The organism is uncultured Pigmentiphaga sp. (assembly GCF_937950555.1).
Taxonomy (GTDB): domain Bacteria; phylum Pseudomonadota; class Gammaproteobacteria; order Burkholderiales; family Burkholderiaceae_B; genus Pigmentiphaga.
In genome coordinates, this window is the sequence record NZ_CALFCW010000041.1 from 1 (window position 1) to 57671 (window position 57671).

Annotated in this window: 52 protein-coding genes and 2 tRNA genes (1 of these 54 running past the window's edge); 21 read left to right on the forward strand and 33 right to left on the reverse strand. The window is 64.5% G+C overall.

Annotated features, from left to right (window positions below; genetic code table 11):
- Positions 1-55: 55 nt before the first annotated feature.
- The 5 genes from Q0319_RS10835 to Q0319_RS10855 form a co-directional block, all read right to left on the reverse strand.
- Positions 56-964 carry an alpha/beta hydrolase gene (locus Q0319_RS10835; RefSeq protein ID WP_299452421.1) on the reverse strand — a complete coding sequence of 303 codons (909 nt, stop codon included), beginning with the start codon at positions 962-964 and terminating at the stop codon, positions 56-58.
- A gap of 80 nt (positions 965-1044) precedes the next feature.
- Complete coding sequence (locus tag Q0319_RS10840; RefSeq protein ID WP_299452423.1) at positions 1045-3447, reverse strand: DNA internalization-related competence protein ComEC/Rec2; 2403 nt, start codon at positions 3445-3447, stop codon at positions 1045-1047.
- Between the two features lie 99 nt (positions 3448-3546).
- Complete coding sequence (locus Q0319_RS10845) at positions 3547-4356, reverse strand: TatD family hydrolase (protein WP_299452425.1); 810 nt, start codon at positions 4354-4356, stop codon at positions 3547-3549.
- Between the two features lie 58 nt (positions 4357-4414).
- A complete protein-coding gene (locus tag Q0319_RS10850; protein ID WP_296468444.1) occupies positions 4415-5098 on the reverse strand; it encodes an ABC transporter ATP-binding protein in 684 nt (227 codons plus the stop codon).
- Positions 5091-6359 (reverse strand): lipoprotein-releasing ABC transporter permease subunit, encoded by a 1269-nt coding sequence (locus Q0319_RS10855; RefSeq protein WP_296468446.1) that lies wholly within the window; start codon positions 6357-6359, stop codon positions 5091-5093. Before Q0319_RS10855 ends, Q0319_RS10850 begins: the two co-directional genes overlap by 8 nt.
- A 107-nt stretch (positions 6360-6466) precedes the next feature.
- On the opposite strand from Q0319_RS10855, the gene Q0319_RS10860 reads away from it, so the two are divergent.
- From Q0319_RS10860 to lysS, 5 genes are all read left to right on the forward strand, one after another.
- Positions 6467-7531 (forward strand): hypothetical protein, encoded by a 1065-nt coding sequence (locus Q0319_RS10860; protein WP_299452428.1) that lies wholly within the window; start codon positions 6467-6469, stop codon positions 7529-7531.
- Positions 7510-9222: a single-stranded-DNA-specific exonuclease RecJ gene (recJ, locus tag Q0319_RS10865; protein WP_296468449.1), complete on the forward strand. Its 1713-nt coding sequence runs from the start codon at positions 7510-7512 to the stop codon at positions 9220-9222. The genes Q0319_RS10860 and recJ overlap by 22 nt, the downstream gene beginning before the upstream one ends.
- A 76-nt stretch (positions 9223-9298) precedes the next feature.
- Positions 9299-10403, forward strand: a protein-coding gene (gene prfB / locus Q0319_RS10870; protein WP_299452430.1) for a peptide chain release factor 2 whose coding sequence is annotated in 2 segments (ribosomal slippage) — positions 9299-9379 and positions 9381-10403 — 1104 coding nt in all. Because the reading frame shifts where the segments join, the coding sequence is not laid out codon by codon here.
- Positions 10404-10421: 18 nt separating this feature from the next.
- The gene (locus Q0319_RS10875) at positions 10422-11168 is read left to right on the forward strand and encodes an SDR family oxidoreductase (protein WP_299452431.1); all 747 of its coding nucleotides are present in this window, start codon (positions 10422-10424) and stop codon (positions 11166-11168) included.
- A gap of 13 nt (positions 11169-11181) precedes the next feature.
- Positions 11182-12711, forward strand: a complete 1530-nt coding sequence (gene lysS, locus Q0319_RS10880; protein WP_296470285.1) for a lysine--tRNA ligase — start codon at positions 11182-11184, stop codon at positions 12709-12711.
- A 53-nt stretch (positions 12712-12764) separates the two neighbouring features.
- Here lysS and Q0319_RS10885 read toward each other — a convergent pair whose 3' ends face one another.
- The 4 genes from Q0319_RS10885 to selD all read right to left on the reverse strand — a co-directional run bounded on the left by Q0319_RS10885 (position 12765) and on the right by selD (position 16009).
- A complete protein-coding gene (locus Q0319_RS10885; RefSeq protein ID WP_299452432.1) occupies positions 12765-13244 on the reverse strand; it encodes a VOC family protein in 480 nt (159 codons plus the stop codon).
- A 21-nt stretch (positions 13245-13265) separates the two neighbouring features.
- Complete coding sequence (locus tag Q0319_RS10890; RefSeq protein WP_299452433.1) at positions 13266-13712, reverse strand: SRPBCC family protein; 447 nt, start codon at positions 13710-13712, stop codon at positions 13266-13268.
- Positions 13713-13877: 165 nt separating this feature from the next.
- Positions 13878-14978 (reverse strand): tRNA 2-selenouridine(34) synthase MnmH, encoded by a 1101-nt coding sequence (gene mnmH / locus Q0319_RS10895; protein ID WP_299452434.1) that lies wholly within the window; start codon positions 14976-14978, stop codon positions 13878-13880.
- Positions 14978-16009, reverse strand: coding sequence for a selenide, water dikinase SelD (gene selD / locus Q0319_RS10900; RefSeq protein WP_299452435.1), 1032 nt, complete (start codon positions 16007-16009; stop codon positions 14978-14980). Before selD ends, mnmH begins: the two co-directional genes overlap by 1 nt.
- 238 nt (positions 16010-16247) lie before the next feature.
- Between selD and acnA the strand changes: the two genes are divergently transcribed.
- The 6 genes from acnA to Q0319_RS10930 all read left to right on the forward strand — a co-directional run bounded on the left by acnA (position 16248) and on the right by Q0319_RS10930 (position 24440).
- The gene (gene acnA, locus Q0319_RS10905; RefSeq protein WP_296465409.1) at positions 16248-18950 is read left to right on the forward strand and encodes an aconitate hydratase AcnA; all 2703 of its coding nucleotides are present in this window, start codon (positions 16248-16250) and stop codon (positions 18948-18950) included.
- 98 nt (positions 18951-19048) lie between these two features.
- Positions 19049-19948, forward strand: a complete 900-nt coding sequence (locus tag Q0319_RS10910; protein WP_296465407.1) for a LysR family transcriptional regulator — start codon at positions 19049-19051, stop codon at positions 19946-19948.
- Positions 19949-20100: 152 nt separating this feature from the next.
- Entirely contained in the window at positions 20101-21297 is a 1197-nt protein-coding gene (locus Q0319_RS10915) for a CaiB/BaiF CoA-transferase family protein (protein WP_296465404.1), read from the forward strand.
- The gene (locus Q0319_RS10920; protein ID WP_296465401.1) at positions 21294-22253 is read left to right on the forward strand and encodes a hydroxymethylglutaryl-CoA lyase; all 960 of its coding nucleotides are present in this window, start codon (positions 21294-21296) and stop codon (positions 22251-22253) included. Before Q0319_RS10915 ends, Q0319_RS10920 begins: the two co-directional genes overlap by 4 nt.
- An 89-nt stretch (positions 22254-22342) precedes the next feature.
- Positions 22343-23530 (forward strand): DUF2863 family protein, encoded by a 1188-nt coding sequence (locus tag Q0319_RS10925; RefSeq protein WP_296465397.1) that lies wholly within the window; start codon positions 22343-22345, stop codon positions 23528-23530.
- 187 nt (positions 23531-23717) lie between these two features.
- Entirely contained in the window at positions 23718-24440 is a 723-nt protein-coding gene (locus Q0319_RS10930; RefSeq protein ID WP_296465392.1) for a glutathione binding-like protein, read from the forward strand.
- A gap of 68 nt (positions 24441-24508) precedes the next feature.
- Here Q0319_RS10930 and Q0319_RS10935 read toward each other — a convergent pair whose 3' ends face one another.
- Positions 24509-25189, reverse strand: a complete 681-nt coding sequence (locus Q0319_RS10935) for an LrgB family protein (RefSeq protein ID WP_296465389.1) — start codon at positions 25187-25189, stop codon at positions 24509-24511.
- Between the two features lies 1 nt (position 25190).
- Entirely contained in the window at positions 25191-25562 is a 372-nt protein-coding gene (locus Q0319_RS10940) for a CidA/LrgA family protein (RefSeq protein ID WP_296465385.1), read from the reverse strand.
- A gap of 99 nt (positions 25563-25661) precedes the next feature.
- Between Q0319_RS10940 and Q0319_RS10945 the strand changes: the two genes are divergently transcribed.
- The 3 genes from Q0319_RS10945 to efp all read left to right on the forward strand — a co-directional run bounded on the left by Q0319_RS10945 (position 25662) and on the right by efp (position 28467).
- A complete protein-coding gene (locus Q0319_RS10945; protein WP_296465382.1) occupies positions 25662-26594 on the forward strand; it encodes a LysR family transcriptional regulator in 933 nt (310 codons plus the stop codon).
- Positions 26594-27694 carry an elongation factor P maturation arginine rhamnosyltransferase EarP gene (gene earP, locus Q0319_RS10950; RefSeq protein WP_299452438.1) on the forward strand — a complete coding sequence of 367 codons (1101 nt, stop codon included), beginning with the start codon at positions 26594-26596 and terminating at the stop codon, positions 27692-27694. The genes Q0319_RS10945 and earP overlap by 1 nt, the downstream gene beginning before the upstream one ends.
- A gap of 215 nt (positions 27695-27909) precedes the next feature.
- A complete protein-coding gene (efp, locus tag Q0319_RS10955) occupies positions 27910-28467 on the forward strand; it encodes an elongation factor P (RefSeq protein WP_296465375.1) in 558 nt (185 codons plus the stop codon).
- 181 nt (positions 28468-28648) lie between these two features.
- On the opposite strand, the gene Q0319_RS10960 is transcribed toward efp, so the two are convergent.
- The 12 genes from Q0319_RS10960 to Q0319_RS11015 all read right to left on the reverse strand — a co-directional run bounded on the left by Q0319_RS10960 (position 28649) and on the right by Q0319_RS11015 (position 41278).
- Positions 28649-29089 (reverse strand): DUF1178 family protein, encoded by a 441-nt coding sequence (locus Q0319_RS10960; RefSeq protein WP_296465371.1) that lies wholly within the window; start codon positions 29087-29089, stop codon positions 28649-28651.
- Positions 29090-29203: 114 nt separating this feature from the next.
- Positions 29204-31042 carry a diguanylate cyclase gene (locus Q0319_RS10965; protein WP_299452441.1) on the reverse strand — a complete coding sequence of 613 codons (1839 nt, stop codon included), beginning with the start codon at positions 31040-31042 and terminating at the stop codon, positions 29204-29206.
- A gap of 1287 nt (positions 31043-32329) precedes the next feature.
- Positions 32330-33874, reverse strand: coding sequence for a malonyl-CoA synthase (locus Q0319_RS10970; protein ID WP_296465361.1), 1545 nt, complete (start codon positions 33872-33874; stop codon positions 32330-32332).
- Entirely contained in the window at positions 33874-34713 is an 840-nt protein-coding gene (locus Q0319_RS10975) for an enoyl-CoA hydratase-related protein (RefSeq protein WP_299452443.1), read from the reverse strand. The genes Q0319_RS10970 and Q0319_RS10975 overlap by 1 nt, the downstream gene beginning before the upstream one ends.
- Positions 34713-35681: a tripartite tricarboxylate transporter substrate binding protein gene (locus tag Q0319_RS10980; RefSeq protein WP_296465356.1), complete on the reverse strand. Its 969-nt coding sequence runs from the start codon at positions 35679-35681 to the stop codon at positions 34713-34715. The genes Q0319_RS10975 and Q0319_RS10980 overlap by 1 nt, the downstream gene beginning before the upstream one ends.
- Before the next feature lie 72 nt (positions 35682-35753).
- A complete protein-coding gene (locus Q0319_RS10985) occupies positions 35754-37154 on the reverse strand; it encodes a malonyl-CoA decarboxylase family protein (protein ID WP_299452446.1) in 1401 nt (466 codons plus the stop codon).
- A gap of 26 nt (positions 37155-37180) precedes the next feature.
- The gene (locus tag Q0319_RS10990; RefSeq protein WP_296465349.1) at positions 37181-37861 is read right to left on the reverse strand and encodes a GntR family transcriptional regulator; all 681 of its coding nucleotides are present in this window, start codon (positions 37859-37861) and stop codon (positions 37181-37183) included.
- Between the two features lie 270 nt (positions 37862-38131).
- Positions 38132-38299: a hypothetical protein gene (locus Q0319_RS10995; protein ID WP_296471088.1), complete on the reverse strand. Its 168-nt coding sequence runs from the start codon at positions 38297-38299 to the stop codon at positions 38132-38134.
- 140 nt (positions 38300-38439) lie between these two features.
- Positions 38440-39255 (reverse strand): MetQ/NlpA family ABC transporter substrate-binding protein, encoded by an 816-nt coding sequence (locus Q0319_RS11000; RefSeq protein WP_296471085.1) that lies wholly within the window; start codon positions 39253-39255, stop codon positions 38440-38442.
- 62 nt (positions 39256-39317) lie between these two features.
- Positions 39318-39980: a methionine ABC transporter permease gene (locus Q0319_RS11005; protein ID WP_299452449.1), complete on the reverse strand. Its 663-nt coding sequence runs from the start codon at positions 39978-39980 to the stop codon at positions 39318-39320.
- 2 nt (positions 39981-39982) lie between these two features.
- Positions 39983-40825: an ATP-binding cassette domain-containing protein gene (locus Q0319_RS11010; RefSeq protein WP_299452451.1), complete on the reverse strand. Its 843-nt coding sequence runs from the start codon at positions 40823-40825 to the stop codon at positions 39983-39985.
- 379 nt (positions 40826-41204) lie between these two features.
- A tRNA-Cys gene (locus Q0319_RS11015) sits at positions 41205-41278 on the reverse strand.
- 331 nt (positions 41279-41609) lie between these two features.
- Here Q0319_RS11015 and Q0319_RS11020 point away from each other — a divergent pair.
- The 6 genes from Q0319_RS11020 to Q0319_RS11045 all read left to right on the forward strand — a co-directional run bounded on the left by Q0319_RS11020 (position 41610) and on the right by Q0319_RS11045 (position 47443).
- Positions 41610-42320, forward strand: coding sequence for a GntR family transcriptional regulator (locus tag Q0319_RS11020; RefSeq protein ID WP_299452453.1), 711 nt, complete (start codon positions 41610-41612; stop codon positions 42318-42320).
- Entirely contained in the window at positions 42317-43570 is a 1254-nt protein-coding gene (locus Q0319_RS11025) for an aconitase family protein (RefSeq protein WP_299452455.1), read from the forward strand. The genes Q0319_RS11020 and Q0319_RS11025 overlap by 4 nt, the downstream gene beginning before the upstream one ends.
- Positions 43571-43579: 9 nt before the next feature.
- Complete coding sequence (locus Q0319_RS11030; RefSeq protein ID WP_299452457.1) at positions 43580-44185, forward strand: hypothetical protein; 606 nt, start codon at positions 43580-43582, stop codon at positions 44183-44185.
- The gene (locus Q0319_RS11035; RefSeq protein WP_296469575.1) at positions 44175-45005 is read left to right on the forward strand and encodes a 3-keto-5-aminohexanoate cleavage protein; all 831 of its coding nucleotides are present in this window, start codon (positions 44175-44177) and stop codon (positions 45003-45005) included. Before Q0319_RS11030 ends, Q0319_RS11035 begins: the two co-directional genes overlap by 11 nt.
- Before the next feature lie 39 nt (positions 45006-45044).
- The gene (locus Q0319_RS11040) at positions 45045-46022 is read left to right on the forward strand and encodes a tripartite tricarboxylate transporter substrate binding protein (RefSeq protein WP_299452460.1); all 978 of its coding nucleotides are present in this window, start codon (positions 45045-45047) and stop codon (positions 46020-46022) included.
- A gap of 200 nt (positions 46023-46222) precedes the next feature.
- On the forward strand, positions 46223-47443 hold the full coding sequence (locus Q0319_RS11045; RefSeq protein ID WP_299452462.1) for an ISL3 family transposase: 1221 nt from the start codon (positions 46223-46225) through the stop codon (positions 47441-47443).
- An 81-nt stretch (positions 47444-47524) separates the two neighbouring features.
- On the opposite strand, the gene Q0319_RS11050 is transcribed toward Q0319_RS11045, so the two are convergent.
- A tRNA-Gly gene (locus tag Q0319_RS11050) sits at positions 47525-47600 on the reverse strand.
- Between the two features lie 413 nt (positions 47601-48013).
- On the opposite strand from Q0319_RS11050, the gene Q0319_RS11055 reads away from it, so the two are divergent.
- Entirely contained in the window at positions 48014-49036 is a 1023-nt protein-coding gene (locus tag Q0319_RS11055; protein ID WP_299452464.1) for a tripartite tricarboxylate transporter substrate binding protein, read from the forward strand.
- A gap of 27 nt (positions 49037-49063) precedes the next feature.
- On the opposite strand, the gene Q0319_RS11060 is transcribed toward Q0319_RS11055, so the two are convergent.
- The 9 genes from Q0319_RS11060 to Q0319_RS11100 form a co-directional block, all read right to left on the reverse strand.
- Entirely contained in the window at positions 49064-49915 is an 852-nt protein-coding gene (locus Q0319_RS11060) for an alpha/beta fold hydrolase (protein ID WP_299452467.1), read from the reverse strand.
- Between the two features lie 180 nt (positions 49916-50095).
- Positions 50096-50905 carry an alpha/beta hydrolase gene (locus Q0319_RS11065; protein ID WP_299452469.1) on the reverse strand — a complete coding sequence of 270 codons (810 nt, stop codon included), beginning with the start codon at positions 50903-50905 and terminating at the stop codon, positions 50096-50098.
- A 91-nt stretch (positions 50906-50996) separates the two neighbouring features.
- Entirely contained in the window at positions 50997-51542 is a 546-nt protein-coding gene (locus Q0319_RS11070) for a hypothetical protein (protein WP_299452471.1), read from the reverse strand.
- Positions 51543-51549: 7 nt separating this feature from the next.
- On the reverse strand, positions 51550-52137 hold the full coding sequence (locus tag Q0319_RS11075) for a carboxymuconolactone decarboxylase family protein (protein WP_299452472.1): 588 nt from the start codon (positions 52135-52137) through the stop codon (positions 51550-51552).
- Between the two features lie 48 nt (positions 52138-52185).
- Complete coding sequence (locus tag Q0319_RS11080; RefSeq protein ID WP_299452474.1) at positions 52186-53199, reverse strand: tripartite tricarboxylate transporter substrate binding protein; 1014 nt, start codon at positions 53197-53199, stop codon at positions 52186-52188.
- 97 nt (positions 53200-53296) lie between these two features.
- Positions 53297-53824, reverse strand: a complete 528-nt coding sequence (locus Q0319_RS11085) for a carbon monoxide dehydrogenase subunit G (protein WP_299452477.1) — start codon at positions 53822-53824, stop codon at positions 53297-53299.
- A 42-nt stretch (positions 53825-53866) separates the two neighbouring features.
- A complete protein-coding gene (locus Q0319_RS11090; protein WP_299452480.1) occupies positions 53867-54547 on the reverse strand; it encodes an isochorismatase family protein in 681 nt (226 codons plus the stop codon).
- A complete protein-coding gene (locus tag Q0319_RS11095) occupies positions 54544-55620 on the reverse strand; it encodes a 2,5-dihydroxypyridine 5,6-dioxygenase (protein WP_299452483.1) in 1077 nt (358 codons plus the stop codon). The genes Q0319_RS11090 and Q0319_RS11095 overlap by 4 nt, the downstream gene beginning before the upstream one ends.
- Before the next feature lie 67 nt (positions 55621-55687).
- Positions 55688-57671, reverse strand: partial view of a xanthine dehydrogenase family protein molybdopterin-binding subunit gene (locus tag Q0319_RS11100; RefSeq protein ID WP_299452486.1) — the 3' portion only. Its footprint extends 338 nt past the window's final position; 1984 of the gene's 2322 nt are visible here — the last part of the coding sequence; its start codon lies off the right edge, out of view; it ends in the stop codon at positions 55688-55690.

Below are 57671 nucleotides of genomic sequence, written 5' to 3' on the forward strand. Positions count from 1 at the left end.
AGCGACTCAGGGGCGGCTCAATGCCGCTCCTGAGCGCCGTAGGAATCTCCGGCCTTCAGGCCGGGGAGGATGTCAAGAGAAAACGTTCCGCAATCTCGACCTGTGCGTCGGTCATGAACGTCGGCGCATGGCCCACGCCCGGGATCTCGACGCGCCGCGCATGGGAATTGCGTTCCAACATTTGCTGGACCGTGTCGCCGGAAAGCAGGTCGGACTGTTCGCCCCGGACGATGAGAATCGGACATTCGATATTGGCGTAGGCCTGCCATAGCGCCGCTTCGGCCGTGATCGCCGCCGCGGGATCCATGGCCGCAAACGCTTCGGCAATGGCGGGATCGTAGTGCATCACCCAGCGGCCGCCCGGCCCGTCGGGCTGGCGGACCACGTGGCGCGTCAGGGCGTCCCACTGTTCGTCGGTATGATCGCCGAATGAGGCGGACACCGTCCGAACGTATGCCTTGGCCTCGTCGAAGCTGGCGAACGCCGGTGCCTTGCCCACGTATTGACCGATGCGCGCTAACGCCTGGGGCTCGAGGTGGGGGCCGACGTCGTTGAGCACGAGTTTGTCGATGGGCGAAGCGTGGAGCCCGGCCAAGGCCATGCCTATCAGCCCGCCCATCGAGGTGCCGAACCAGTGCAGGGTTTCCGCTTGCACGCGGGCCAGCAGCGGCATCATGTCGGCCACGTATTGCGGGATCGTGTAATACGCGGAATTGCTCAGCCAGTCCGACTGCCCCCGGCCGACCACGTCGGGGCATACGACGCGGTAACGATCGGCCATGCGCCGCGCAAGTACGTCGAAATCTCGCCCGTTGCGCGTCAGCCCATGCGCGCAGACCAGGACCCGATCATTCTCGGGATCGCCCCATTCCCAATACGCCATGCGATGCAGCCCAGCCGGACTCAGACAGGTGACGTACTTCAGGCGTGGCTCGCCCGCATCGGGCACATTGCCTCGTTTCATGGAACAGGACCCTCGGGGAAAAACCGAAAGCGGGATTGTAACGAGAGATGTCTCCGGGCCGCGGCGCGCAGCCGCGCACTTCAAGGGGGCCTCGCATGCCAATACCGTGCCCGGCGCTCCCGCTCTCGCATCGCACGCAGCCCCGAGGCCGCAGAGACGAATACGACCGCGCCGTGGACGTCGGTACGGTGAAACACCGCTCCCGACGACTCCCAGCGCCGTATCGCCAGCGGATGCGGATGCCGGTAGCGGTTCAGGTACCCCGCCTGCGCCACCACGTGCGCTGCGCCGGCCGCGGCGACCAGTGCACGGCTCGATGAGTTCCGCGACCCGTGGTGCGGCGCCGAGACCACGTCGGCGGCAAGATCTGCGCGGCCCGCCAGCACGGCCTCTTGGGCCGCGGCGATATCGCCCGTCAGTAGCGCCGTATGGTGCGCGCCGCGCACCCGCAGGACGCAACTGTGCGCATTGCGTTCGCGCGCGGGGACGCGGTCGGGCAAGGCCTGCGGATGAAGGAAAGAAAACTCCACGCCGTCCAGCGTCCATTGCTGCCCGGCCGCGCAGCGCGAAAACTCTGCCCCCTTGCGCGCCGCCGGGGCGAGCTCGTACGACGCATGCAGCCGCGTCACCGGAAGCACGTCCTGGATCGAAGCCAGGCCACCAGCATGGTCGTCGTCCGCATGCGACACGATGAGGTGGTCCAACTTGCGCACGCCGCGGGCACGCAGGTACGGGACGATGACCCGCGACCCGGCATCGGCCGAATCACCATAGCGGGGGCCGGTATCGAAGAGTAGCGTCGCGCCATGGGTTTCAATCACGATGGCGCTTCCCTGCCCGACATCGAGCAGGGTAAGGCGCCAGCCACCGACCTCCGGCCGCGCCGGCCGGTAAAGCAGCATGGGCAGGAGCAGCGCCAAAGCCAGCCCGCGCCCTGGCAGCCCGCGCGGCTGGAGGGTCCACAGGGCCCCGGCAATCGCCAGCGCGGCGAGCGGCCACGGCGGCGCCGCCACCGCATGCGTGGCGAAGGACGCCTCACCCAGCCACTGCACCGCCTCCATCAACCATGCGAACGCAAAGTGAGCCACCTCAGCCAACAGCGTTCCGGCGCCTTCGAGCCCGGGCACCATGCACAGAGCCAGCGCCCCGAGCGCAAGCGGCGTCACCACGGCGCTGACGACGGGAATGGCGAGGGCATTGGCCAGCGGCGATACCAGCGATATCTGGTGGAATAACAGGGCAAGCGCAGGAAGCATCCCTATCGTGAGCACCGCCTGCGCCCGGGCGCCTTCGCGCACGACCTCCGGTAGCCGCTTACGCCATGCGGGCCGCGCCGCCCCTTCGCGCCGACGCCGCCAGCGCCCACTGCCCGCCACCACCAGCAAGGCCACCGCGCCGAAGGACAACCAAAACCCAGGGGCGAGCGGCGCCCACGGATCGAGCGCACATACGAGCGCCGCGGCGACGGACAACACGCGGGATCCGGATAGCGGCAAACGCAAGACGGCGGCGATCGCCACCGTCGCCAGCATGAAGAAGGTCCGCCGGGCCGGTACGCCCCATCCCGCCAGCAGACAATAGAACCAGGCGACAAGCAGCGCGGCCGCGGCGGCCGTCACCTGCGCGGGCATGCGCTCGGCCAGCCGCACCCCGCGCCAGCGGCAGGACTTCCAGGTCTGCAATACCAGCCCACCGGCCAGCGCGGCGAGCATGGTCACGTGCAATCCGCTGATCGAGACGAGATGCGTGATGCCGGTGCGGCCGAAGGTGTCCCAATCGTGCCGGTCCACCCCCGCCTGGTCGCCGATGGCAAGCGCGACCAGCACCGGACCATAGCGCAGGCTGCCCAGCGCACCCCGCAACGCCTCCCGGCTCGCATGCCGCATGCGCTGTACGAGCACCCCAAAATCCGCGGCGGGGCTATCTTCCAGTAAGCGCGGCTGCCCGCGCAGGGTTCCCGTGGCGCGGAAGCCATGCTCGAACAAGTACGCTTCATAGTCGAAACCGTGAGGATTGAGGTTGCCGTGAGGTTGCTTGAGCACGGCCGCTGCCCGCCAGACCTGCCCGGGCACGACTTGGGCCGGCGCGCCATGCCAGGCTAATTGCACGCGCTCGGGCACGCCGGGGGGCGCCCGCAATACTCGCGCATCGAAGCGCTGCCCGCGGGCCGTGCCGGTCGCCAGGCCGGTTACCAGGAAGTCCAGCCTCAGCGGCACGTTTTCGAGTTCGGGCGCAAGGCAATCCTGCAGGCGAAGGTCAATGCGAACCAGCGCCAGGGCCGCCCCGGCAACCCATCCCGCCACCGCCAAGGCGAGCAAGCAGTGCCCGGCGCGCCGGGCACCCCGCGCCCATCGCAGCCAGCCGGCACAAGCCGCGCATGACGCGACGCCGCCGACCGCCGCGGCCCACGCGGGCGGCACCGAAGGCAAGACGTGCGTACTCGCGGTGCCCGCCACGAACGCCACCAACGCGATGCGGAACATGCCCCCTCCCTGGCCCAAGGCAGCAATGGTAGGCGGGCGAAGGTGGAGGAACAGCTCGCGCTAGGACCTTAGCGACCTAGGCGACCTGGCACGGTCGGCTCAACCGGCCCCGAGCAGCGCCCCCAGGCGCGGCAGCACGCGGCAGGCGTTGGCGGTGGTCGCCGCGGCGATGGCGTCGACGGACACGCCCCGCAGCCCGGCCAGCACCTGCGCCATGCGAGGCAGTTCGGCGGGGGCGTTGCGCCTATCGTCGCGGGGCAGCCATGCCGGCGGGATGTCCGGCGCGTCGGTTTCGAGCACCAAGGCGGACAATTCCATCTCGCCGGCGAGGCGCCGGATGTTGCGCGATCGTTCGTACGTCATTTCGCCCCCCATGCCCAGGGCGAAACCACGCTGCACGAACAAGTCGGCCTGCTGGCGGCTGCCGTTGAACGCGTGGGCGATGCCGCCTGGCACGTCGATGCGGCGCAGATACTTCAGCAACACATCCTGCGAACGGCGCACGTGCAGCAACACCGGCAAACCGAACTCGGCGGCAAGCTTGAGCTGCACTTGATAGAAATGCTCCTGCCGCTCCCGCTCGAGGCCGCTGGCGATCTCCGCCACGAAGAAATCCAATCCGATTTCGCCGACGGCGACAAAGCGCGGATCATCGAACGCGCGCATCACGGCCTCGCGCAAGCGGTCGAGGTCGCCCTCCTGCGCATGCCGCACATACATGGGGTGTATCCCCAGCGCATAGGCGCCGTCGATTTCGTGTGCAAGTTCGCGCACCGCCTCGAAGTTCTCCCGTGCAACGGCCGGAATGACGATGGCCCGCACGCCCGCCTCCCGGGCCTGGCGTGCGACCTCCCGGCGATCCGCATCGAACTCCGCGGCATCGAGATGGCAATGGGTGTCGATCAGCATAAGCGCACTTTACCGCCCAAACCGAACGCACCGGTATCCCCGGCGCATGGACGGCCAGTCAGCCGGCCAACACGCCGTCAGCCATGCGTAACTGGCGGTCTGCCAAGGCAGCGAGCTCGGCGTCGTGGGTGACGATGACGAACGCCATGTCGAGCTGCTCGTTCAAGCGCTTGAGCAAGCCGAAGACTTCGCGCGCGGTGTGGCGATCGAGATTGCCCGTGGGTTCATCGGCGAGCACGCATAGCGGGCGCGTCACCAAAGCGCGCGCCAGTGCAACGCGCTGGCGCTCGCCGCCCGAAAGTTGCCCGGGATGATGCGAGGCGCGGGCGGCCAAACCCACCTGCTCGAGCATTTCCGCCGCCGCCTTGCGCGCCTGGGCACGGTCCATCCGGCGCACGACGAGAGGCATGGCGACGTTGTCCAAGGCCGAAAACTCGGGCAGCAGGTGGTGGAACTGATAGACGAACCCCAGGCTGCGGTTGCGCGCCAGGCTGCGCTGTTTTTCGTTGAACCCGGCCACGGCCTGCCCGTCGAGCAAGACTTCGCCCGACGTAGGGTGGTCGAGCAATCCCAGGACGTGCAGCAGCGTGCTCTTGCCGGACCCCGACGCGCCCACCAAGGCCACCATTTCCCCCTGGCGAACTGTCAGGTCCACGCCACGCAGCACGGTCACCTGGGCCTCGCCCTCGACGTAGGTCTTGGAGATTCCCCGCCCTTCCAGCACCACGCGTGGCTCAGTCATGGCGCAGCACCTCCGCCGGTTGCAGGCGCGAAGCGCGCCAGCTGGGATACAGCGTGGCCAGGAACGACAACACCAGCGACGTCACCCCGATGGAAAGGATGTCAGACAAACGGGGATCGGAGGGCAGCTCGGTAATGAGATAAATGTCGCGCGGCAGGAATTCGATGTCGAGCGCCCGCTCGATGGCGGGCACGATGAAATCGATGTTGTACGCCACCAGGGCGCCGCCCGCCACGCCGAGCAGCGTGCCGATGACCCCGATCAGCGCGCCTTGCACTACGAAAATGCGCGCGATCTCGCCGGGCGTCGTTCCCAGGGTGCGCAAGATCGCGATATCGGCCTGTTTGTCATTCACCGCCATGACCAGCGAAGACAGCAGATTAAAGGCCGCCACCGCGATGATCAGCGTCAGGATGAGGAACATCATGCGTTTTTCCGTCTGCACCGCGGCAAACCAGGTGCGGTTGTTGCGCGACCAGTCGGCGGCCGCGAGGTTCGGCGGCAGCGTCTTCCCCAGCTCGCGCGCAACCTGCGGCGCCTTTTGCATGTCGGCGATGCGCAGCCGCACCCCGCCGATGCCACTGTCGCGGAACAGCCGCGCGGCATCGTCCACGTTCAGGAACACGAGGCTGGAGTCGTATTCGTAATGGCCGGCCTCGAACATGCCAACCACCGTGAACTGGCGCATGCGAGGCGTAAAGCCGGCGGGCGTCACGGACCCTTGGGGCGCCAGCATGAGGATGGGGTCGCCCAGGCCTACGCCCAGGGATTGCGCCAGCGCGCGGCCCAACACCGCGCCGTAGGCGCCAGACTGCAAAGCGTCGAGCGAGCCTGCCACCATCTGCCGTGCCGCGTCCGAGACCTCGCGCTCGGAGTGTGGGTCGATGCCGCGCACTTGCACGCCACGCAGCATCTGGTCGCGGGCGATCATCGCCTGCGCCGCCACATAGGGGGCACCTGCCAGGACTTCGTCGTTCTTCTTGGCGAGCGCGGTGAGCTCTTGCCAGTTGGCCAACGCCGCGCCGCGTTCCCCGCTCACCGGAAAGATTTCGATGTGGGGCAGCACTGACAGCATGCGGTCCCGCACTTCTTTCTGGAAGCCGTTCATGACGGAAAGCACGATGATCAGCGCGGCCACGCCCAAGCCTATGCCGGCCATCGAACTGGCGGCAATGAAGGAAATGAAGCGATCTCGACGCCGCCCGCGGCCGGCGCGCGTATAGCGCCAGCCTATCCAGAGTTCGTAGGGTATTTTGAGCACGCGCGTATTATGGCAGATGGCGGGGCCCGCCATGCGTTGCGCGCCAGCCCCTACAATACCGGCCGTCATCCCGCCCGCAAGGGCGCCTTCCAACCCTTGGCCGAGCCGTGACTGCAAAAACCGCTACGCTGACCCTGCTGCTCCCCGGCTTGCTGACCGAAGCTCGCATCGCGCCAGAACTGGCACCGCAGCTGGCCGGATCGGCGCCCACCCTCAGTGCCTGGCTATCGGCCGCGCGACCGTCCGAAGAAGAATTCGACCCTTTCGAGCACGGCTGCACCGCGCTCGAATACTGGTGGCTGTGGCGGGCCGGCCACGAGCCTCGCGATGGCAAGTTCGGCGCCGGGCTCGCCGCGCTGCTGGCCGAAGATGCCCCGGCGGACGAACCCGTCTGGCTTGCCGAGCTCGCTTACGTCCAGGTTGGCCGCGACGGGCCCGTCCTGACCGACCCGGCGCACCTCGACACGACGCCGGAAGAAGGCCGGGCGCTGCTGGCGGCCGCCCAGCCCGCACTCGAGGCCCACGGTGCCCGCGCCGCCATGCTCGACGAACGACGTTGGCGGCTTGAGCTGCCGGCGGGCGGCGCCCAGCACAGCGGCACGCCGGACGCCGTCGCCGGCTCGCCCCTCGACGCCTGGTGGCCGAGGACGATCGAGACCCGACCCTGGCGCAAGCTCGCCAATGAAATCCAGATGGCCTGGCATGAGTCGCCGGTGAACCAAGCCCGCGAGGCCCGCGGACTGCCGCCAGTCAACACGTTGTGGCTGCACGGCGGCTCCCGGCCATGGCAGCCCACTTGGCCGGACGGACGTCCCGACCTACTAATGGGGGGCCAGGCGTGGGTGCGCGCCCTGGCGCAACGCGCCGGACTGCCTTGGCGCCGCGCGGAAGCGCCACAGCCCGGGGCGCTGGCCGAGCTGTCCGATTTCGCCGCGCCCGAGCGCAACGACGACTGGCGCGCCTGGCTCGATGCCGCCGCGCGCCTGGAGCGGGACTGGTTCGACCCCACGGCGCGCATGCTCCGCAGCGGGGCCCTGCAGCGCCTGACGCTGGTGCTGCCCGGCCGCACCCGGCTGGTAACGCTGGACCTGGACCGGCGGCCGGCGCTGCTGCGTTGGCTGCCGTCACATCGACACGATTGGAAAAGCTGGTGGCTGCCCCGAGAATCCTGACCCGCCGGCCCGACCTGGACGCCTTGCGGCGGCTGGAACGGGCTGGCATCCATCCCCTGTTGGCCCGGCTCTGGGCATCCCGCGGCGTAAGCGCGCCGACGGAAACCGCGCCGGACTGGTCCGCCATGCTCGCCCCGACCTTGCTGACGCATGCCGGGCGGGCGGCGGCGCTGCTGGCCGACGCCATCGCCGCGCGCAAACGGTTGCTGATCGTGGCTGACTACGATTGCGACGGCGCCACGGCCTGCGCCGTGGGCTTGCGCGGGCTGCGCGCCATGGGAGCCCGGGTCGACTTTCTCGTTCCCAACCGGTTCGAGACCGGCTACGGCCTGTCGCCCGCCGTCGTCGAGCTAGCTTGCTCCCACCCTGCCGGCAAGCCCGACATCCTGATTACGGTGGATAACGGCATAGCCAGCATCGACGGCGTGGCTGCCGCGCGCAGCGTGGGCATCGAGGTGATCATCACCGACCACCACCTCCCCGGCCAAGCCCTGCCCGAGGCCCTGGCCATCGTCAACCCCAACCAGCCCGGCTGCGGCTTTCCGTCCAAACACTTGGCGGGCGTGGGCGTCATCTTCTATTTGCTGCTTGCCCTGCGCGCCGAGCTCAGGCAACGTGGTGCGTTCGGGCCCGAGAACGGCCCGCGCCTCGATGCGCTCACGGATCTCGTCGCGCTCGGCACCGTGGCCGATGTGGTCCGTCTCGACGCCAACAACCGCCTCCTGGTGGCCCAAGGGCTCAAGCGCATACGGGCGGGTCGGATGCAGCCTGGCGTGCGTGCCCTATTCGCGGTCGCGGGGCGCAACCCTCGCGAAGCGAGCACCTTCGACCTTGGCTTTGCGCTGGGTCCGCGCATCAACGCTGCCGGGCGCCTGGCGGACATGAGCCTAGGCATACGCTGCCTGACTACCGACGACGAAGAGGAAGCCCTCAAGCTGGCGCGCGAGCTCGATGCCATGAACCGCGAGCGGCGCGAGATCGAGGCCGGCATGCGCGAGCAGGCCTTGGCATCCCTCGACGTGGTTCCCGCAGCTTCGCAGGCCAGCTTGTGTGTATTCGACCCCTCGTGGCACCAAGGCGTCGTCGGCTTGGTAGCGTCCCGGCTGAAGGACCGCTTCTGGTGCCCCACCCTCGCTTTTGCGCCCGCAGGCAACGGCGAGCTACGCGGCTCGGGCCGGTCGGTGCCCGACGTGCATTTGCGCGACGCGCTGGACTTGGTCTCGAAACGTTACCCCTCCCTCATCCGCAAATTCGGCGGCCACGCCATGGCCGCCGGGCTCACCCTGCATGAAGGGGACTTCCCCGCTTTCGTGCCGGCGTTCGATGCCGCCGTGCGCGAGCTGACCGGCCGGACACGGTTCGAACCGGAACTCGAAACCGACGGTTCCCTCGAAACCGAGTACGCCAATGCGGAGGTCGCCGCCCTGCTGGAACAGCAGGTATGGGGGGCGGGCTTTCCCGCACCGGTCTTCGTGGACTCGTTCATCGTGCGCAACCAGCGCTTGGTAGGCGAGAAACATCTCAAGCTGGCGCTGGAGCGCGGTCACCAGCGCTTCGACGCCATTTGGTTCGGTCACGCAGACGCCCTGCCTCCGGCGGTGGACCTGGCCTACCGCCTCACCCTGAACTCCTGGAACGGCATGGTCTCCGTGCAGCTGGTGGTCGAGCACGCGGTTGGCGCCGCTGCCTGACCGTCGTGCGGAGCCGCGCCGCGCGGCATTACTAGGCTAAAATTTCGGGTTACGCGAAAAATCACCGGGATTCAGCATGGAAGCAGAACGCCTCAACCAACTCGAAGCGCAACTCAAGGATCTTTCCGAGAGGACGCAGGCCTTACGGAGGTATCTTTGACTACGACGCCAAAGATCAACGCCTGCAAGTCGTCAACGCGGAACTAGAAAGCCCCGACGTCTGGAACGACCCCAAGCATGCCCAGGAGCTCGGGCGCGAGAAAAAGGCACTCGAGGGCGTCGTCCTGACCATCAACGAAATCGAGTCGAGCCTGCGCGATGCGTCGGAACTGTTCGAGATGGCCGCCGCCGACAATGACGACGCCACGCTCGAATCCATCATCGCCGATGCCCAACGCATCGAAGAGCAGGTGAACGGCCTGGAGTTCCGCCGCATGTTCTCCAATCCGGCCGACCCGCTCAACTGCTTCCTGGACATCCAGGCCGGCGCGGGCGGGACCGAGGCGCAGGATTGGGCCTCCATGCTGCTTCGCCAATACCTCAAGTACGCGGAACGCAAAGGCTTCAAGGCCGAAGTGCTGGAAGAGTCCGAAGGCGAAGTGGCCGGCATCAAGTCCGCCACCATCAAGATCGAGGGCGAGTACGCGTTCGGCTACCTGCGCACCGAAACCGGCGTGCACCGCTTGGTGCGCAAGAGCCCGTTCGATTCCTCCGGTGGCCGCCACACTTCCTTCGCGAGCGTATTCGTTTACCCCGAGGTGGACGATTCGTTCGAGGTCGAGGTCAACCCGGCCGACCTGCGCATCGACACCTTCCGCGCGTCGGGAGCCGGTGGCCAGCACATCAACAAGACGGACTCGGCGGTGCGGATCACCCACATCCCGACCGGAATCGTCGTGCAATGCCAGAACGACCGCTCGCAGCATCGCAACCGCGCCGAAGCGATGCAGATGCTCAAGTCCAAGCTGTTCGAGCTGGAAATGCGCAAGCGCATGGCCGAGCAGCAACAGCTCGAGGACTCCAAGACGGACGTGGGCTGGGGCCACCAAATCCGCTCCTACGTGCTGGACCAGAGCCGTATCAAAGACTTGCGCACCAACGTTGAAATCTCCAACACCCAGAAGGTGCTGGACGGCGATCTTGACGCTTTCATCGAGGCGAGTCTGAAACAAGGCGTCTAGCGACGCCCGGGGATCCACATGAGCGACGCCATCGTGATACTAAGCGGTGCCTCGCGCGGCCTTGGGGCCGCGCTGGCGATGGCAGCGTGCCGGCCCGGCACGCTGCTGGTCACGCTGTCCCGCAGCGAACCCCTGCTCGTGGCCGATCACGCGCGCGAGCACGGGTGCGTCCACGTACACCATGCGGTCGACCTCTCGGACCCGGCGCAGGCGCAAGCCGTCGCCCAGGACATCTTCGCCGGGCTGCCGCGCGACGCCCGCCGCTACCGGCTCATCAACAACGCTGCCACCGTAGAGCCCATTGCCCAGGCCACTGCGCTGGACGCGGCTGTCGTGGCCCACGCGCTCCACTTGAACGTGGCGGCCGCCATGCTGCTTACCGGCGCGTTCCTGGCCGCCGTGCCCGCGAGCGCCGACCGCCGCGTGCTGAACATTTCTTCCGGCGCAGGCCGGCGGCCCATGCCAGGCTGGAGCGTCTATTGCGCCACCAAGGCCGCGCTGGACATGTACACGCGCACCGTCAAACTCGAGCAGCAGGCCTCGGGGCTACGCATCGCCTCGCTCGCGCCCGGCGTGATCGATACCCCCATGCAAGAGCGCATACGCGCCACCCTGCCCGACGCATTTCCCGCCGTCGAGGACTTCAAGGCCTTGCACAGCACCGGCCGGCTTGCTGCGCCCGCCACGACGGCCGCCCGCATCCTCCACTACCTGGAACGCGACGATTTCGGCGAAAACGAAATCGACGACATTCGACACTACTGATTCCCTAGCCATCATGACCGACAACCGGCCCAACGCCAACGAACCCGCGCAAGACGACAACCAGATCATTGCCGAACGACGCACCAAGCTCGCCCGCCTGCGCGAAGCGGGGCCGGCTTTTCCCAATGATTTCGTTCCCGCCGACCGCGCCGCCAAGCTCCACGAGCTCTACGACGCGCAGGACAAGGAGGCCCTCGACGCAGCCGACGTCCAGGCCAGCGTGGCCGGCCGCATGATGCTCAAGCGCGTCATGGGCAAGGCGAGCTTCGCCACGCTGCAGGACGCCACTGGCCGCATCCAGATCTACCTGAGCAAGGAATTGGTCGGCGAAGCCGTGTACAACGCCTTCAAGCACTGGGATATCGGGGACATCCTCGGGGTGCGCGGCAAGGTCTTCAAGACCAACAAAGGCGAGTTGTCGGTCCAGGCCACGGAAGTGCGCCTGTTGACGAAGTCGCTGCGCCCGCTGCCGGACAAGTTCCACGGCATCGCCGACCAGGAGCTGCGCTACCGGCAGCGCTACGTCGATCTCATCATGACCGAATCGACGCGCAACACGTTCGTCGCGCGCAGCCGCACCCTGGCCTCGATACGCCGCCACATGACCGAGGCCGGCTTCCTGGAAGTGGAAACGCCCATGCTGCACGTCATCCCGGGCGGCGCGGCAGCCAAGCCGTTCACGACCCATCACAATGCGCTGGACATGCCCATGTACCTGCGCATCGCCCCCGAGCTCTATCTCAAGCGCCTGATCGTGGGCGGTTTCGAACGCGTGTTCGAGCTGAACCGGAACTTCCGCAACGAAGGCGTCAGCCCGCGGCACAACCCGGAATTCACGATGATGGAGTTCTACGCAGCGTATGCCGACTACCGCTGGCTGATGGACTTCACCGAAAACCTGATCCGGCAGGCTGCCATCGATGCCACGGGCAGTGCCAAGCTCACCTACCAGGGACGGGAAGTGGACCTGTCGCGGCCGTTCGACCGGCTGACCATCGTCGAAGCCATCCACAAATATGCCGACCCCGGCTACACCGACGAGCAGTTGAACGACGAGACCTTCCTGCGCTCGGAACTCAAGCGGCTGGGCGCGGACGTGAACGGTCCGCAGCTGGCCCGGGCGGGCCTGGGCGCGCTCCAACTGGCGTTGTTCGAGGAAACCGCCGAAGCCAAACTGTGGCAGCCGACGTACATCATCGATTATCCGGTGGAGGTCTCGCCGCTCGCCCGCGCCTCCGACACGCGTCCAGGCATTACCGAGCGTTTCGAACTATTCATCGTTGGGCGCGAGATCGCCAACGGCTTCTCGGAGCTGAACGACCCGGAAGACCAGGCCGAACGCTTCCGCAAGCAGGTCGAGGCCAAGGACGCCGGCGACGAGGAAGCGATGTACTACGATGCCGACTACATCCGGGCCCTGGAATACGGCATGCCGCCGACCGCAGGCTGCGGAATAGGCATAGACCGGCTGGTGATGCTGCTGACCGACAGCCCCAGCATCCGCGACGTCATTCTTTTCCCCCACCTGCGGCGGGAAGACTAATCTCGCCAGCGCGAGCGGCCCCGCCTACCACCGCGGGGCGGGCAGCCGCGCCCTTAGCCGCTGCGCGCGGCCTCGATCGCCGCAACGTCGATCTTTTTCATCTGCAGCATCGCTTCAAAGACGCGCTTGGCCGCTGCACGATCCGCCCCCAACAGGGTCTGCGTCAGGACGCGCGGTGCAATCTGCCAGCGCACGCCCCATTTGTCCGCGCACCAGCTGCATTCGATTTCACGGCCGCCGTTGCCCACGATGGCGTCCCAGAGGCGGTCGGTTTCCTCCTGGTCCTCGGTCGAGACATGAAAGGAAAATGCCTCGGTCTGCGGAACACCTGGACCGCCGTTCAAGCCCATGCACGGAATGCCCAGCACGGTGAACGATACTGTCAGGATGTCTCCGGCCTTGCCGGCCGGGTAGTCGCCGGGCGCGTACATCACTTCGCCCACTTCGCTGCCAGGAAAAGTGCGGGCATAAAACCGCGCCGCCTCCAGGGCTTCCCGCTCATACCAGATGCAAACGGTGTTCTTGCTGAGCATGACGTTCTCCCTTGCGACGCGTCAGTCGGGGATATCGGGTTCGACCAGCTTGGCCAATTGGGCGAGCGATTCCTGCCAGCCGAGGTAACACATCTCCACCGGGATGGCCTCGGGGATGCCGGCTTGCACGACGTCCAGGTCGGTGCCGCAGGTCACCTGCCGCAGCGACACGGTGACCTCCATCTGCCCCGGCAGCCCGGGGTCATCGAAGCGATCGGTGTAGCGGATCCGCTCGAACGGCGCCAGCTCGAGATACTCGCCGCCAAACGCATGGCGGCTGCCGGTAGCGAAATTGCGGAACGACATTTTGAATGTCCCCCCGGCTTTCGCATCCAGGTGATGGACCTCGCACGTGAATCCGTGGGGCGCCACCCATTTCGCCAGGGCATCGGGCTCGATGAATGCCCGGTAGACACGCTCGGGCGTGGCGCGCAACACGCGGTGGAGACGGACGGTCCCGCTAGCCATGATGAATCTCCTTATCGTCAGGGTTGTATCCCTACGACGATCCGGAGACTGTGAAATCGACACCGGGAGAGCTAGGGAAAACCCGAGGCCACGATGAACCCTGATCGCCTCCCGGGATATCCCGCCCGCATCCTCCCTCGGTCCGGAGAGCCCGGCTGCACCCTGTTACGCCGAGGACTGCGCGCGAAGATACTCAAGCACCGCCCGCCTGTCGCCCGCAAACACGATCCGCGAACCCTTGAGCCTGCGCTGATAGTCGTACATGGGATCGTAATACTCGAGCAGCAGCGCCCGTATCCAATCCCGATGGAATTCGACGCTTCCACTGCGCGCCTGCTCGGCCAGCGCCGCATCCATGAGCGCGGCCACTCGCCTATGGCGGTCGCCGCCCAAGCGTCTCGCGATGTTGTCGAGGCTGCCGCGCAGGCGTTCGCCGAAGCGCCGCTCGCCCTCCTCTTCTCCGTGCACGGCCGCAAACTCGGCACGCAGGTCGACCACATAGTCTTTCAGGATGCGCTCCACGCGGCTCTCGAGGGCGTCTTCGAGCCAAACCAGCGGCTGGGATTGCATGCGCTGGTAGAGCGCAAACGGAATACTGCAACTGCCGATGGCGTGACTCTCGTCCTCCACGACCAGGCACGCCGTGCCCGCGTCGCGCTTTTTCAGCAAGTCGATGGCCAGGCTGTTTTCGAACCCGATCTGGGGCGGTTGGGCGGTGGCTCGCTTGCCGAAACTGGAACCGCGGTGATTCGCGTAAGCCTCGAGGTCCAGGCCGTTTTCCACCTGCCTCACCAGTTCCGTCTTGCCCGTGCCCGTCATGCCGCCTAGCACGAGGAACCCGCATTGATGCGCCGCATCCTCGATGGCCTGGAGCAGGAAGGCGCGCATGGCCTTGTAGCCGCCGACGACGCGCGGGTATTCGATGCCGGCCTCTTCCCTGAGCCACTGTTGCGCGATTTGCGACCGCAACCCGCCCCGGAAACAATAGAGGCAGCCGTCGGGATGGGCGCGCGCAAAGGACGCCCAGGCTTCGATGCGCTGCGCCTTGATCGCCCCCTGGACCAATCGGTGCCCGAGCGCAATGGCGGCCTCCTGCCCTTTCTGCTTATAGCAGGTGCCGACCTGCTCCCGTTCGGCATCGCTCATGAGCGGCAAGTTGACGGCCCCGGGAAAAGCGCCCTTGGCGAACTCGACGGGCGCGCGCGTATCGATCATGGGCACGCCGCGCAGGAAAAGCGAACGGTAATCGTCGATCTCGCCGCGCATCAGACCACTTCCACCGCGTAAGGCCCGCGGTCGATGAGCTCGCCGATGGGCTCGAGCTCCAAGCCCGACTCCCTAGCCACTTCCAGGAACGCCGGTTCGCCTTCCGGTGCGACGGCGACCAGCAATCCGCCGCTGGTCTGGGGATCGCACAAGAGGTCGATCCGCTCCTGTGAGAGCGGCGCGATCCGCGCGCCGTAGCTCTCGAAATTGCGCGCCGTCCCGCCCGGCACGCAGCCCTGCGCAAGATAATGCTCGACCCCCGGCAGGCGCGGCACCTTGTCATATTCGATGCGCGCGCTCACGCCGCTGCCATCGGCCATTTCCACCAGGTGCCCCAGCAGGCCGAAGCCCGTCACATCGGTCATCGCCTGCACGGCGGCCAATCGGCCGAATCGGCTGCCCGCCCGGTTCAGCTTGCACATCCAGTCCCGGGCCAGGTTGGCGTCCTCAGGACGCAGCCGGGCTCGCTTCTCCGCCGTGGTCAGGATACCTATGCCCAGCGGCTTGGTCAGGTAAAGCTTGCAGCCCGGCGTGGCCGTATCGTTGCGCTTGAGCCGGCCCTGGTCCACCACGCCGGTGACAGCCAGCCCGAAAATGGGTTCCGGGGCATCGATGGAATGACCGCCCGCCAACGGAATGCCCGCTTCATCGCAGGCCGCCCGGCCACCCCGCACCACCTCGCGCGCGACCTCCGCCGGCAATACGTTGACCGGCCAGCCCAAGATGGCGATCGCAAGCAGCGGATCGCCGCCCATTGCATAAATGTCGCTGATGGCATTCGTCGCGGCGATGCGGCCGAAGTCGAAGGGGTCGTCCACGATGGGCATGAAAAAGTCGGTGGTCGAGACCACGCCGCGCTCCTCGTCCAGGGCGTAGACCGCGGCATCGTCGCGCGAGGCGTTGCCCACCCAAAGCCGCGGATCGGCGTTCTGCGCGCCGCTGCCCGCGAGAATCACTTCCAGGACCTTGGGAGAAATCTTGCAGCCGCAGCCGGCGCCGTGGCTGTATTGCGTCAAACGAATGGAATTCATGGTTCGTCCGATGAGCTTGGCCGTCCCATTCTAGAGCAACGGCCTGCCGCTCGCGCCAACGCGCGCGGCGTTCCGGCCAAGCCCGCCCCACCCCGCCGCACCTCGCCCCAGTGCTTGAATTCCATATCTTATGTCTTATATAAGATATAAGAGTATAATGACACCACAGCAGCGCCGGACACGTCGCAACGGCGCACCATAAGTGGTAGATTTAACCGGTTTTCCTTCGGAGCCCATCATGCCGCACAACACGTTCAAAACCCTGAAAGAATTCAAGGTCGGCAACAAAACCGGCTTGTATTATTCTCTTCCGGCACTCGGCAAGGCGCTGGGCGTGAAAGTGGAGCGACTCCCGGTCTCTCTGCGCATCGTCCTGGAATCCGTCTTGCGCAACTGCGACGGCAAGAAAGTCACCGAAGAACACGTCAAGCAGCTGGCCCACTGGAAGCCCAACGCCAAGCGCGAAGAAGAAATACCCTTCGTGGTCTCCCGCGTCGTGCTGCAGGACTTCACCGGCGTGCCCCTGCTGGCCGACCTAGCCGCCATGCGCAGCGTCGCGGCCAAGCTCAACAAGAACCCCAAGGCCATCGAACCGCTGGTTCCGGTGGACCTCGTCGTGGACCACTCGGTCATGATCGACGAATACGGCTCCAAGAACGCGCTGGACCTCAACATGAAACTGGAGTTCAAGCGCAACCAGGAGCGCTACCAGTTCCTGAAATGGGGCATGCAGGCGTTCGACACGTTCGGCGTGGTGCCCCCGGGCTTCGGCATCGTCCACCAGGTCAACCTCGAATACCTGGCCCGCGGCGTCCACAAGCGCGACAATGTCTACTACCCTGACTCCCTGGTGGGCACGGACAGCCACACCACCATGATCAACGGGATAGGCGTAGTCGGCTGGGGCGTGGGCGGCATCGAAGCGGAAGCGGCCATGCTGGGCCAGCCCGTCTACCTGCTCACGCCGGACGTCGTGGGCGTGGAGCTCAAGGGCAAGCTGCGCGAAGGCGTCACGGCCACCGACCTCGTGCTGACCATCACGGAAATGCTGCGCCGTGAAAAGGTGGTCGGCAAGTTCGTGGAATTCTGCGGGCCGGGCACGGCCAGCCTGACGGTCTCCGAGCGCGCCACGATCGGCAACATGGCACCGGAGTACGGTGCCACCATGGGCTTTTTCCCGGTGGACGAGCGCACCATCGAATTCTTCAAGGGCACCGGCCGCACCAAGGAGGAAATCGAGGCCTTCGAAGCCTACTACCGTGCGCAGAAGATGTTCGGCGTGCCCGCCGCCAAGGATATCGACTACACCAAGCTACTGACCCTGGACCTCTCCACGGTCGCTCCGTCGCTGGCCGGCCCCAAGCGCCCGCAGGACCGCATCGAGATCGGCCACGTCAAGCGCACGTTCTGCGAACTGTTCAGCAAGCCGGTCGCGGAGAACGGCTTCTCCCAACCCGCCGAAAAGCTGGACCAGGAGTTCAAGACCGAGAGCGGCATCACCATCCAGAATGGCGACATCCTGATCGCGGCCATCACCTCCTGCACCAACACGTCCAACCCCAGCGTGCTGCTCGCCGCCGGCCTGCTCGCCAAGAAGGCGGTCAAGGCCGGGCTGACGATCAAGCCCCACATCAAGACGTCGCTCGCTCCCGGATCGCGCGTCGTCACCGAGTACCTGGAGAAGACGGGCCTGCTGCCGTACCTCGAGCAGCTTGGCTTCCACGTCGCTGCCTACGGGTGCACCACGTGCATCGGCAACGCCGGAGACCTGAACCCCGAGCTGAACGAGCTCATCACCAAGAATGACCTGGTCTGCGCCGCCGTGCTGTCGGGCAACCGCAACTTCGAGGCGCGGATCCATCCGAACATCAAGGCGAACTTCCTCGCCTCGCCGCCCCTCGTGGTGGCCTACGCCATCGCCGGCACCATGAAGCGGGACCTGATGACCGAACCCGTGGGCCGGGGCACCAAGGGCGACGTTTACCTCGGCGACATCTGGCCCTCCCAGGCCGAGATCGAAAAACTGATGAAGTACGCGCTCAATCCGCGTGCCTTCAAGAACAACTACGCCCAGGTCAAGACCAACCCGGGCGAGCTGTGGGAGAAGATCGAAGGCGTGAGCGGGCAAGTCTACAACTGGCCCAAGTCCACCTATATCGCCGAACCGCCGTTCTTCGAGAACTTCACGATGGAACCGGGCGCGACCAACGCCGTGATCCGGAACGCCCGCGCGCTCGGCCTGTTCGGAGACTCCATCACGACCGACCACATCTCGCCGGCAGGCTCGATCAAGGAGAACTCTCCCGCCGGCCAATACCTGCTGGCCAACGGCGTGATGAAGGCCGACTTCAACAGCTACGGTTCGCGCCGCGGCAATCACGAGGTCATGATGCGCGGCACCTTCGCCAACGTGCGCATCAAGAACCTCATGATCCCGCCCAACCCCGACGGCTCGCGCGTGGAAGGTGGCATCACCATCCATCAACCCAGCGGCGAGCAAATGTCGATCTACGACGCTGCCATGAAGTACATCGCCGAGGGCACGCCTACGGTCATCTTCGGCGGCGAGGAGTACGGCACCGGATCGTCTCGCGACTGGGCCGCCAAGGGCACCCAGCTCCTGGGCGTGAAGGCCGTGATCGCGCGCAGCTTCGAGCGCATCCACCGCAGCAACCTGGTGGGCATGGGCGTGTTGCCGCTGCAGTTCAAGGGCTCGGACAGCATCCAGTCCCTGAACATCACCGGCCGGGAAACCTATGACATTACCGGCCTGGAAAACGGCATCCGGCCCCAGCAGGACGTCACGCTGACCATCCACTACGAAGACGGCACGAGCAAGCAGGTTCCGCTGCTGCTGCGCATCGACACGCCCATCGAAGTGGATTACTACAACCACGGCGGCATCCTGCCCTTCGTGCTGCGCCAGTTGCTGGCAGCCTGAAGGCCGGCCCGCCCCAGGCGGGCCGTCTCGCGCACGAGGCCTGCGCCTGCTGCCCGGCGGCAGCGGCGCGGGCCTTTTCCATGGTGGAGCCCCGCTCGATGAATCTCTCGCGCTTCGACCTGGTCACGCTCGCGCTGTTCGTGGCCGTCGCGCGCCACGGCAGCATCTCGGCCGGCGCACGGCAACTCCACCTCGCCGTCGGCGCGGCCAGCCGCCGCATCGCCGAGCTCGAGGACGCGCTCAATACCTCCCTGCTCTATCGCCGCGCCTCCGGCGTAGAACTCACCGAACCCGGCCAGGCCTGCCTGCAGCATGCCATGCGCATCCTGCAGGACGTCGAGCACATGGCGGGCGCGATGTCTTCGTACTCGACGGGTGCCAAAGGCCAGGTACGCATTGCCGCCAACACATCATCCATCACCCAATTCCTGCCCGAGGACCTCTCCAGCTTCATGGCACGGCACCCCGGCATCCGCATCGAATTGGAAGAACAGAACAGCTCGGCCATCGTTGCCGCGGTGGCCGAGAACCGCGCGGACGTCGGCATATTCGCGGACCGAACCCCGGCCGCCGGCCTCGTCACCTACCTCTATCGCGAAGATGAGCTGGTGCTGATCGCGCCGCGCAAGCACCCACTCGCCCGGCGCAAGACCGTGCGATTCCGGGACACCCTCGCCTATGAGTACGTCAGCCTCCCCGACGCCACGTCCCTGGCAAGCCGCATGCTCGAGGAAAGCAGCCGCCTGGACAGGCCGCTCAAGCTGCGCATCCAGGTAAGGAGTTTCGACGCGATTTGCCGCATGGTGGCCACCGGCATGGGCGTGGGCATCCTGCCCCGCATCGCGGCCGCACCGCACGCGCAGTCGATGGGCCTGAAACTCGTCACGCTGCAAGACGGCTGGGCTCGGCGCAGCCTGCTCCTGGGCGTGCGCTCGCCCGCGGCACTGACTGCGCCCGCAAGGCTGCTGGTGGCCCACCTGCGCGGGGTGCGTGCCTAGAGGCCGTCACTGCCTATGCATAGCTTTCGCGATCGGACAAGACCGCTTTGCCCGATCGCCTATTCCGCTGGCCGGCCATTTGGTCCACACTGTCGTCCCAGTGATGCAACCAAGCGGCGCCAGCCGCCTATCGACGACGAGAACGAGACACCATGCCACGCCAAATCCTCGAAGGCATCCGCGTCCTGGAACTGGGCCAATTGATCGCCGGGCCCTTTGCCGCCAAGACCCTCGCCGATTTCGGCGCCGAGGTCATCAAGATCGAGCCGCCCGGCCAGGGCGACCCGCTGCGCAAGTGGCGCATGCTGCACGAAGGCACGTCGGTCTGGTGGGAAGCCCAGTCCCGCAGCAAGAAATCGGTTTGCGTAGACCTGCGCCAGCCGGAGGGACAGGAGCTGGTCCGCCGGCTCGCGGCCCAGGCCGACGTCTTGATCGAAAACTTCCGCCCCGGCTCGATGGAGAAATGGGGCTTGTCGTGGGAAACCCTGCACACCCTCAATCCGCGCCTGATCATGCTGCGCGTCTCCGGCTATGGGCAGACCGGCTTGAAGCGCGACGAACCGGGCTTTGCCGCCATTGCCGAGGCAATGGCCGGATTGCGGTACCTGACCGGCGAACCCGGCCGCCCGCCCGTGCGCGCGGGGCTCTCGCTGGGCGACACCATCGCGGGCCTGCATGGCGCACTCGGCGTGCTGCTGGCGCTGTATGAGCGCGACGCGCGCGGCGGCGAAGGCCAGATGATCGATACTGCGCTATACGAGAGCGTTTTCAATCTTTCCGAGAGCCTGCTGCCGGAATACTCCGTGTTCGGCGCCGTGCGCCAGCCTGCGGGAGGAGCGCTGCCCGGCATCGCGCCGTCGAACGCCTACCAGTGCGCCGACGGCGAATATGTCCTGATCTCGGGCAACAACGACAGCATCTTCGTCAGGCTGATGCGGCGCATGGGGCGGGACGACCTCGCCGAAGACCCGGGCCTGGCCCACAATGACGGCCGCGCCCGGCGCGCTGCCGAGCTCGACGAAGCGATAGGCGCGTGGACGCGCACGCTGGGCAGCGCGGAGGTGCTCGCGGCCCTGCGGGAGGCCGAGGTGCCGGCGGGCCGCATCTATACGGCACGCGACATTGCTGAGGACCCGCATTACCGGGCGCGAGGCATGATAGAAACGGTCACGACGGCCAAAGGGCTCAAAGTGGAAATGCCGGGCATCGTGCCCAAGTTGTCGGGCAGCCCTGGCGCGATCCGCCATCGCGCCCCGCAGCTCGGGGAACACACCGAGCCAGTGCTGCGGGAAGCGGGCCTGGACGATGCCGAGCTGGCCAAACTGCGCGAGAAAGGAGTGATTGCATGAACGGCGGGCCGGCACGCATCGAGCTCAACGAAGTCGGGCCGCGCGACGGCCTGCAGATCGAACCGAATTTCGTCGCCACCGAAGACAAGATTGCCTTGGTGGACGCGCTCTCGGACTGCGGCTTCGCCCGCATTGAAGTCACGAGCTTCACTTCCGCGCGCGCCATCCCCGCGCTGGCCGACGCCGAGGCCGTCATGCAGCGCATCCGGCGCCGGCCCGGCGTCATCTATACCTGCCTGGTGCCCAATCTCCGTGGCATGGAACGCGCCTTCGAGGGCGGCGCGGATGAACTCAACTTGGTCATGTCGGTGAGCGAAACGCACAATCGCGCCAATTTGCGCATGACGCGGGAACAATCGACGGCCCAGCTCCTCGCCATGCTGGAACGCGCGCACCAGGCCGGCGTGCCGTGCAATGTTTCGCTGTCCACGGCGTTCGGCTGCCCGTTCGAAGGGGAGGTCGCGCCAGCCGAAGTCGAGCGACTGGCCTGCCTTTTCGCCGGTGCCGGGGCAGCGGGCATCACCCTGTGCGATACCACGGGGATGGCGTACCCGACGCAGGTCGCCCAGTTGTGCGATTCGCTCGCGCAACGGCTGGGCGATGCCCTGCCGCTCACCCTGCACCTGCACAACACGCGCGGCATGGCCTTGGCCAATGCGCTGGCGGGGTGGCAGGCCGGCATCCGACGCTTCGACGGGGCTGTCGGCGGACTCGGGGGATGCCCCTATGCGCCGGGCGCGAGCGGCAACGTCAATAGCGAAGAACTGGCCCACATGTTTGCCTGCATGGGGGTGGAAACGGGCGTGGCGCTTTCGCCGCTGCTCGACGTCGTTGGCGCCCTGCCCCGGCTCGTCGGCCGCGCGCTGCAGAATCAATTGCTGGCTGCCGGCCCAAGGCTGCGCACGCACCCGGCGCCGGACTGGCTGGACGAGCGCTTCGGAAAAAGTCAGGCATAGGTGCGAGACTGACCGCCGGATGCCCAGGGGGCCAGGGGGAGCTACACTAGTGGGTTCGAACAATATTCCCGTCGATCACCAACTCATCCATGGTCCGTTCCCGCAGCAAGTCTTCCACCCGCCTCAACCGCGATGCCGAAAAACTGGTGTCGCTGTCGCTGTCGCTCAACAGCTCCGGCAGCCGCGTCGAGGATCGTTTCTGGGAGCGGGAGCTCGACACGGTGCTGGATAAGCTCATGCACAGCGGGCACGATGCCACGATCGAAGCGGCACTCGAAACCTTGTACCAGCGCAATGCCGGTGCCTACGAGATTTTGGTCGAACACGCCGAAACGCTGTCTGAATCGATGATGCTGCAGAAAGATGGCAGCGATTACGACGTATTGCTGATCGTCGCACCGGTCGTGGCCTGGACCCGCTTCAACATTCCGTACGGCCCCATCCGCCCAGACCTGCTGGATGCCCTGAAAGCGCACCTGCATGGCCACGTCCTGGCCGCGGACGCCCGACTGGCCCTCGCGCCGCAACTCTATAGCGTCGACCAGATGCCTCGCTCCTTCAGCGCCACGCGCCAGTGGCTTGCGCGCCTCGGTGCCCAGGCGCTCGGGCTGCCCCTGCCCCGCATGGCGGCCGACGACGCGGAAATCGCCAACCTGCTGGCCGACACCCGATACTTGGTGGGTGCGGTCGCGGTTCCCCAGGGCGCGCCGATCTTCCGGTGGCAGGAAAACCCCGCCAAGCCCGAGGCCACCCGGGAATCGTGCCTCGCGCAATGGGCGGCCCAGACGACGCCCTTGTTCGCCGACCTCTTGCCCGGCTGCGGCTTCGAATGCCTGCTGCCGGACGCCTACTACGTGAGCAACCGGGAGGCCGACCGGCGCGTCCGGCCACTGTCGCTCCGGGCATCCGTCGCGTGGCTGGAAGCCACCCTGGGCCTGACGCCCGACCGCCTGCGCGCAGTCATCGCCGCCTGCGGGGAAACCGATCCGGAGGAATACCGCATCGGGTTCACCCAGCGCCAGAGCAATGACGTGATCTACGGCTGCGCCTGGCCGCTTTTCGGACGCGAGGACGACAACCCCGAGCTGCCGGCGATAGACCTCATCGCGGACCTCCTGCGCGAGCTGGGCGTGAACGACCTGCGCAAACTGCCGGGGGTCTTGCCCATGGAGTTCTGCGACGATTGCGGCGCCCCCTACTTCCCGAACCCGCTCGGCGAACTCGTCCACGCCGAGCCGCCGGAAGACGCCGATCCGGCGCCCGTGCACTTCCACTAAACGCGGCTGCCCGGGCGACGCGGGGATTATCGGCCCCCGCCGCCGGCCTGGCCCCGGCATGGCCGATGAGCCCCGAAGGGGCGGACGGCCGCGACAATTCCCCAGGAGTAGTACGCCCTTTAGGCCACGGCCTCATGCGTTTGCCTCATAATCGCAGCAGATCCGCCCTTCTTTTCCGGAGTCCCGCATGACCGACAAGATCGCCAAACCGGCCCCGCAACCGATCCAGGTTTATTCCTGGCCCACGCCCAACGGCCACAAAGTGCACATCATGCTCGAGGAGTGCAAGCTCCCCTATGAGGTGACGGCCATCAACATCGGCGCTGGCGATCAGTTCAAGGAAGAATTCCTAGCCATCAGCCCGAACAACAAAATCCCGGCCATCATCGACCCGGAGGGCCCCGACGGCAAGCCCATGTCCTTGTTCGAGTCGGGCGCGATTCTCGTCTATCTCGCCGGCAAGACCGGCAAGTTCCTCGGCAAGACCGACCGCGAACGCTACACCACGCTCCAATGGCTGATGTTCCAGATGGGGGGCGTGGGGCCCATGTTCGGCCAGGCGCATCACTTCCGCCTCTATGCGCCGGAACGCATCGAATACGCCATCAACCGCTATACCAATGAAACGCGCCGCCTCTACGGCGTCATGGACAAGCAGTTGAGCAACCACGCCTACCTCGCCGGGCGCAACTACACCATCGCCGACATCGCCACGTGGCCTTGGACCCGTTCGCACGCCAACCAGGGGGTGGACTTGGCCGAATTCCCCAACGTCAAGCGCTGGTTCGACGAAATCCAGGCCCGTCCCGCCGTGCAGCGCGGCATCCAGGTGCTGGCCGATCAACGCAAGCCGCAAGACGCCCGGGCCAAGGAAATCCTGTTCGGCGCCACCCAATACCAGCGTCGCTGAACCCGCGTCGCCCAGGCTCGGCCCCCATCGCCCGGGCCCGGGGGCTGGCCTGGGCCGCTCGCGCCGCCTCAGGGCAGCCAGGCGCCCATCAGCGGCGCCAGCAATACCATCGCCAGGCCGCTGAAGATCATGAGCAGGCTGGCCATCACGCCGGCCTCTTCACCCAACTCCCTCGCTTTCGTGGTTCCGAGCGCGTGCGCTGCGGCGCCGAACGACGCGCCGCTCGCCCAGCGCGAACAACGGGGCACCAGCGCCAAGATCAGCTCTCCGCTCAGCATGCCAGTCAGCCCCGTGGCCATGACGAACGCCGCGACGAGGTCTGCATTACCGCCGAATTGGCCGGCGGCCGCCAGCGCGAACGGCGTCGAGATCGAACGCACAAGGAGACTGGGCACCACGTCGGGCGACAAGTGAAACGTCTGCGCCAGCCACCATGAACTGCCCACGGCGCTCGTCACGCTCGCGGCCGTCCCCAGGGCCAGGGCCGGCCAGAGTTGGCGTATGAGGTGCCGGTATTCGTAGATGGGCACGGCGAAAGCCACCGTGGCCGGTCCCAGGAACCATAACAGCGCCCGCGTATCGGCTGCGTATTCCTCCAACGGGATGCCGAATACCGATAGCGTCGCCAGCAGGGCGAGCGGCGTCAAGAGGATGGGATGCGTCCAAGCGCGCGGAAAACTGCGGTACAGCCATTTGTTCAGGTAATAGAACCCGACGGTCGCCACCAGGCAGAAAAAAGCGGGGAACATCTCAAGCGCTCCCGGGCGAGCGGCGACGGACGATCCACTCTACGACGGCTGCCGTGACCAGCATGACGCAGGCATTGCCCAGCACGATCACCGCCGCCAGCTTCAGTCCCTCGCTTCGCAGCAGTTCCTGGTAGCGTGCCATGGCCACGACGGCCGGCACGAAAAAGACCAGCATGTCGGCAAGCAGCCATTTCGCACCGGCGTCGATCCGGCGCAGGGGGAGCCGGCCGCTCAGCAACAGCAGGAGCACGGCAATCAGTCCGAGCACGCCGCCGGGTAGCGGCAGGCCCGACCACTTGGCGAGCCCATCGGCCGCCCACCAAACGGCGATGAGGAGCAAGACTTGCGAAAGGCGAACGGCAAAGGCGTGCATGAGAACGAGAAAAATTCAGGGTTTACCCGTATTCTACGCAGCGTCTGTCCATTTATGAAATGAATAAAATCCATACTAATAATTCCAATTAGGAATTCAATGGATCTCAAGGCACTCCGCTATTTCGTTGAGGTCGTCCAGCGGCAAAGCTATACCGGCGCAGCGGGAGCCTTGTTCGTCACACAACCCACCGTCAGCAAGATGCTCCGGCAACTGGAAGATGAGGTGGGGGCCCCGCTGCTGCAGAAATTCGGCCGCCGGATCGAGCCCACCGACGCCGGGCGCATCCTGCTGGAACGCGGGAAACAGTTGCTGGCACTGCACGCGCAACTGGAAGCGGAGCTGGCGGACCTGCGCCAGAGCGCGCGCGGGGAGCTCGTGGTGGGCATCCCCCCGCTGGCCCACCGCCTGCTGGCGCCCCTGCTGGCGCGATTCCACCGGGAGTACCCACAGGTCGAGCTCAAACTCTTCGAGCGTGGCTCACGCGCCGTGGAAGACGAGCTCCGGTCCGGTGCCCTGGAGATTGGGGCCATGCTGCTGCCGGCCGACGAGTCCGAATACGAAACGCTCACCATCTGCAACTACCCACTGCGGCTCGTTGCGCCGCGCCGTTCGCCCTGGGCCGGCAAACCAGGCATCCGGCTGGAAGAACTCGCGGGCGAACCCTTCGTCTTCTATGGCGAGGGCTTCGCCCTGAACGAAGTGGTCCACGGCGCGTGCCTGCAAGCCGGCTTTGCGCCGCGCATCGCGGGCCGCAGCAGCCAATGGGACTTCATGGCCTCCATGGTCGCGGCCGGCGTGGGCGTGGCCCTGCTGCCCGAGCTGTTCTGCCGCCAGCTCGATCGCGCCGCTCTGGCGGTCGTCCCCATCGACGCGCCGCAGCTGTGGTGGCACATGGCCTTCGCGTGGCGCCGCGGGCGCTACCTCTCGTTCGCCGCCCGCGCCTGGCTCGATCTGGCGCGCCAAATGCTGCCCGGGCCAGACGAGGCGGCAGGCGATAATGTCGCCCTTTCTGGCAAGGAAGCTTCTTGATGCTGGCCGACATTTTCTGCCGCGTCATCGACAACTACGGTGACATCGGCGTGTGCTGGCGCCTGGCGCGGCAATTACGCCGGGAACGGGACTGGGGCGTGCGGCTCTGGGTCGACGACCTGCGCGCCATGGCGCGCCTCGCCCCCCAGGTGGATCCTGCGCTGCCCGCGCAACACGTAGAAGGCGTGGACGTCGTGAGCTGGACCCGTCCTGCTCCGCCGCTCGCCCCGGGAGATGTCGTCATCGAGGCCTTCGCCTGCGATCCTCCCCCGGAATTCGTGCAGCGCATGCGCGACCAGGTCCGCCCGCCCGTATGGATCAACCTCGAGTACTTGAGTGCCGAGGGGTGGGTCGAGAGCTGCCATGGCCTGCCCTCGCCCCAACCCGGCGGCTTGCGCAAATATTTCTTCTTCCCGGGATTCACCCCAGGGACGGGCGGCTTGCTACGCGAAAAAACCCTGCTCCCCATGCGCGACGCGCTGCAGGCGGACGCCGGCGCCCGGGCCGCGTTCTTGCACGAGGCGGGCCTGCCGGCGCTGCGCCCAGGGGAACGCCTGGTGACGCTATTCTGCTATCCCGATGCCCCGGCCACCCTCCTGGCCGACGTATTGGCGGCAGGCGAGGCGCCGACCCTGCTCGCCGTGCCCCCCGGCGTTGCCCCCTACCTCGCGGCCGGCGAACGGGGCCGGCTGCGCATCGCGCGCATCCCCTTTCTTCCGCAGCCCGATTACGACCGCCTGCTCTGGTGCGCCGACCTCAACTTCGTGCGCGGCGAAGACTCGTTCGTCCGCGCCCAATGGGCCGGGCGCCCCCTGGTCTGGCACATTTACCCCCAAGCCGAAGCGGCCCACGTCGACAAGCTGCGGGCCTGGCTGGAACGTTACCCTGCACCGGACGGCATACCGTCCTTGCAAACGGCCTGGAACGGCGATGCCGAGGCCTGCCGGCTGCCCGAGCTGCTGCAACGCGCCCTCTCCCCCGACGTATTCGGGGCGTGGACCACGGCTGCCCGCCGCTGGAGCGACGAGCTGTCCAGGCAGCAGGACCTGGCCCATGCACTGGCCGACTTCTGCGAGGCGCGGCAGGAGAACGGTCGATGATGCGCAACTAGCCGGGAAACCCCTGCCCAGGCTATACTAGTAGGCTACTTATGCTTTGTTCCAGGCCCCTTTAGGCAGGCTAGCCGAATACCCTTCGGGTGGTCGCGGGTGTTCCCGCCGGGTCTACCCAAAGGGGCTTTCGTCAAGACCCTACCTGGTACTACGGCGCAGCGCCGTTGCCACTAGAGTCACCTCCCCTAAGGTTGATTTCCAGTATGAAGATCGCTCAGGAACTGCGCGTCGGCAACGTCATCATGGTCGGCAAGGATCCCCTGGTCGTCCAGAAGACCGAATACAACAAGTCGGGCCGCAATGCCGCCGTCGTCAAGATGAAGCTCAAGAACCTGCTTACGGGTTCCGGCACGGAAACGGTCTACAAGGCCGACGAAAAATTCGAAGTCCTCGTGCTCGAGCGCCGCGAGTGCACCTACTCCTACTTCGCCGACCCGATGTACGTCTTCATGGACGCCGAGTACAACCAGTACGAGGTCGAGGCCGAGAGCATGGGCGATGCCCTCAACTACCTCGAGGAGGGCATGACCGTGGAAGTGGTCTTCTACGAGGGCCGCGCCATCTCGGTCGAAATGCCGACCATCGTCGTGCGCGAAATCACCTATACCGAGCCTGCCGTGCGCGGCGACACCTCGGGCAAGGTCATGAAGCCCGCCAAGATCAACACCGGCTACGAGCTGCAGGTGCCGCTGTTCTGCGAGATTGGCGACAAGATCGAAATCGACACGCGCACCGGCGAATACCGCAGCCGCGTGAAGTAATTCCCCGGCCGGCACTACACGAGAACTGGCGCTTCGGCGCCTGTTTCGTTTTGGGCGAGCGAGGAATGCCATGGCCGGCCGCTGCTGCGCCCACCCGGGCGGTTCGCGCGTGAAGCGGTCCCCGCGGCGCTCCCGTGGGCCGGAGCGCACGGTAAATCGCGCAGAGTGCTCAGACCCCGGGCTACTGCAAGCGCTCGTCGTCGAGCAAAGCGGGGATGGCGGCCACGGGAATGCCCTCTTCGACCAGGGACTGCTGTTCCTCGTAGGTCGCCACGCCGCGGATGGGGCGCTCGGGCGCCTCGCCGTGGTGGATGCGGCGGGCCTCGGCCGCGAACCGCTCGCCGACGTTTTCCGTCTGGCGCAACAGCTGGCGCAGGTGCTGGAGCATCGCGGCCTGCATGGCCGCGGGCTTGCTTGCCGCACGGGACGAGGGGCCGGGCTCCTTGCTTCCTGAGACGTTCAACATGGGCGCCGACGGTTTCTTGTCGATGGTCTTGCTGTCGCACAGCGGGCAACTGATCAGGCCGCGCTCACGCTGCGTATCGAAATCGGAGTGCGAGCTGAACCAGCCTTCGAAAACATGGCCGCGCTCGCATTGCAAATCGAATACTTTGAATGTCATGGACGATGCGCCTTGCCGCAAAGGCCTAGCGCGGGTTGCATCAGATAGCCTTATGGTACCCCAAGCGCGGCCGATGCTGGTGCACGGGCGCCCCCCTTCACCGTTGACGCGACACTAGGCCCCGTGCGGCTCGTCCACGCAGGTCCGGTTGCGGCCCTGGCGCTTGGCGGCATAAAGCGCCGCATCGGCCCGCCGCACCAGTGCCTCGGGCGATTCACCGTCCTCCGGCACCATGGCGTCCACGCCGATGCTGACCGTCATCACGCCCAGGTCGCTTTTTTCATGGGGCAAGCGCGCGTCTTGCGCGCCCTGGCGGATGGCTTCGGCGATCCGGTAGGCCCCCTCCAGATCTGTGTCCGGCAGCAACACGGCGAACTCCTCGCCCCCGTAGCGGGCTGCCATGTCTGCAGGGCGCCGAAGGCTGCCTTGGATCAGCTGGGCAAGCGTGCGCAGGTAGCGATCCCCATGCTGATGGCCATAATGATCGTTGAGCGCCTTGAAATGGTCCGCGTCGATCAACAACAAGGCAAGCGGACTCTGGTCCCGGCGGGCGCGCCGCCACTCCCGCTCCAGGACCTCATCGAAACGACGCCGATTGGCCAAGCTCGTGAGGCTGTCGGTCACCGCCATGGCCTGCAGCTCGGCGTTCTCGGCCGCGAGCGCATCCTCGATCTTCTTCCGGCGTGAAACGTCACGGATCGTCAGCACGTAGCGATCGTCCCCAGTCTCCGGCGGCAGGCGCCTCACGCTGGCCTCGAGCCACACCCAAGCGCCGTCCCGGTGCCGGGCGGGAAAAGTCAGCATACGGGGCCAGGATTGCTCGCCGCCGGAAAATAGCGGCGCGTAGTCGTCTTGGACAAAATCGTTGACGCTGCGCCCCTCGATCTCATTCGGCGCCCATCCCAGCACATCTTTGATCGCCGGAGAGATATACGTGACGGTGCCATCGGCCCGGCTCATGGCGATGATATCGGCGGAATTCTCTGCCAGCACCCGGTATCGGGTTTCGCTGCGCAAGGCACTGCGCTCAGCCGCCAGGCGCAAGGTGAATTCCCGCCTCAGCATCCACACCAATACCAGCGTGCCAACGCACAGCAGCAGGGTCAACGATGAAATGATCCAGGCCTTGCTGCGCCAGGCGCTATAAATATCCGTGTCGGCCATGCCCACCAAGACGACGAGGGGCACGGACGGCACCGCCGCATACGAATAGAGGCGCGCCAGGCCGATGGGCGACGCCTTCGTCTCGTAGTAGCCGCTGTCCGAGGCGGGATAATGCCTGAATAATTCGATGCCGCTGAGCCCTTGGCCGAGTTGCGCGTACTCTGCTGGGTAGCGTGCCATGACGGCCCCGTTCGCCCGCAGCAACATGATGACCCCGTGTTGGCGCAGGTCCAGGCGCTGGAAGAGGCTCTCGAGGTAGGCCACGCGCAGCGTGCCCGCTACGACGCCGCCGAAGCTGCCGTCTTCTCGCGTCACGCGGCGGCTCACCGCGATGGACCATAAATTCGTCAGGCGGGAATAGAAAGGCTGGCTGACATACAAGCCGCTGTTGGACGATCCCTTGTGGACCTGGAAGTAATCCCGGTCATCGAACGCCATGCCGCGCGGCATCACCGAATTGGTATCGGTGACCATGTTGCCTTCCCGGTCGAGCACCACCAAGTTCCCAACCCCGCGCACCGGGGGCAAATTGTCGAACAGCAAGCGATGGCGGCGATATGGATCCAGGCCCTCGGCTTCCGCCACGCGCAAGCCGTTCAGGATGGACTGGAGCGCCAGATCGACGAGTTCGATGTCGCGTCGAATGCCGTCGGCAACCACGCGGCCGATGTTGACCGTGGCCTCCAGAGCCGCCTTCTTGGCATCCTGACGGGTATCGTAGAGCGCGGCCGCACACACCAGGCCGAAGCACGCGACCACCGCAGTGGCCCATATCGTTAACCAGCGCATGGACCCCGCACTCGTTACAAATAGGGACTCGCACTATACATTCGGATGCTCGGCAAGCCGCATTTTCTTGACACTGGTTTGCAATCGGACGCGTCGCGGCACGAAAAATGACGCCAACGGCGCATTTTATCGTAGCCCACCCGCGCGCTTGGCGCAGGCCTGGCAGGTAGTGCATCACTACCGCCCACTCCGGTGCCCTGTCTATGTAGAGCCCCGCGCGCGACCCGGTGGCGGGCGAAAGGCAGAATACCTCATGAGCTCGACCATCCAAAGCCTAGCGGAAAGTGTTACTAAACATTACCAAATCGCCCTGGGGCGGCTATGGCAATGGGCGCATTTCGGGCGTATCGTCCGCTCGCGGACGTATCGAGCCCTTGGATGGATCGTACGTTTGCGGTTCCTTCCGTGCTGCGGCGTCTCCCATCCACGCCGCGGCACTTTTTATTTGTGCGCCCGGCGCCACCGTTGCCGCGGCCCGGCGCGCATGCGCCCAGCGGCGGGCGGCTAGTCGATGTCGATGAGGCGCTGATGCGTGAGGTGATCCCAAATGCTCGGCTGCCGGGAGCAGCGCGCCGGGCATGCTGGAGAAGGAGCCGGCTGTTTCGCGTCATGGGCAGGCGCCAGCGCCGCCGGTTCCGCCGGGGGCGGTGCCACGGGCTGCCACGTCACGCAGCCGGCCATCAAGCTGGCGCCCACCGCGCACAGCAGCGTCCTACTCGTTCTGCGCATCTTGGTACTGCCCACCCAATCCGGACCAACACCTTCCCGCGCCTTGAAAACCGCGGAGACCCTCGACGAGCGAGCGGATCCGCGGCATTCGCCCGGAACCCGGCACCTGCCTTTCTCGAGCGAAGGACCTGGATTAGGCTCCGCGGACTCGCGGGGTAGATAATGGTGCGCCCGGCCGGAATCGAACCGGCACGCCTCACGGCTGCGGATTTTCTTACCCACTACTGTTCGCACAGCCGGATTGCCATGGCAACACCGTTTGGGGTCTGGACTCTGCCTTGACCATCGCAAGGCGGGGCATGATCGATGCCCGGCCTGCATTAGGTCCCCGCCGTCGAGTCTCTACACACGCCCGGCAGCGCATGTAGCTGCCTGCTTGGCTCGGCATTCCCGTGCCAGGGGTTCGCCGAATTTGACGGGTTCTACTCCCGGACTTTCGACCGGGGCACTCCACTTGTACGGAAGTCCGCTACGTCTACCAATTTCGTCACGGGCGCACGGCCGCTATTGTATATGAGGTTCCCCCGCGCACTCGGCGCAGCACGCGGGGAAAAACGCTCAAGCTTTGGCGAATCGCTCGCGCAGGACGTTCTTCTGCACCTTTCCCATCGTGTTGCGCGGCAGCTCGTCGACGATGTGGACCCGTTTGGGCACCTTGAAATTCGCGATCTTGCCTTTGAGCTCGGCGATCATGGCCGCTTCGTCCAGCGTGGCGCCCGGCCTGGGCACCACCACCGCCACCACGGCCTCCCCGAAGTCCGGGTGCGGCACGCCGATGACCGCGCTCTCGGCCACACCGTCCATGTCGTCGATGAAGCTCTCGATTTCCTTCGGATAGACGTTGAACCCTCCGGAGATGATGAGGTCCTTGCTACGGCCGACGATGGTGAGGTAGTTGTCCGGGACCGGCCGCCCGCCCGATTCGCCGCCCCAACGGCCGACGTCGCCGGTCTTGAACCACCCGTCCTCGGTGAACTCCTGTTTTGTCTTTTCGGGCATGCGCCAATAGCCCTTGAATACGTTGGGCCCGCGCACCTCGATGTTCCCTATTTCCCCCGGGGGGCATGGCTCGCCCTTGTCATTCACCACCCGCACGGACACGCCCGGCAACGGCATCCCCACCGTTCCGCCGAGCCGCTCGCCCTGTGCCGGGTCATAGGGATTGGACACCAGCATGACCGTCTCGCTCATGCCATAACGCTCCAGGATGGTATGGCCGGTGCGTTCGCGGAAGGCATTGAACGTTTCCATCAGCAGCGGTGCCGATCCGGACACGAACAGGCGCATGTTGCGGCAGGTCTCCCGAGTGAAGCCGGGATCGGCCAGCAGGCGCACATAGTAGGTCGGGACCCCCATCATCACCGTACTGCGCGGCAACTCCCGCAGCGCTGCAGCCACGTCCAGCTTGGGCAGCCAGATCATTTTGGCACCGGCGAGCAGCGCGCCGTGCGCAGCCACGAACAGGCCATGCACGTGGAAGATGGGCAGCATGTGCAACAGCACATCATCCTGCCGCCAGCCCCAATAAGTGTGCAGCACGCGGGCATTGGAGGCCAGGTTGCCGTGCGTCAGCATGGCGCCCTTGCTGCGGCCCGTCGTTCCCGAGGTGTAGAGGATCGCCGCAAGGTCGTCCTCCCCGCGCGCAACGACCTGCTGCTCGGGCGAAGCCTGGCGGGCAGCGTCGAGGAACGTGCCGGTCCGGTCGTCGTCCAAGGTAAAGACGTGCGGCGTACCAGCGCGCTGCGCGCAGCGCCGGACCCATTCCAGGTTCTTGCTGGCGCACACCACCACCGAAGGTTCCGCATCGCCCAGGAAATAATCGATCTCCGCTTCCTGGTAGGCGGTATTCAACGGCAGGTACACATAGCCGGCGCGGAGCGTGGCCAAGTACAACAACAGTGCCTCGGGCGACTTCTCGACGTGCACCGCCACCCTGGCCCCTTCAGGAAGCCCGAGCGACTGCAGCACGTTGGCCATGCGCGCCGTTTCGTTCTCCACGTCGCGCCAGGTGTAGTTGCCGGCCCCCGGGGCCTCGATGCACAAAGTGTCCCGATCGGCGGGAAAGCCGCTTGCCAACAAGGCGTAAAGATTCGCGTCGTTCATCAATCCTCTTCTTCGTTCTCGGGTAGTGGTCCATCCGCGCCGAAATCAGGCGGACGCCCGGCGAGAAACGCCGCGACGCCTTCACGATGATCTCGGGTATCACTATAGGAAAAAAAATCCTCCAGCTCTGCTTCGTCGAGCGGTTCCGGCCGTTGCAGGCGCCTGATCATGCGCTTGTTGAGGGTGGCGGCCAACGGCGAGCCCGCGGCGATGCGCCGTATCGTGCGATGGGTTTCCGCTTCCAGTTCGGCGTCGTCCACCACCCTCGTCAACAAGCCCTTGGCATGGGCTTCCGCCGCATCGAGGATGCGGCCTTCCAGCAGGAGCTCCAAGGCCACGGCACGCCCGGCCACTGAGAGCAGCCCTGCCAATTCGGCAGGCGCCATCGGAAAACCGAGCCGGCCTATCGGCACGCCCAGCCGTGCGCTGCGCGCTGCAATGCGCAGATCGCAGCTACAAGCGATCTCGAGCCCTCCACCCACGCACACGCCCTGGATCATGGCCACGGTCGGCAGCGGGCATTCCGCGATCGCCCGCAAGGCGGGCGCGATGACGTGCTCATGGTAACGGCGAACCGCGACGCGATCCCCCCGCTCCACCGGGAACTCGGCGATATCGGCGCCAGCAGCGAAATGTCCGCCCGCGCCCCGTATGATCACGGCGCGCAGGCCGCGGTGGCCGGCGACCTTGCCCATCCCTGCGGCAAGGTCGCGCCACATGGCCGCGGTCAATGCATTGAGCTTGCCCGGGTGCGCCAGCGTGAGCGCCAGCACGTCGCCCTCGCGCGCGACCTCGATGCGGCCGCGCGCGCCGCCCTCAGGATCAGGCTTCCCGCTCATCAATCGGCCTTGACCCCCGCTTCCCTGGCCACGCTAGCCCAGCGCTGGACCTCGGCATGCAGATACTTGCCGAACTCGGCGCTGGTATAGCGCGGCACCTCCGAGCCATTGCCGAGCCAGACCTTCTGGATCTCCGCTGAGTCGAAGGCCTTCTGCACCTCGGCGTACATGCGCTCGACGATGGCCTGCGGCGTACCCTTCGGCGCCCACATGGCGTACCAGGTCGAGACCTCGTAGCCGGGCAGCCCCGCTTCGGCCGCCGTCGGCACGTCGGGGAAAGCCGAGGATCGCTTGGGCGCCGCGACCGCGATGGGCTTGACCTTGGCGCTGCGAATGTGCTGGGCCGAAGAACCCAAGCCGTCGAACGCCAGGTCCACCTGGCTCCCCATCAGCGCCAGCAACATCGGGCCGGCGCCGGTGTACGGCACATGGATGATCTCGACCTTGGTCTGCAGCTTGAACAGCTCCCCGGCCAGATGGTGCGAAGTGCCGTTGCCAGCGGAACCGAAGTTCAATTTGCCCGGATTGGCGCGCGCGTACTCGACCAAACCTTTTAAATCGTTGAAGGGCGCAGTCGGCGCCGCGACGATGATCTGCGGCGGTTGGGCAACGAGCGTCACCGGAATGAAGTCCTTCTCAATGTCGTAGGTCAGCCCCTTATAGAACGACGGCGCGATGGCATGGTGGGCCCCGCCAACGAAAAAGGTGTAGCCGTCGGGCGCGGCGCGCGCTGCGATGGCCGCTCCCACCGTCCCGCCGGCGCCGCCCCGATTGTCGACCACCACGGATTGCCCGAGCTGGATCGAGAGTTGCTGCGCGAGCGGACGCACGAACGCATCCGTGCCGCCCCCCGCGGGGAAAGGAACGATGATGGTGACCGGCTTGGCCGGCCAGGCATCTGCCGCCACGGCATGCCCGCCTGTGGCGACGGCCGCCAGGCAAGCGATCAAGGCAACGCTCCGTTTCATCTGCTGTCTCCTTTGGTAGTCAAGGCACTGCACGCTGGCTCCGCCAGTTCTGATGAATCTTGCAGCCTCACTTCAGAGCAGCCGGGCAAAGCTGCGGCTGGTCTCGGGCCTGCCTTCGCTGAGCTTGGACAGATTGTCGTCGAGCGCGTCGAGCTCGTATAGGTAATTGACCATGATGCCGCACGACTGCGCGCGACCCTTGCGAGAAAGATCTGCCTTCCAGTTCAGGCGCTCGATGCGGGCCCCGTTGCCCAAATGGAACCGGGCCACCGAATCCAGGGGCTGCCCCCCCTTGCGCTCCAACAGGTAGTGCGCGGCCAGCCGCATGGCGAGCGACTGCACCTCGGGCTGCGCCTCTGCCGCATCCACCGCCTGCTGGATGCGGGCAAGCACGTCGGCGCCGCTGCCCAGCTCCGCGGTGCCCCCGCTTTTTTCCCCGCTGAGCAACGCGGCGATCCGCTCTGCCTCGAGCTTCTTGAGCCAATCGCAGAACCCGGGCATAGGCGACAGCGTCGCGAATCGCTTGATCTTGGGAACCTCGGCGTTCAGCTCCTCGATGACGCGCTTGAGCAAGAAATTGCCGAAGCTGACGCCGCGCAACCCTTGCTGGGTATTGGAAATGGAATAAAAAATCGCCCACCGCGCCTTCTCCATGTTTTCCATGGGGGCGCTCTCGTCGAGGAGCCGCTGGACGTTGTCGGCCATTTCCGCGCAAAACGCGACTTCGACGAAGATCAGGGGCTCATTCGGCATGCGCGGATGGAAAAACGCATAGCAGCGCCGATCAGAGTCCAGCCGGTTTCGCAGGTCGCTCCACGATGCGATTTCGTGCACGGCCTCGTAGATGATGAGCTTCTCTAGGAGCGAAGCCGGCGAATCCCAAGTTATGCGGCGCAATTCGAGCAAACCGACGTCGAACCAGTTCGACAGCAGCCCCTCGAGGTCAGCATCCAGCGTGCGCAGCGCCGGGATGCGCGTCCGCCAGGCCAGCATGTCCGTGCGCAGCATCAATAAGAACGGCAGGCCATCGGGCAAGGCATTCAGGCGCTTGAAAAAGCGCACGCGCGCATGGGAGAGCGCGCGGGAAAGATCCGACGGCGCGTCTTTGCCTGCGTCGGACGGCGCGGGCGCAGAAGAACCGACCTCGGCCAGGATGCTCAACATGGCCCCGCGCCGTTGCGCATCCGCCTCGCGGTACTGTTCCTGCCAGGCTCGCGCCGAGCGGTTGGCCGCGACGTCGGTCAGGCGCGCCTGAAAGCATGGCTGGAGCAAGGCGCGCAGGCGGTTCGCTTCCCGCGTGGAAAGCACCGCCGTTTCCGGGCGCTCGGGGCCTTGTCCGGCGCCCTGCGGACGGCTTCCAAACCATTTGCTCCAGCGCGCCAGCAGAGACTGGGGAGGTTGGGGGTCGGGCGCCGGCGCCGCCGGCCGGACGTCCTCGAAATCTTGGCGGTCGCGGTTCAGCGTCTCGTTCATGCCATCTCCCGTCCTCGTCAGAAACCTCAACCAGATTGCCTCGCCAGCGAGGCCATCAGATCCGCAAACCTTTGTCCCTGCACCACCACGTGATCGCGGGCCCGTCCGGCAGCGAGTTCCGCATCGCCGGCCAGCAGCGCCTGCACGATGCCCTCATGCTCATCGTAGGACGTGGCGATGCGGTCGCGCACGCGCAGTTGCAAGCGCCGGTAAGGGCCGAGCCGCCGATGCAGCTTGATCGCTTCCTCGGTCAAGAACGCATTGCACCCGAGCTCATAAACGGTGCGGTGGAACACCTCGTTCAGGTAGTAATAGGCGTTCGCATCGCCTGCGTCCCGCGAAGCGCGGCACGCATGGTGGGCGTCCAGCAACCGGCGATGATCGTCGGCCGTCATGCGGCGAGCAGCCAGGCGCGCGCACATGGCTTCCAGTTCGGCCATGACCTCGAACATCTCGACCAGCCGCTGCGGCCCGATTTGGGCGACCGACGCACCGCGCCGGTGGCGTATCTCGACCAGCCCTGCCGACGCGAGCTGGATCAAGGCTTCCCGAATGGGCGTGCGCGACACCCCGAAACGGTTGGCAAGCACGGTCTCATCCAGCGGATCCCCGGGCGACAGCTCGCCCACGGCGATCAGCTCTTCGATGGTTTCGCGCAGCGCTTCCGAGCGCTTTTTATCGGACGTAGGAGGCGGTCGGGACGACATGCCGACATCTTGCCACCAAGGTTTCTTGTATACAAGAATTTTTTATACGTACACACGAAAGACGCCTTATTACACAGGGCGACCAGTCGGTACGGGGAGACACCAAGCGAGGGAATGCACGCCATGGGCGCGGCCGGCGAGGGCTGTTGACCGATCTTAGGGAGATAGCACGGCACGACCAGCCGTGGAGGGAGGAAGTTGGGGCGCCCGTAGGGCCAGGCGGATCACCGCCTGGCACCGTACAACAGGGCATCTATGCAGCGGTGGCTGTCAGAACACAGAGGAGATGGCGAAGTGGTCAAGCACCGCCGGGCACATCGCGCCGAACTTGACGATGACCCACATGAAGCCGGAGGAAAACCCCGCGAGCAGCAGGAGGTCGAAGAAACGCCTCAAGCAAAGGCTGCCCGCCCTGCGCTCAGGATCGCGAATGTCCATGGTAGCCAGACTCCCCAGGCAATAAGACGCTCGAGAGTCTAGTATCAAGACGTAACAACATCTATTACCCAAACGTCGTACTACAAAGAAAGGAAAAACGGGGGCGCCGCGCAGTGCGCGAAGCCCCATCACCTCTCGGATTACAACCCGGCGGGACGAACGTAACCCGGAAAGTCTTTGTCCAGGACGGCCTTGAAGAACGAAGACTTGAACGCCGCCGCCAAGTCCTTGGCCCACGGTTTGTCTTGGTCGGCCCGGCGAATGGCCACCACCTGCTGGAATTGCACGGGCGGGTTTTCGAGCGCTACGGCGCTGGTGAGCTTCAAGCCGGACGCGATCGCGAAATTGCCGGGAACGATGGCGAACTCGGCATCGCCGACGGTGCGCGGCAGCTGGGCCGCCTCGACGGGTTGCAGCCGTATCTTCTTGGGATTGGAGGCGATGTCTTTTTCGGTGACCCGCAACGGATCCACCTCAGCCTTGACCGTGATTACCTTGTTTTCCTGCAACAGCAGCAAGGCGCGCGCGAGATTGCTCGGATCGTTGGGGAGGGTGAAGCGATCGCCCTCTTTGACCTCCGACAGGCTCTTGCGCGACTTCGAATAAATCCCCATGGGAGCAGTCGTGCTCTGGGCCAGGTCGATCAGGTCGAGCTTTTGGTCGGCCTTGAAACGATTCAGATAGGCGATGTGCTGGAACAAGTTGGCGTCGAGCGAGCCCTGCGCCAGTGCCAGGTTGGGCTGGACATAATCGTTGAACTCGACCAGGCGCACCTTGTAGCCCTGCTGCTCCAGCTGCGGAACGATGGCGAGCTTGAGCACGTCGTAGTTGTAGCCGGCAGTCGCGCCGAATACGAGATTCTTCTTGGCGGGATCGGCGGCATGCGCACCGGCGGCGCTCAACGCCAACAGCGCGGCGGCCGTGCCCAGGATGACTTTGCGACGTAGGGATGACATCGACGGATTCCTAAAAAAGATGAATGGCGGCCGCGTCAATCTGCGGCCAAGAAAAGAACGGGTCAGCGCTTGTCCAGCCGGTTCGCGATCGCATTCCCGCCGAACTGGATGATCTGCACCAGGACGATCAACAGCGCGACGGTCAACAGCATGACGTCAGTTTGGAAGCGGTAGTAGCCGTAGCGGATGGCAAGGTCGCCGATGCCGCCGCCGCCCACCACGCCGGCGATCGCGGAATATGAAAGAAAACTCACCGCGAGGACGGTCAGCGCCAGGACCAGTCCGGAACGTGCTTCGCGCACCAGCACTCTCCAGACGATCTGCAACTCGGACGCCCCCATGGCGTGTGCGGCCTCGATCACGCCGCGCGGCACCTCGCGCAGGCTCTGCTCCACCAGCCGTGCGAAATACGGAATGGCCGCCACCGACAAAGGCACCGCCGCCGCGAGCGGCCCGATGGACGTTCCCACGATGAAGCGCGTAATCGGCACCAGCGCCACCAGCAGGATGATGAACGGAAAGGAACGCACCGTATTGACGATCCAGCTGAGCGCCACGTACGCCGGGCGGTTGTCGAGCGATTGCCCCGGCCCGAGCAAGAACAGCAGGACACCCAACGGCCCCCCCAGGAAGATGGCTGCCGATAAGCCGATGCCCAGCATCAGGAAGGTTTGGCCGATGGCGACCCACAGTTCGGGAAGGATGGCGAGAATGTTTTCGGACATGATCAGGCTGCCTGGAAAGTCGGCCCCGCCGCCGCAATGCGGGCGGCGTGCTCTTTGAGAATGTCTGCGCGCGCCTGCTCCTGGGCTAGCTCCCGCCCCAGCGCGCTGACGCGGGGCGTGGCGTGGTCGTTCACATCGAAGCGTTCGACCAGTTGGCCGTTCTCGAGCACCGCCACGTGATCGCAGAGCGCGTGCACCACGGACAGTTCGTGCGTGACGATGACGATGGTCACGCCCAGGCGCCGATTGATCTCGCGCAGGGTATCGAGCACCGAGCGCGTCGTCTCGGTATCGAGCGCCGAAGTCGGCTCGTCGCACAACAACACCTTGGGGTGCGGCGCGAGCGCACGGGCAATGGCCACCCGCTGCTTTTGCCCGCCCGACAGCTGTGCGGGGTAATTGTGCAGCTTGTCCGTCAGGCCCACGACCTCCAGGCACTCGCGCACCCGGGCCTCGATCTCGGACTTGCTGCGGTTGCCATGTAGCTTGAGCGGAAATGCAACGTTCTCGTAGACGGTGGCATTCTGCAGCAGATTGAACTGCTGGAAGATCATCCCTATGCCCTGGCGCGTCTCGCGCAGCTCGCGCTTGGACATCCGGGTCAGGTCCCGTCCGTCGACCAGCACCTTGCCCGCGTCGGGACGCTCCAGCAGATTGATCATGCGCAGCAAGGTCGACTTGCCCGCCCCGCTCTTGCCTATCAGGCCGAACACGCGCCCTTCGGCCATGTCGAGCGATACGGACTTCACCGCCTCGAACGTGCGCCCATCAGCAAGCCGGAAAGTCTTGCTGACCGCCTCTAGCCGGATGAGCGGCGGGACGGAAGAAGAAGAATTCGAATTCATGGAAAAAGACAAGGCGGCTGCTCCCCGAACGCTTCGGGAACGCGGCGCCGCCGACGATATTGCACGAGTATCGGGCATACGACGGCCCGGCGGAACGAAAACGTTTTCCTATGTATATTCTATTTCTTCATTAGGACAGGCATGTTTTCTACAAAAAAGCACATAAGCCTATCCCCGATCGAATGCAGGCACTGTGGAGCAACTCCTTTGCAGGCCAGGCGCGGTGCCTCACGTTGCAAGGCAACCGATCATGACAAGACCGGGCAAACGACGCTGCCAAGCTGCATACCCCGTCGGCTGCAGCGTTACCGACCCGCGGGACGAACTGTCGCGCCTTTAGGGAGCGCCACGGGCGGCATGGATGAGGGGAAAGGAATTCTGGAGGCGCGTGGCGGAGTCGAACCGCCCTCAACGGATTTGCAATCCGGTGCATAACCGCTTTGCTAACGCGCCGTTGCCTAAGGGCAAGGGGCATGAGAACTCACGCCCGAATACGTCTAGGAAAACGGCCTAAGCTCGCTCCCCTAAAGAGCCAACGATTGTACACGAGCATCGACTTTTTTGCGAATCGCTTCCCAGTGCCTCGCCGCCTATGCGGCCCCGCCCTCATCCCGCGACCTCGCTGCCGAACTGCAAGCGCAGCCATGCTGCCACCGAGGGGAACCATGGATTTCCCCTAGGGTGCCCTAGATGGGACGTCACTATAATTGCCTGACAATTAATCTAAGAACTTGGCGGTTTTCGCCAACATATCCCCACCTTCTCCCATTTTTGTCAGACAAAAATGGACGCTACCGCCGCCAATCCGGTTGAAGACACCCCTGTGCGATCGAGCCTGGTCCACCGCCTGCGCACGGCGATCACGGAGGGCGCATACAAGCCGGGCGATCGATTAGTCGAACGCGAGCTTTGCGAGCGCTTCGACGTCAGCCGTCCGTCCGTGCGCGAGGCGCTTCGCCAGCTCGAGGCCGAAGGCCTGATCGACATCGTTCCCAATCGCGGCCCTTCGGTGCGCATCATGACCGAGGCAGAAGTGCACGAACTCTGGGACATACGCCTGGCCATCGAGTGCCTCGCGGTCAAACGATTTGCGCTTTACGGCACGGAACAAGACATCCAGGTCCTGGAAACAGTGGTGCAGGAATTCGAAGCGGCGCTGCAGTCCCGCATCCCGGCGCGTATCAAGACGGCCAAGAACGCCTTCTTCGAAGCCCTCGCCCGGGGCTCCTACAACGCCAGCATCGGTACCTATCTGCGCCAGCTCAACGCACGCCTGAGTTTTCTCTGGTCCTCGTCGCTGACCATGCCCAACAGGCCGGAAGAAAGCGCGATCGAACTGAGGGCCTTGCTGCGCGCGATCAAGAATCGCTCCCCCGATGCAGCGCAGGCGGCCATCATTCTGCACAACGAGCATGGCAAGGCCGTCGCGCTGCACGGCCTGCGCTTATTCGAGGAAAGCCGCGCAAGGAATCGAGAAAGGAGCGCCGCCCGATGAGCGCCAAACCGCAGACCCTGACTCAAAAACTGCTTGCCCGGGCGAGCGGCCGGGATTACGTCGCCCCTGGCGATGTCATCCACCCGGTTCCAGAACTGGTGATCATCCACGACGGATACGTCGAAACGGCGTATCGGGAGCTCACCAAACTCGGTTTCCGCCGCATCGCCTCCCCGGAGAAGGTCGTCTTCGTCACCGACCACGAGGTGGTGTACGGCTCGCCCGCTGCTGCGGCCCGCGGCGCGCGCATCCGGGAGATCGCCCGCTGCTGGCGCATAGGCCGTTTCTACGACGTGGGGCAAGGGGGGCACGGACATCTGTTCCCGCTGGAACAAGGCTGGATCAAGCCGGGCATGTTCCTGTTCGCCTACGACATGCACTGCACGAACTTCGGGGCGATCGGCGCGGCAGCATACGGCGTCGGTCCCGAGATCACCTCGGTATTGGCGACGGGAACGTTGTGGACGCAAGTGCCCGACACCATCTGTGTGCGCCTGCATGGAAAGCTCGCGCCCGGCGTGCACGCGCGAGACGTCGGTTTCGTGCTTGCCCACGGATTCTCGTCCGACCGCTGGGGCGTGTCGGCCGACTATCGCGTGGTCGAATTCGCAGGCCCTGGCCTGGCCGGACTCTCCATCGCGGATCGCGTCGCACTATGCAACTCGATCACCGAGATCGGCGTCGCCAACGTGGCATTCCCTCCCCCGGCAGGCTCGAAGGAAGGGGTGCACAGCGACCCGGGCGCAGACTATCTCCACGTCATCGATCTCGACCTTTCCGAGATCACCGCGCAAGTGGCACTGCCGGGTGGCCCCGACCGCGCTGCCCCGCTCGAGAGCGTTGCCGGCCAGCGGATCGACCATGCATTCCTGGGCTCGTGCGGATCGGGCATGTACGAAGACTTCGCGGCCGCCGCCACCGTGCTCAAGGGCAGGCGCGTGGCCGCAGGCGTTCGCCTTTTCGTCGTTCCAGGCTCGACTGCCACGGCAATGCGCATGGCACAGGATGGCCTGCAGCAGGTTTTCCTGGACGCCGGCGCCATCCTCCTTCCCCCGGGTTGCGGCCCTTGTGCCGGCGGCGCCATGGCCCCATTGGGGCCGGGCGAAGTGTCGATCTCGACCGCGGCCACCAATCACTCCGGCCGCTTCGGACCATCGGACGGATTGGCCTATCTTGCCAGCCCGCTCACCGTCGCCGCCTCCGCCATAGAAGGCGCAATTGCCCCGGCAGTCCAAGCGGTCAAGGCATAAGGAGACATCGTGAGCGACCTACTGATCAAGACCGGCACGTGCCACGTATTCGGCGACAAGGTGCCCCTGGACGAAGGATTCATCCCTTTCAGCTTCGCCATCGGCCGGGAAACCCGGCCCGAGGTGCTCATACCGCATCTTTTCAAGAGCCTGGACCCGGAATTCCCGGACCGCGTCGCTCCCGGCGACATCGTCATCGGCGGAACGCAATTCGCGTGCGGCAAGACCCACGTGCAAGGATTTATCGCGATGGTCGCGCTGGACTTAGGCATCGTCTGCGGCTCCATGCCGTTCAAGGCGATGCGCCGCGCCATCGCGCAGGGATTGCCGGTCCTGACGGGCTTGGAACAACCAGGCTCGTTCGCAAAAACGGGAGACTCGATCGAGGTGAATTTCGCGACCGGCCGTGTCACTAACCTGACCACGGGCGAGGTTCGCCATTGCCCTCCCATGCCGCCCATTCTTCAACCCATCATCCGGCAAGGCGGCACGCAAGGCTACCTCAGGCACTGGCTTGCCACCCATCCTGAAATGGCGGAGCCGCTCTCCCCGGACTGCATGCCTGTTTTTTCTCGCCTAGTGGAAATCGGCGTGGAGGCCAAACATGCCAAGTGATTTAGCGCCGGTCATGATCACGGTAGCGCCCAACGGATCCCGGATACGCAGCACCGACCATCCCAAAGTGCCGGTCTCCCCGCAGGCAATCGCCGCAACGATCGAAGCATGCGTGCTCGCCGGCGCATCGATTGCCCACATCCATGCGCGGGCCGCCGACGAATCTCCGACGCACGAAGTGTCCGTGTTCCGCGAAATCGTCGACGAAACCAGACGGCGGTGCGACGCCGTACTCCAGCTTTCCCTCGGGACGCGGGGGTTCACCCCGGAGCAGGCCGTTGCGCCGCTCGCACTATTTCCGGAGATGGTGTCGCTGCCGCTGCGGCTCAACGGTCCGGATCCGGGCGAAGCCAAACGCATGGTCCATGCCATGGCGGCCAAGGTCCACGCCAGCGCGGCCATTCCCGAAATGAGCATCTACGACGAGGCCATGCTCGACACTGCACTCGAGCTCATCGAGGCTGGCCTCGTCCGACCGCCGTATTGCTTCGGCCTCGTCCTGGGCACGCCGGATTCCTTCGAACAAGGCGCCCGCAAACTCATGGACCTGGCGGCAGCCCTGCCCGAGGGAGCGCTCTGGTGGTGCGCCAAAGGCGGCAGGTATCAGCTGGAGTTGCGCGCACTGGCCATCTCCCTGGGGGGACATGTGCGAGTGGGGTTCGAAGACTCCATTCTCGCCTTCGATGGGAATGGACTGGCGGTAGACAACGCCGACATCGTGAGGCGGATCGCCGATTTGTGCAAAGCCATGGGCCGCACCATCGCCACCCCGGCCCAAGCGCGCGCCATGCTCGGCGCCCCGGAGACATCCGGCCGGTAGCCATCTTCCACATTTCACACTTTCACAGGAGACAGCACAATGAGCCGTTCGACGCATTTCGCCCTCGGTATCGTCGCCGCGCTGGTCGGCGCCATGGGCGCCCCGGCGTCCGCGAGCGACAGCTACCCCAACCGCCCGATCAAGATCGTCGTCCCCTTCGCCCCGGGCGGCTCCACGGACTTCGCGGCCCGGCTCATCGGCGAGAAGCTGACGCAGCGCCTAGGGCAAAGCGTCGTCATCGAAAACCGTCCGGGCGCGGGCGGCAGCATAGGAGCGAGCTATGCTGCGCGCTCCGAGCCCGACGGCTACACCTTGTTCGCGGGCCACGTCGGCACGTTGTCGATCAATCCGTCTCTCTACAAGAAACTGCCCTACGAACCGGAAAAAGACTTTATTCCCATATCGGCCGTCGTCACCGCGCCTCTCGTGCTGGTGACCAACCCCAAGTCCAACATCCAGACAGTCTCGCAGCTGATCGAAAAAGCCAAGCAGTCGAAGAGCGGCCTGACCTACTCCACTGCCGGAGCAGGTTCAGCGGCCCACTTGGCGAGCGAACTGTTCGTCGACATGACGGGCATACCAGCCACGCACGTTCCCTACAAAGGCGCGTCGCTGGCCACCAATGCCGTCGTTGCCGGCGAAGTGGACTTTACCTTCGGCGGCCAGGCTCCCAGCCAGCCCTTGATTGCCGCGGGGCGCTTACGCTCCCTGGGGATCACCGCCATGGAACGGTCGCCCTCCGCTCCGTCCGAGCCGGTGATCGCCGAGACCGTCAAGGGCTATGAGGTCCAGAACTGGCATGGCATCGTCGTGCCTGCCGGTACGCCGGCAGCGATCGTGGATCGTCTCAATAAGGAAATCACGAATATCTTGAAGACGCCTGAGGTACGGGCCGACCTCGCCAAGCACGGCTACGAAGCCATCCCGATGAGCAGCGAAGCATTTGGCCGCCTCATCGCGTCCGAACGCAAGAAGTGGAAAACGGTCATCGAACGAGCGGGATTGTCCTTGGAGTAAGAGCGAGCGTGCCCCCCGGTTGCCGGACTGCCCAGCCTGCACGGGGCTGGGCGCCAGCTTGGCATGCGGGAGCCTGATCGATTTCAAGCGTTCGACGCACACGCACGCCAAAAAAAAGGTTCATCGCAGAATAACGTGGAGCGATCCGAATAGATTTCGTACTCTTGAGGCCGGTTTGAGGCGTTCAGAAGAGGTTGACGATGCTGGATCGCAAGCTGTTGGAGTCCCTGGGCGGCTGGGAGGGCTATCGGGTGGATCGCGTGGTGTGGCCCGAGGGCGATGGGCGCACGGTGTCGCTGTATCTCAAGCCCACGGCCAAGGTGATGCATTGCGAGCAGTGCGGCGCGCGCTGCCGCCAGGTGCACGAGACGACGGTGCGACGCGTGCGGGACCTGCCCTTGTTCGAGTATCGGGTGGTGCTGCATGTGCCGCGACGGCGGCTCTGGTGTGAGCAGTGCGGCGGCCCGCGCCTGGAGCGGCTCAGTTGGCTGGGCCGCTATCAGCGTGTGACGGACCGGCTGGCGCAAGCCTGCAGCCAACTGCTGCAATCGAGCAATGTGCAGGCGGTGGCCCGGTTCTTTGACCTAGGCTGGCACACGGTCAAGGCGGTGGACAAGGCGCGACTGCGTGCGTCGATCCAAGAGCCGGACTGGTCGCGTATCGAATACTTGGCGATGGATGAGTTTGCCCTGCACAAGGGTCATCGTTATGCCACCGTCGTGGTCGACCCCATCAGCCGTCAGGTGTTGTGGATCGGACTGGGCCGCTCGCGCGAGACGGCCCGCGCCTTCTTCGAGCAACTGCCCGAAGGCGCCGCCCAACGCATCAAGGCGGTGGCCATCGATATGACTACGGCCTACGAGCTGGAAATCCGCGAGCACTGCCCGCAAGCCGAGGTCGTCTATGACCTGTTCCATGTCGTGGCCAAGTACGGCCGTGAAGTCATCGATCGGGTACGCGTCGATCAAGCCAATCGACTACGGCAAGATCGCCCGGCGCGCCGCGTCATCAAGTCCAGCCGCTGGCTGCTGCTACGCAACCGGGACAACCTGGATAGCCCGCAGCGCGTGCGGCTCGACGAGCTGCTGCGGGCCAATCAGCCGTTGCTGACCGTCTACGTCCTGCGCGACGAGCTCAAGCGGCTCTGGTTCTACCGCCGGCCCGCCTGGGCTCAACAGGCCTGGGACCACTGGTGCGAGCAGGCCGAGCAAAGCGGCATTGCCGCCCTCAATACCTTCGCCCAGCGACTCAAAGGCTACCTGCACGGCATCCTGGCCCGATGCCGACACCCCTTGAACACCAGCATCGTCGAGGGCATCAACAACACCATCAAGGTCATCAAGCGCCGCGCGTATGGCTACCGCGACCAGGAATACTTCTTCCTGAAAATCCGTGCCGCCTTCCCCGGTAATGCTCGATGAACCAAAAAAAAGGGAGTGCCCTTGAACAGGGACTCCCTTTTCTTTTTTGCCCACGGGGTGGAACCCCATGGAACCAGAACCTGGAGCGGGAAACGAGTCTCGAACTCGCGACCTCAACCTTGGCAAGGTTGCGCTCTACCAACTGAGCTATTCCCGCGTTTACTTCGTTCACTGCACCCCGAAGGGGCGCCGCGCAAAGTGAAGAATCAAAATTATACACACTTTCTCTCGCGCACAAACTGCGGTACCTGGCTCTTTCTTCGTTACCCATCACTGCCTTAACCGGTGCGAAGCGCTCCTTGCGAAGCGAGGGGTAGTTCCGGGCCGAGCACGGCCGCTGCGTCCTACCCAACCCACAACGCTTACGTGTGCATGAGCGCCAACCATTGCCACTTTCTCGTTTCATCAGGAAAGAACGGTGGCATCTCTGGTTCTCTTGGCGTTCACCCCGCTTGATGCTGTTCATATATACGAATATTACTTCTAAATACTGAACTCTTTCATTGTCTAGTACTCCCGGGCAGGTGCCTGCTCAATGCTCTCCCGCAACCTTCACCCACGGTAAGCCCCATGCTCAATTGCCGTTTTCGCGTGCGCATGATCCTCAAAGCGTTTACGCATCCCGTTTCGCTCGTCCGATATTCCGTGTTGGCCCTCGCGCTGACATCGAATCCCCCGGTCCACGCTCAAGATTTCCCGACCCGCCCGGTCCGCATCGTCAACCCGTATCCAGCTGGCGGCACGCTCGACGCCGCGATTCGTCTGATCGCCCAGAAAATGACGGAAGACTTGGGGCAGCCGGTGTTGGTGGAAAACCGAACGGGTGCAGGCGGCCTGATCGGTCTGTCGACCGTGGCGAAGGCACCTCCCGACGGCCACACCATCGTCGCGGTCGCCAACAGTTTCGCCGTGTATCCGGCTGTGCGCACGGACCTCCCGTACGACACCGTCAAAGATTTCAAGCCCGTCACGTTCGTGGGGTCCACGCCGCATATTCTTGCGGTCCCGTCCACATTGCCCGCGAATTCCGTGAAAGAATTGGTGGCACTGGCCAAGGCCAAACCCAAGTCAATCAGCTATGGAACAATCGGGGAAGGCAGCTACTCGCACTTGGTCGGAAAAGTCTTCGAAGAAATGGCCGGAGTGGAGCTGATGCAAGTGCCGTATCGTGGCTCGGCCCCGACCATCACGGCGGCAGCCTCGGAGGAAATTTCGATGGTCTTCGGCAACTTTCCCGAGATCATGCCTCTGGCGAAAGCGGGCCGCCTGAAGGCCTTGGCGATCGCGACTGCGCAGCGTTCCCCCCTGGCTCCCGAGATCCCGACCGTGGCTGAAGCCGGCTACCCCGGGTTTACGTCCTTGTCCTGGTACGGATTCATGGCACCGGGCGCCACTCCCGCGACGATCGTCGACAAACTTCAGCAGTCCGTGGCGCGTGCGCTGACAGATCCGGCCGTCAAGAGCCGCTTCACGGAGCTCGGCGTCGTGCCTGGCGGCGATAGCCCCTCACAATTCGCCGCGTTCCTGCAAGAACAAATGGCCACGTATGCGCGAATTGCGAAAGCGGCGAACATCACCATGACCGAGAAGTGAGCTCACCGCCTCGCCGGCATCTTCTTGTTATTTCGTCGGAGTCTGGCTCAGCCAGGCTTCGACCCGTGCAGCGATCTTCTCGGTTTCCCGTTCGATAACAAACATGTGCCCATGTCCCGGCAATTTCCAGTCGCGCTCGAGAAAGAGGACGGGAACGCCAAGCGCTTTCGCGGTTTCTTCCACCCGATCCGGCGGCACTGTTTTGTCAAGTTCGGCTGCGACGAAAAGCACGGGCACCCTACGGCCCCAGATCTCGCGCCGCCCGGGATCGACTCTCAGCTCTCCCGTAAGACCGACTGCCGCGTTGCGAACCTTCGGCCCGTAGGCGACGAGCGAGGAGAAGTAATTGTCGAACGCCTCTTTGGGAAAGCGATGAGAACTGGCGAACCGATCCTGAGCACCTTCGCGCGGGGTACTCGTCGGCACGCCCATGGGCGCGGGCACCGAGCCTGCACGAACGCTCTCCGTCGATGCCGGAGCCATAGCGGCAAGCGCGCGAACCAGCTCAGGCTCGCGCTCGGCCAACTTGAAGGCGAGCGCACCTCCGATACTGTGCCCCACGAGCGCGGCGGGCCCCACGCGTTTCAAGAGCGCTTGGAGCGTATCGACCAACTCCACCGGAGAATCTTCCACATTCCGAGGGTGGACGCCTGATCGACCGACCCCCGGCCAATCCACGACATAGACGTCCCAGCCGGCCTGGGTAAACAGAAAGGCCCATCCAGGACGGCCATCGGGCGTTGTCGTCCATCCCGTTCCGGTGTGGGAGCCTCCGTGAATCAAGATGACCGGCCCCTTCTTCTGGAGGGCCGCCGCGTCCGCACGCCAATGCTGAACGTACATGGGCGTCGTCGTAGCCTGCATGAAAAACTCGGTCATTGGCGCTGTCGCCCCGGCTCTCGACAGAGTGGGAACCGCACTCAGAACCCCGGCCGCAACGCATAACGATGCGACTTGAAGCGCGACTCGGCTGTCCAATCTACGCATGAACATTTCTCCAAAAAAATAGCGAGACGTTGAAATCACAACGGTTCGCGCTGGACGCGCGGGGCCGATTCATCAGCGCAAGGCAATCCTCAGCATGGCGCCGAGCGCCTCCATGAATTCGTCGCAGTTCTCCGCCTGGAACTGATGGGCGGCGCCGGGTATGACGCAAACGCTTAGTTGCGGACAGACCGATCGAAACGCTTCGATGTCTTCTTCGGATACGACGCCGCTGGCCCCCGCCACGATGAGTGACACGTCCGCCCGGGTAAGCTTGAGGTCCTCGAAAGGATCCTGCTCATGGAAATCGCGATAGGCGACTTCCAAGGCACGCAGATCGCACGTGCCGCCCCACTCCGCACGCTGCCGCAACAGGGGTTCCGGCCAGCGTGCCACGCCTGGCGACCGCAAGTACGCCTCGCCCTCGCCTCGCTTGCATGCTTCGACCAATTGACGCGAACGCTCCATCGCAATCGGATAAGGCCGCCGTCCGGGTCCGCTCGTTGGCGGATCGAGCATGACCAAACGCTGGACCTTGGCGCCGGATCGGCGAGTCAGGCGCAAAGCGATCCGTGCCCCCATGGAATGGCCGACGATGGTGACTCCGGCCAGCTTCATATCATCGATGAAGGCAGCAAGATCGTCGGCGCAACTGTCAAAGCCGTAGTCGAGGTGATCCCCGCTCTCGGACAATCCGCGGCCGCGAACGTCGAGCAGATAGGTATCGAAAAAGTCCCCAAGTCTCTCGGCGACATGACTCCAAAGAATCGCGGGCGTCACGACGCCTGGCACCACGATGAGCGGCTCGCCCCGACCGCCGAAGCGCAGGTAGTGCTGACGTATGCCGTTGGCCCGGACGTGGGCCCCGTACAGGAAACTCGACATTTTGGTCACCTACGCCCCAAGCACCTATCCCGCGTTCGAACAGCCTTGTCGCCACCGGCGATACTGCAGGCGGACTCCTGCCCCTTCCGCCTTAGACCACATCCGCACCCTCTTGAAGAACTGAAGTTTGGGTAACGGTCAGCAGATTCGTCATCATGGCGGTGAACCCACATACTGCTACCAATTCCAACGCAGCCTCACAGCCCAATAGCGCCACGAGACGGTCGTACGTTTTCGCCCTTGTCCTTCCCGACTGTGAAACCTCCAGGCTGAACTGATAGACGGCTGCCTCGTCCTCTTTGAAGTCAGCGGGCCGTTCGCCTCGTACCAAGGCTTCGACTTTGCGCGGGTCCAAACCGGATTCGACGACGGACTTGAGCGTGGCGAACGTCTCGATATTGCGACTGTCGTGTCGTCCCACCGTCACCAGCACCGCCAAAATGCGAAGTCGCTCTGCGATCCGCAGCCCACAGCGCAACTGCTCGCCCAAGGCGTGCACGCGGTCGGCCATCTCAGGGGAATACAGCATCGCTCGATAAAGGCCGACGAGCCCGCCAGGATGGCGTCGTTCGATCGCTGCTGCCACCTCGCGTTGATGAGGCGTCATGCTTTCAACATTCAGATCCGGGTAGCGCATAAGGTTCTCAGTCGTTGGGGACGGGGAATGCAGAAACGAACCCCTTGAGGAAATCGGGCGGCTCTGCCTGCGAAACATTCAACACCATGCCGAGCGTGGCGTAGTATCCGCAAGTGACCACGAGGTCGATGGCCGCCGCCTTGCCAAAAGCCGCTTCGAACTCCTTGAAAAGCTCGTCCGACACCGTACCTTGGGCGTAGAGACTGGTGCAGAACCGGTATACCAAGGCCTCGTCGTCCGCCATCGTTTGGGGCTCCCGCTGTTCAGCGATGGCATCGATCACCTCCTGGGAAAGGCCGAATTCCCGCGCTTCCATGGCATGAACATGGAACTCGAGTTGGGCCGCCACATGACGCGCCGTAATGATGATGGCGAGTTCACGCAACTTGGCCGAGAACGAGGTGTTGAACCGGCAATACTCACCCAGATATTGAAGACGATCGAGAATTCCCGGCACGTAAACCAAGGGTACGAACGGTCCGGACACGCCTCCCTTGGACGAAACCGAAGGCTTGCGACGTTCTGATACGGCACGCACCACGCGTTTCTGTTCCCAGGACATGTCTTCCGGGGGTATCGGCGGATATCTGGTCATGGCATTACTCTGCTAATTTGTCGGAGGAGCGGCGGCGTTTGCTGTCGTTCAATCGAGTTGAATGTTGGCTTCCTGCGCGATCTTCTTGTAGACGAGAACCTCATTCCGGATATGCTGAGCAAACTGCTCAGGCGTCCCATCATAGATCTTGAAGCCCGCCCGGTGCAGTTTTTCCTGTACGCCGCGATCCTTGAGCGCCTGATTGAAGGCCTCGTTGAGTCGCTTGACGGCATAGTCCGGTGAGCCGGACTTCAACACGATTCCGTACCACGAGCCTCCCAATACCCCTTTGAATCCCTGTTCCTCTATGGTGGGAACATTAGGCAGCTTGGGATCCCTTTCGTTGTCGGCAATACCCAGGATGACGACGCCCGGCTTTTGTCCGATGAGATGCTCCACGGTGGACAGCGGCGCAAAAACGAAATCCACTTCGCCGACGAGCATGTCCTTAGTCGCTTGGGCGAGATCCTTGTACGGAACCCCCATGAACTCCACTCCGGCAGCGCTGGAGAGCATGAGCGCAGAGAAATGAGCGGGCGATCCGATGCTCATACCGTACTTGATCCCTCCCGGATTCTTCTTGGCCAGTGCCTGCAACTCGCTGACGTTGTTCACGCCCAGGGACGAACGAGCCGCAAGCACATATCGGCTGGAAGCGACCAGGACGACAGGAGTGAAGTCTTTCTCCGCGTTGTACGGCAGATTCTTCTTCGTGGCAGGGTTGAGCGATAAGGTGGAGGCCGACGCTAGAAACAAGGTATATCCGTCCGGTTCCGAACGCGCTGTCCGTCCCGCGGCGATCGCGGTGTTGGCACCCGGCACGTTGTCGACCACGACCGGTTGACCGAGAATCTCGCTCACTTTATCGGCAATGGGACGCGCCAGCACGTCTGTCGGCCCCCCCGGGCTGCTCGTGACGAGCAGCTTCAACGTCCTCGTCGGGTAACTCTGCGCGCTGCTTACGACGGGGAACAGCGCACAGCACAGTACCATGACGCCCAGCAGCCCGATGAGGCGCGAACTCAGCACGCCCCCCCCTTTCATCACCGCCTCACTACTCATCGTATAAACTCCTTCGGATCAGATTGATTCGTTGACAAACGAAATACCGAGAAAACTGCATTCGCCGCAGGGTGCAGGTGCACGTTGCGCTATCGAATCACTTCGCTCCCTTGAGCCGCTGCCACACCCCCTTCAAACGCGACACGTTTTCCGTTTCGCCTTCCTCTACTGAAACGGGCTCCGGCCCTTGCAGCTCTTTGACGAATGCATCGAAGAACCGATCGCTCATCATTCGGGCAGCCGAGTCCACCAGACGGGCGCCGATCTGGGCCAGCTTTCCGCCCACGGTCGCTTCGCTGCGGTACTGCAGCAGGGTGCTGTTGTGATCGATTTCAACCAGTTCGACCTGCGCCCCACCTCGCGCGAACCCAGCCGCGCCGCCCGCGCCTTCGAAAATCAGCGAGTAACCTTTCGGCGGCTTCGCATCCGTGATTTGCATCGTGCCCTTGAATTTCGCTTTGATGGGTCCGATGGCGGCCTGCATGGTGACTTCGTACTTGCCATCCCCAAGCTCGGTGATGCTTTCACAACCCGGCACGCTCGCCTTGAGTACCTCTGTGTCGTTCAACGCACCCCACACCACTTCTCGTGGCAACGGCAACTGTCTTTCCCCAACTATTTGCATTGCGCTCTCCTGGAGCCGCCGACGACGATCGGCGGCTTTCTTTCAATTTGCGGTTTCGAGTCCTACGATGACGTCCTGCGCCGGACAAACGTCCGCATACTTGCTCGCCATGTCAAAAAGATTGATCGCATGCGATGCCTGGATCCGGTCATACACGGCGTCGTAGGGCACTGCGACCCGATAGTTCAGGAAAGAGGCGTCGACGACGGTCGCGCGTACGCAGCCGCTGGTCGAGCATCCAGTCACAACCAAGGAATCCACGCCCAGATGCACGAGGTAGCTTGCGAGCGGCGTACCGGCAAATGCGCTCGCATGCACCTTGGGCAGGAGCAGCTCGCCCGGCTCAGGCGCGATTTCACGAACGATTTCGTACCCTTTATCGTCGACCTCCAATACGGCCGGCATCTTCGCCGCCAGTCCTCCCGAATCGTAGGAAGTCTTTTTCGCGACGATGGGATAAATGACCGGCAGCGATTTGGCGCGAAATGCCCGAATAAGCTCAGCAATGCGGGGAATTGCCGACCACGCATATTCGCCGCATGCGGTGCGATACTCTTTCATCGCGTCCAGGATGGGAACGCTCGAGGAACCGCTCGTCCGGTACTGCACGTCGATGACTAACAGCGCCGGACGCTTGCCGAGCCCCATGGGCTTGCCGAAGCCAACCACCTTGTAGATTTCGAGGTCCGATTCCGAGAGGAGTCCATTCCAGGGGTAACTCATCGACCTGCTCCCTGAGCCAAACGATCCGCAGGAGATTGCAGTTCAGGTACGACGACGCGCCCTTCGTCCAGAATCTGAAGATCATCGAGCCACAAGCTGCAACCCCGCATCGGCAGATCCATGTGGCAAGGCGTGTCGTTGTCGCCGCCCAGTTCCGAGTTCGGCCCTGTCGAGAACAATACATTGCCGTAAAACGCCAGGGCGTTCATGACGTATTCCTTGCTCGGATCCCGAGATGCGGCGAACTGGTCCCAGCGCGCGCGCTCGTTCAAGCCGAAGCCGATGTGCGCAATCGCAAACCCTCTCGGATCCTGGAAACTTGCGATGTAGTTACGGATGAGTTCGGCGCTGGCGCCTTCTCCGGTAATACTGGTTATGTACCCGTTCTCGATGTTGAAGGTCACCGGAGACTCGACATAGCGCTTAAAGGCGCAAATGACGTCGCCCGGGGCGAGCACGACCTTGCCGTTGACCTCGCCGTCGTTCCCCTGCGTAAAGACGAACCCCGACGGGAAATGGTCCCAGCGCCCCGGCTCGTCCGTGTAGCCGTACTCGGCAATGGCGGTGTATTGCGAGAGGCCATAGGTCACGTCAGTACCATGCTTGGACGTGAAGCGAAGCTTCTTGGACTTGAGAATCAGATCCCGTGCCAGCTCGCACCGACGACGCAAGTCTTCGGTGGGGAACATTTGCTTGAGAATGTGCAACGGCTCCGCAATACGGAGTATGCGCGTTCCCGCGGCCTGAATTTCCAGCTGCTCCGCGGAGAACAGCAATCCGACCAGATCGACCACCATGTCGGCCTTCTTGCACGTCTCGAGAGCAAGGGCATGCCCTACCAGGGGATGACGCCCCATGACTGCCGCCGCAACCGGCTGAGTTCGTGAAACGCTCAGGTTCATGGCCCTCGCTCCCAATCGGCCGAGTGCCATCATCAGCGCATGCACGTGCCCGAGCAACTCACCCGGCGCACTCAATACAACGACGTTCTCGCCCGCTTTGACCTTGCACAAACGCATTACATCTTCGAATACAGCCAGCGCTTCCGCATCGACGACAAAGTCCGACACCATTAACCTCCCGAAACGTCATGCTCGCCGAAAAGAACGGCCAAGCACGGAATCCTCACGTATGAACCATTCAATGCCTTTGACACGAAGATGCATCCCGTATCAAGGTGGAAATCCTGTCCGGGGACAACGGCAAGTCCCGGATACAGACGCCGAGCGGCCGCAATGCGTCTTCGACGGCGTTGGCCACGGCTCCAGCAACGGCGGCGATCCCCCCTTCACCAGCGCCCTTGACGCCGAGCGGATTGTTCACCGCCGGAGATAGCTCGAGGCTAATCGCCTCCACGTAGGGGAAATCCGTTGCCGTAGGAAGCAGGTAATCGGCAAAGCTTCCGCTCAAGAGCTGTCCTGTCTCGTCGTAGACCAAATGCTCCAGCAGCGCCCCGCCCAGGCCTTGAACCGAGGCGCCGATGGTCTGGCCATGAACGATCTTCGGGTTGAGCATGCGGCCAACGTCTTCGACGGTCAAAAACCTCAGCACTTCGACAAACGCGGTTTCGGGATCGATGGCAACGTGCGCAAGCTGAACGCCAAAGGTGTAGGTCAGCTCACTGCTGGAATAGACGGCATCCGCCTCGAGCGCTTCCCGCAGCTCCGGATCCGTCGCCGCCTCAGCAGCAAGGTCCGACAGCGAAGCGATATGCCGCCCGGTTTCTGCTATGAACAGCGCGCCTTCCTTCCACTGCAGCGCCGCAGGTTCGATCCCCCGACGCTTGGCGAGCAGGCCTGCGACTTGTTCACGAAGTTTCTTGCTCGCCAGCACGATGGCGCTGCCGCCCATCACCGCCGATCGGCTGTGATAGGTTCCCCACCCTTTCTTGACGTAGGTCGTGGAGCCATGGAAAACGTCGATGCGGTCCATGGGTACGCCCAGCTCACCAGCCAGGATTTGAGCATAGACCGTCTCGTGCCCCTGCCCCATCGTTGAGGTTCCCGTATAGAGATGGACCCGACCGTTCTCGGCCACGACCAGCCGCGCCGCTTCGCTGGGCCCGCCCCCGCTAGACTCCACGAAGCAGCCGATGCCAACGCCGTGCAACCGGCCCTCGACTTCTTTGCCACGCAACGACGCCAGCGATTCGTATGAAAACTCATCAAGGGCTCGCCGCATGACGCTCGGATAGTCGCCGGTGTCGTAGTAAGCGACAGGGCCGCCCGGGACCATCGCGCCCGCATTCCACGGCATTTGTTCTGGCCGGACGAGGTTGCGCATCCGGAACTCCGCCGGATCGATGCCCAAATCCTTCGCCGCCAGGTCCACGATTCTTTCCCGGAAATAACTGGACTCGTAACGACCAGGCCCGCGATACGAACCGAACGGCGTCTTGTTGGTCAGCACCGTGCGAAGCGTAAACGCGGCGTTCTCGATCCGATACGGGCCACACATGAACTGCAGGCACTTGCCCGGCGCAACCCCGCCGTTGGGCCGAATATACGCGCCCATGTCCACCATCACGTCGCCGCGCAAGGCAAGAATCCGCCCATTCTCGTCCACGGCGATTTCCACGGTGCATTGCATCTGGCGGGAATGGTTGGTCGCCACCAGATGCTCCGCCCTGTCCTCGATCCATTTGACCGGACGGCCGCAATGCATCGCCGCATAAGGGATCAGGAAATCCTCGGGATAAAACTCCCCGCGGACTCCGAATCCTCCTCCGACGTCGACTTCGATCATTTCGACATCGGTTTCCGGGAGGCCAAGCATTTTCGCGAGAACCTCGCGGTTCTTGAAGGTCAGCTTCGTCGCCCCCCAAACCCGCATTTTTCTGCCTTCTGCATCCCATTCCGCCACGAGGCCGCGCGTCTCCATGGGCGTAGCCGTGTGGCGATGGACACTGAAAGTCTCCTTGCGGACGTACGCAGCACGCGCGAACGCAGCCTCGACGTCGCCTTTGCGCACGACGTCCTGACTGGCGACGTTGGTTCCGACAGCCGGATGAACGAGCAACTCGTCCCTCACGGCCACATCCATGTCCACGACCGGATCCAGGTATTCGTAGTCGATCTCTATGAGTCCGGCAGCGTCTTCCGCTAAATACCGGGACTTGGCGAGC

Bases quoted from the DNA above. Each gene is read 5' to 3' on its own strand.
- Q0319_RS11000 (WP_296471085.1), bottom strand. From the start codon at position 39,255: ATGTCATCCCTACGTCGCAAAGTCATCCTGGGCACGGCCGCCGCGCTG.
- Q0319_RS10885 (WP_299452432.1), bottom strand. From the start codon at position 13,244: ATGCTCAGCAAGAACACCGTTTGCATCTGGTATGAGCGGGAAGCCCTG.
- Q0319_RS10920 (WP_296465401.1), top strand. From the start codon at position 21,294: ATGAACGGCGGGCCGGCACGCATCGAGCTCAACGAAGTCGGGCCGCGC.
- Q0319_RS11045 (WP_299452462.1), top strand. From the start codon at position 46,223: ATGCTGGATCGCAAGCTGTTGGAGTCCCTGGGCGGCTGGGAGGGCTAT.
- Q0319_RS11085 (WP_299452477.1), bottom strand. From the start codon at position 53,824: ATGCAAATAGTTGGGGAAAGACAGTTGCCGTTGCCACGAGAAGTGGTG.
- Q0319_RS11070 (WP_299452471.1), bottom strand. From the start codon at position 51,542: ATGCGCTACCCGGATCTGAATGTTGAAAGCATGACGCCTCATCAACGC.
- Q0319_RS10915 (WP_296465404.1), top strand. From the start codon at position 20,101: ATGCCACGCCAAATCCTCGAAGGCATCCGCGTCCTGGAACTGGGCCAA.
- Q0319_RS10960 (WP_296465371.1), bottom strand. From the start codon at position 29,089: ATGACATTCAAAGTATTCGATTTGCAATGCGAGCGCGGCCATGTTTTC.
- acnA (WP_296465409.1), top strand. From the start codon at position 16,248: ATGCCGCACAACACGTTCAAAACCCTGAAAGAATTCAAGGTCGGCAAC.
- Q0319_RS11040 (WP_299452460.1), top strand. From the start codon at position 45,045: ATGAGCCGTTCGACGCATTTCGCCCTCGGTATCGTCGCCGCGCTGGTC.
- Q0319_RS11065 (WP_299452469.1), bottom strand. From the start codon at position 50,905: ATGTCGAGTTTCCTGTACGGGGCCCACGTCCGGGCCAACGGCATACGT.
- Q0319_RS11095 (WP_299452483.1), bottom strand. From the start codon at position 55,620: ATGGTGTCGGACTTTGTCGTCGATGCGGAAGCGCTGGCTGTATTCGAA.
- Q0319_RS10875 (WP_299452431.1), top strand. From the start codon at position 10,422: ATGAGCGACGCCATCGTGATACTAAGCGGTGCCTCGCGCGGCCTTGGG.
- Q0319_RS11025 (WP_299452455.1), top strand. From the start codon at position 42,317: ATGAGCGCCAAACCGCAGACCCTGACTCAAAAACTGCTTGCCCGGGCG.
- Q0319_RS10930 (WP_296465392.1), top strand. From the start codon at position 23,718: ATGACCGACAAGATCGCCAAACCGGCCCCGCAACCGATCCAGGTTTAT.
- Q0319_RS10990 (WP_296465349.1), bottom strand. From the start codon at position 37,861: ATGTCGTCCCGACCGCCTCCTACGTCCGATAAAAAGCGCTCGGAAGCG.
- Q0319_RS10975 (WP_299452443.1), bottom strand. From the start codon at position 34,713: ATGAGCGGGAAGCCTGATCCTGAGGGCGGCGCGCGCGGCCGCATCGAG.
- Q0319_RS10845 (WP_299452425.1), bottom strand. From the start codon at position 4,356: ATGCTGATCGACACCCATTGCCATCTCGATGCCGCGGAGTTCGATGCG.
- Q0319_RS11060 (WP_299452467.1), bottom strand. From the start codon at position 49,915: ATGACCGAGTTTTTCATGCAGGCTACGACGACGCCCATGTACGTTCAG.
- Q0319_RS11010 (WP_299452451.1), bottom strand. From the start codon at position 40,825: ATGAATTCGAATTCTTCTTCTTCCGTCCCGCCGCTCATCCGGCTAGAG.
- lysS (WP_296470285.1), top strand. From the start codon at position 11,182: ATGACCGACAACCGGCCCAACGCCAACGAACCCGCGCAAGACGACAAC.
- Q0319_RS10910 (WP_296465407.1), top strand. From the start codon at position 19,049: ATGAATCTCTCGCGCTTCGACCTGGTCACGCTCGCGCTGTTCGTGGCC.
- Q0319_RS10835 (WP_299452421.1), bottom strand. From the start codon at position 964: ATGAAACGAGGCAATGTGCCCGATGCGGGCGAGCCACGCCTGAAGTAC.
- Q0319_RS10890 (WP_299452433.1), bottom strand. From the start codon at position 13,712: ATGGCTAGCGGGACCGTCCGTCTCCACCGCGTGTTGCGCGCCACGCCC.
- Q0319_RS10925 (WP_296465397.1), top strand. From the start codon at position 22,343: ATGGTCCGTTCCCGCAGCAAGTCTTCCACCCGCCTCAACCGCGATGCC.
- Q0319_RS10850 (WP_296468444.1), bottom strand. From the start codon at position 5,098: ATGACTGAGCCACGCGTGGTGCTGGAAGGGCGGGGAATCTCCAAGACC.
- Q0319_RS11075 (WP_299452472.1), bottom strand. From the start codon at position 52,137: ATGACCAGATATCCGCCGATACCCCCGGAAGACATGTCCTGGGAACAG.
- Q0319_RS11005 (WP_299452449.1), bottom strand. From the start codon at position 39,980: ATGTCCGAAAACATTCTCGCCATCCTTCCCGAACTGTGGGTCGCCATC.
- Q0319_RS10945 (WP_296465382.1), top strand. From the start codon at position 25,662: ATGGATCTCAAGGCACTCCGCTATTTCGTTGAGGTCGTCCAGCGGCAA.
- mnmH (WP_299452434.1), bottom strand. From the start codon at position 14,978: ATGCGCGGCGAGATCGACGATTACCGTTCGCTTTTCCTGCGCGGCGTG.
- Q0319_RS11080 (WP_299452474.1), bottom strand. From the start codon at position 53,199: ATGAGTAGTGAGGCGGTGATGAAAGGGGGGGGCGTGCTGAGTTCGCGC.
- Q0319_RS10965 (WP_299452441.1), bottom strand. From the start codon at position 31,042: ATGCGCTGGTTAACGATATGGGCCACTGCGGTGGTCGCGTGCTTCGGC.
- Q0319_RS10985 (WP_299452446.1), bottom strand. From the start codon at position 37,154: ATGAACGAGACGCTGAACCGCGACCGCCAAGATTTCGAGGACGTCCGG.
- earP (WP_299452438.1), top strand. From the start codon at position 26,594: ATGCTGGCCGACATTTTCTGCCGCGTCATCGACAACTACGGTGACATC.
- Q0319_RS10995 (WP_296471088.1), bottom strand. From the start codon at position 38,299: ATGGACATTCGCGATCCTGAGCGCAGGGCGGGCAGCCTTTGCTTGAGG.
- Q0319_RS10840 (WP_299452423.1), bottom strand. From the start codon at position 3,447: ATGTTCCGCATCGCGTTGGTGGCGTTCGTGGCGGGCACCGCGAGTACG.
- Q0319_RS10940 (WP_296465385.1), bottom strand. From the start codon at position 25,562: ATGCACGCCTTTGCCGTTCGCCTTTCGCAAGTCTTGCTCCTCATCGCC.
- efp (WP_296465375.1), top strand. From the start codon at position 27,910: ATGAAGATCGCTCAGGAACTGCGCGTCGGCAACGTCATCATGGTCGGC.
- Q0319_RS10970 (WP_296465361.1), bottom strand. From the start codon at position 33,874: ATGAACGACGCGAATCTTTACGCCTTGTTGGCAAGCGGCTTTCCCGCC.
- Q0319_RS11035 (WP_296469575.1), top strand. From the start codon at position 44,175: ATGCCAAGTGATTTAGCGCCGGTCATGATCACGGTAGCGCCCAACGGA.
- Q0319_RS10980 (WP_296465356.1), bottom strand. From the start codon at position 35,681: ATGAAACGGAGCGTTGCCTTGATCGCTTGCCTGGCGGCCGTCGCCACA.
- selD (WP_299452435.1), bottom strand. From the start codon at position 16,009: ATGAATTCCATTCGTTTGACGCAATACAGCCACGGCGCCGGCTGCGGC.
- Q0319_RS11055 (WP_299452464.1), top strand. From the start codon at position 48,014: ATGCTCAATTGCCGTTTTCGCGTGCGCATGATCCTCAAAGCGTTTACG.
- Q0319_RS10935 (WP_296465389.1), bottom strand. From the start codon at position 25,189: ATGTTCCCCGCTTTTTTCTGCCTGGTGGCGACCGTCGGGTTCTATTAC.
- Q0319_RS11020 (WP_299452453.1), top strand. From the start codon at position 41,610: ATGGACGCTACCGCCGCCAATCCGGTTGAAGACACCCCTGTGCGATCG.
- Q0319_RS11090 (WP_299452480.1), bottom strand. From the start codon at position 54,547: ATGAGTTACCCCTGGAATGGACTCCTCTCGGAATCGGACCTCGAAATC.